Consider the following 57,671-nt stretch of genomic DNA (forward strand, 5'->3'; position numbering starts at 1 on the left):
CAGTTGTTGATTTACCACAGCCTGATTCCCCAACTAGACCTAATGTTTCGCCTTCATAGACATCAAAGGAGATGCCATCGATCGCTTTAATCGGTTGTTTAGCAGTGCCAAAATATTGTTTTAAGCCTTGTACTTCTAATATTTTATTTGCCATGATTACATGCCCTCCTGTTGATAGCCTTTAATACGGCGTGCTACCGCATCAGGTACAGGCATTTTTGGTGCATCAGGATGCAGGAGCCAAGTTTTTGCGTAGTGTGTATCCGATACTTTAAACATTGGCGGTTCCATCTCAAAATCGATTTTCATTGCAAACTCATTACGAGGGGCAAATGCATCGCCTTTAGGTGGATCGATTAAGTTTGGCGGTGAACCTGGTATCGCCATTAACAGCTCATCTGTAGACTTGTTTAAGTCCGGCATAGAGCCAAGTAGTCCCCAAGTATATGGGTGCTGAGGATTGTAGAAAATATCTTCTACTGTACCGTACTCGACGATTTGACCGGCATACATTACTGCAACACGGTCTGCTACATTTGCAACTACACCTAAGTCATGGGTAATGAAAATAATCGACGTATTTGATTTCTTTTGCAGCTCTTTCATCAACTCTAAAATTTGTGCCTGAATTGTTACATCAAGTGCTGTTGTTGGCTCATCGGCAATTAAAAGTTTCGGATCTGCTGCAAGAGCGATGGCGATAACAACACGTTGACGCATCCCCCCTGACAGTTCGTGAGGGTAAGCTTTATAACGTTTTTCAGGGAAAGGGATTCCTACTTGATCAAGTAACTCAATCGCTCGTTTTTTTGCGTCATCCCTGTTCGTAACCTTATTATGCTTGAGAAGCACTTCAGTTATTTGCTTCCCAATTCGCATTGTCGGGTTTAATGCAGTCATTGGATCTTGGAAGATCATTGAAATATCATTTCCGCGAACTTGCATCATTTCCTTTTCAGTTAAAGGGATAATATTGCGACCGTTGAAGTTAATCTCTCCACCGGCATAAATACCTGGTGGCTGTGGAATTAACTTCATTAGGGCATTACTTGTAACGGATTTTCCGGAACCGGATTCCCCGACGATTGCTAATGTCTCGCCCTCGAATAATTCAAAGCTTACTCCGCGTACGGCTTGTACGACACCAGCGTACGTTTTGAAATTAATACGTAAGTCGTTTACTTCTAATACTTTTTTCTTCATTGCGTACACTCTCCTTATTTTCGTAATTTCGGATCAAGTGCGTCACGTAAGCCGTCCCCAACTGCGTTAAATGCGAATATTGTAATCGAGATTAAAGCTGCAGGGAACAATAATCGCCATGGTGCAGATTGAAGTGCTTTGAAACCTTCAGAGGCCATCGTACCCCAGCTGGCTAAAGGAGCCTGAACTCCTAAACCTAAGTAGCTTAAGAAACTCTCTGTGAAAATTGCACTTGGAATAGTCATTGTCATTGTTACTAAAATAGCACCCATCGCATTTGGGATTAAGTGACGTTTAATGATGTGCCATTGATTTGCGCCTAATGTACGAGCGGCAAGTACATACTCCTGATTTTTAATTTTCAGTACTTCACTTCGTACGATTCGCGCCATATTTACCCAACCTGTAATGGAAAGGGCAATAATCATAGGAATTAAACCAGGTTCCATAATTACCAATAAAATAATTACTACTAATAAATAAGGAATTGCTGTTAAAACGTCTGCGATACGCATCATAATATTATCAACACGACCGCCTGCCAAACCTGCAATACTACCCCATAAAACACCGATTATTAAATCAATTACAGCGGCAGTAATACCGATGAATAATGAAATTCGAGCACCTTCCCACGCACGGACAAAAATATCACGCGCTAGGTCATCTGTACCGAACCAATGTGTTGCGGAAGGAGCGGTATTGTATAAACCGACATTCTGTTCATATGTATAAGAAGAGAAGATCGGTGCAAAAATCGCAAATCCTGCAATGATGATAAGAAGGATTAAACCTACTACAGCTAACTTGTTATGAGAGAAGCGATAAAATACTTCTTTCCAATAAGATACTTGCTTTTTAGAAAGGGCATCAGTATTTTCTGAACGACCGACAACTTCGAACATGTCAGCTGATACTTTTGGTATTTGCTGTTCGTTTTGAGCCATTATTTTTTCGCTCCTTTCAATTTAATACGTGGATCGATGACACTATATAAAATATCTACGATTAATACAGCCAGTAATAAAATTAATGAATAGAACACTGTAGTACCCATAATTACCGTATAGTCACGGTTTGTAATACTTGTTACGAAATGGCGGCCAAGTCCTGGTACCGCAAAAATTTGTTCAATGACGAACGAACCTGTAATAACACCGGCAAATAGTGGACCTAAATACGTTACAACCGGCAATAATGCATTACGTAAAGAGTGCTTGAACACGATCGTCCATTTTCCTAGACCTTTTGCACGTGCAAGCTTTACATACTCACTATTATTTTGCTCTAACATACTAGAACGAGTAAGTTTAGCAATAAATCCGGCATGGGTAACGGCGATTGCCAGTGAAGGTAAAATCGTATAAGCAAAACCTTTCCAGCCACTTACCGGGAACCAACCAGCTTCAAATGCCAGATAATACTGCAAGAGTCCAGCTAAAATGAAGGAAGGAACTGAAATCCCTAAAATTGCAAAAATTGTTGCGGCATAATCTCCAAAGCGATTATGATACAGTGCAGAAATAACCCCAAGCAATACACCAAGTCCGATTGCTAAAACCATCGCCTGAAGGCCTAAAGCAAGAGATACAGGGAAGCTTTCTGCGATAATGTCATTTGTGGAACGGCCTTTGTATTTCATCGACTCCCCAAAATCAAATGTCATTGTGTCTACTAAATAGTCTTTATACTGGATATACCAAGGATTATCCAACCCATATTTTGCGTTTAACTGTTCTTCGATAGCAGGCGGCAATTCACGTTCGCTCGTGAACGGGCTACCGGGAGCAAGCTGCATTAAGAAGAACGTCGCTGTAATAATTAAGTACATTGCAAGTACGATGTAGAGTAATCGTTTAATAATAAATTTAAGCAATGTCCGTACCTCCTTTTTATACTATTTTGAAAATTCCTTAGAACTATGAAAGGGAGTGCCCGAAAATTGAATTCGAGGCACTCCCTATTTACGATGATTTTGCAATTAAGTTGATCATCGCAGGAGTTAATAATAAATAGTTAAAATTACTTCACTTTAACGTATTTAAGGTTAATGTTACCTAAAGCATCCGGAACCATATTTTCTACTTCATCAGATACAACATTTAAATTTGTATTGTAGTAAATTGGTGCTACCGGCATTTCTTCCATAATCACTGCTTCAGCAGCTAATAATTTTTCTGTACGTTTTGCTGCATCTGTTTCAGTGATTGACTCATTTAATAATGCAGTGTACTCATCGTTTGACCAGCCAGTTTGGTTATTACCGTTCTCGGCAGAGTTATACATTTCAAGGAACGTATACGCATCATTGTAGTCAGCGCCCCAACCTAGACGACCAATTTGGAAGTCGCCGTTTGACAGTTTATCTAAGTATACTTGCCACTCCGAGTTATCAAGTTTAACAGTAATACCTAAATTCGATGACCAGCCTTGTTGAATGAATTGTGCAATTGAAGAGTGTGCTTCAGATGTGTTGTATGAAACTTTTACTTCTAAATCTGCAGGATTTGCCAAGCCTAATTCTTTCAGCCCAGCTTCTAAATATTTTTTTGCTTCTTCGAAATTAGCATCTTTGAAGTAACCTTCATCATCGCCGAAGCCTTCTACAGAGTTAGGCACGATTCCTAATGCAGGTTCTTGTTCACCTTTTACAACATTTTTGATTAGACCTTCACGGTCGATTGCCAATGCTAATGCTTTACGAATGTTTTCGTTTTGCATTACTGGGTCTTCAGTGTTGAACTTGTACCAGTAAATAGATGACATATCAGAAACGTTTAATTTATCTTCTGATTTTAAGCGGTCGATTGCATCAAGAGAAATTGTCCCGTAAGGAGCTCCTAGGAAATCAATTTCGCCAGCGTCAAACATTGTCATTTGAGTTGTTTCAGACTCAACCATTGCAATGTTGACTGTATCGATATCTACATTTTCTGTATCCCAGTAAGTTTCACTCTTCTCTAATACGATATCGCCTGAATGGTTCCAAGTAGTCAAGTTGAATGCACCGTTAGATACATAGTTATCAGCTTCTGTGTACCATTTTGGATCCGCTTCAGCAGTAGCTTTATGAATTGGGTAGAAAGTTTTGAATGCTGTTAATTCCAAGAAATATGGAGTAGGAGCGTTTAACGTTACTTCTAATGTTTTTTCATCGATTACGTTAATTGCCACATCTTCAGCAGTACCAACTCCGTTATTATATTCTTCTGCTCCTTTAATAGGGTAAAGGATTGTAGAATATTCAGACGCATTTTCCGGATTCAATGCCCATTTCCATGCATAGGCAAAATCTTCTGCTGTTACTTTTTCACCATTTGACCATTGTGCGTCACGTAAAGTGAATGTGTAAGTTAAAAGATCATCCGAAACTTTATAATCTTCAGCGGCAGCTAGAACTGGCTCACCTTCGACCATTGTTGTTAAACCTTCAAATGTGCTTTCTAAAATCGCACCAGAAGTGGTATCTGAAGCTAATTGAGGATGCAATGAAGGTGGCTCAGAAGTGATTAGTAAATCTAATTCTTTTTCGCCGTCTCCAGATGATGTTGTTTCTTCTCCTCCACATGCTGCTAATAATGCAGATAATGAAAGTGCTGTAGCAGTCAATGCGACCTTTTTATTACGTTTCATAAATAAACCTCCTAGAAAATCATGTAAATTAAATTTTCTGATAATTTTTTGATGCGTTATTTTAATATATCAGAATATTAATAAGAAATATATACTAGATTTAAAATATTAAATAGATACTAATAAATCAAATAATTAAGAAAATTTGTAATCATTTCACTATAATAAAATATTATTCAAGTAAAATATTTATGTGGTTTAAAATTCTTAAAAGTATTAAAAATTTGCTGTTTTATGTAACTTGTTTTGAAAATTCTAAATTGTGTTATTATGTAACAATTTTGACACATAAAACTTTCCTTTTCTCTTTAAAAAGTGCAAAATAGAAGAGAGAATTTGAAAGGTGAGATATATATGAAAAGAGAACAACAATATTTTGAAGAGAGCACATCGATGAAAGAATATATGGATGCAATGTCTCAGCTGAAAGAACAAAGCTTTGCTATTTATGAGCGCTTTGAACTGCCGGAAGATGCAGCTTTCATTGAAAAGTTGCATAATGCCAATGTCCATATTTTAGCGATTACGGAAGACTGGTGCGGTGATGCAATGATTAACAACCCTATCATTCGCAAAGTAGCGGAAGCAGCAGATGTAGAAATTCGTACGGCATTACGTGATGCGGATACAGATTTGATCGACCGTTATTTAACAAATGGTGGGCGTGCTATTCCAATGTATTTAATTTTAAATGAATCCGGGGAAGTCATTACAACTTGGGGACCGCGCGCACCACAATTACAACAGCTTGTAACGGATATGCGTGCAACTTTGCCGGTGAAGGAAGATCCAACATTTGAAGATGCACAAAAAGAATTATACGAAAACATGCGCAAACAATATGTAGAAAACGCACAGCTTTGGAGCTACGTATACGAAGATTTCAAGAAGAAAGTAAATGCAGTTTTATAATATTTCTGTGTTAAAAGGGAGTTCTTACTATATAATTATAGTAGGAACTTTTTTCTATTTTAAACGTATTATTGAAGAGATAAGCGAATAACTATGGTTGCTTTTGTAAAACATTGAGAAGTATACTTTGAACAGAATGAAAATTAAACTAATCAGGATGAGATCAAAATGAGAAGAGCAAGAATTATATATAACCCAACTTCTGGTAGAGAGGCATTTAAAAAGCACCTCCCTGAAGTATTAGAAAAATTAGAGAGAGCGGGCTACGAAACTTCCTGTCATGCGACAACTTGTGAAGGGGATGCCAGAGAAGCTGCATTAGAGGCAGTACGCCGTGAATTTGACGTAGTGATTGCAGTTGGTGGAGACGGAACATTAAATGAGGTAGTGGCAGGTATTAGCCAATGCGAAAAACGTCCAAAGCTCGGGTTAATACCGATGGGGACGACCAATGACTTTGCACGTGCGGTACATATACCGCGAAATGTAGAAGATGCGCTTGATATTATAATTGCCGGGGATACTATACCAGTTGATGTCGGTATTTTAAATGAGGACCGCTATTTCATTAATATTGCTGCAGGTGGTCGTATTACCGAGCTGACTTATGAAGTACCGAGTAAAATGAAAACATTGCTTGGACAAATGGCTTATTATTTAAAAGCGATTGAAATGATTCCTTCAATTAAAGCGACACATATGAGAATTGAAATGGATGAAGAAGTGTTTGAAGGAAATGCCATGATGTTTTTATGTGGGTTAACGAATTCAGTTGGCGGCTTTGAGAAAATTGCTCCAGATGCATCAATCAATGATGGTCTGTTTACAGTCATGATTTTAAAGGAATGCAATATTGCAGATTTCATACGAATTGCATCACTTGCTTTACGCGGTGAACATTTATCGGATGAGCGCCTCATCTACCGGAAGGCAAGCCGGGTTTCCGTAACTTCTGAACAGGAAGTTCACCTAAATTTAGATGGCGAGTACGGCGGAGATGCACCTGCAAAATTCCAAAACTTAAAACGCCATATTGAAGTATTTGTGCCAATTGATGAATTACAGGAAATCGATGCACAAAAATAACCGATTTAGCCAAACTTACGAGGGTTGTGGATACCCTTGTAAGTTTCTTTTATGTTGAGGAGGCTTAAGGGTAGGGGAGGGAGAAGTTAATACTTCTAATAAATCCTTTATATTTTCTAATATCTTATTGGAATGTGCTAATATGTGAAATCGTTTTTCTAATATCTCTTTTACATTTTCAAATAAATAATGTGATTGTTCTAATATCCATGTTGCCTAACATAAAAAACAGCCCTTCTCTTAACAGGTATATTGTTAAGAAAAGGGCTTTTATTACAAGTTAAATTTATTCATGCTCTGCTGCAGTTGTGTGGCTTGTTCTGCTAACTGTTTTGATAGCTCTTCCATTTGTAAAACGACTTCTGCTTGAAGTTTAGTAGCATCTGCTACTTTTTCAACATTAGCGGTTGTTTTTTCAGTACCGTGTGAAATTTCGATTACCGATGCAGAAACCTCTTCGGAACTTGCGGAAATCTGTTGCGAAGTTGCAGAAATATGTTCGACACGTTCTGACATCGTATGAATGTTATTCGTAATCGAATGGAATGCTTGACCAGCACGATCAATAACGATGACACCATCATTCGCACAGTGAAGGCTATTTTCTACTGCTTCACTCATATTTTGAGTGTTGGATTGAATATTCTCGATTAATATAGCTATGCTACTAGCGGAATTTTTAGATTGCTCCGCAAGTTTTCTTACCTCATCTGCCACGACCGCAAAACCTTTACCATGCTCGCCTGCTCTTGCTGCTTCAATTGCTGCATTTAGAGCGAGTAAGTTCGTTTGGTCAGCAATATTAGTAATTGCGTTCGTAATTGTACTAATTTGTTCGGATTGCTCGATTAATGCATTCGAAAGCTTAGAAATTGATTGGGTAGATTCATATACTGTTTGCATTTGCTGTGTTGCTTCGTCAATAATTTTCACGCCATCAGAGGAAGCCTGTGCCAAAGTGACAGAACCGCTATGAAGGTCTTGGGTAGCTACAGCAATAGAATTAATTCCTTGAGTAGTTTCATCAACAGCAAGTGCACTTTCACTTGCTCCGACTGTCATTGTTTCAGCTGTTTTTGCTGTATGTGTAATTAGCTTATTAATTTGGGCTGTTTCCGACGAAATTGTATGGCTATTTTTCTTGAGTGCATCGGCAGAGGTGCTAAGTTGATCAGAATTTTTTTGAATGCTAACTAGCAGTTCTTCAAAATTATGCTGTAATAAAGTAAATGCTCTTGAAAGCATTCCCAGTTCATCTTTTGTTTTAATTGGCTTATGCGCAACTTTTAGATTGCCGTTTGCAATTTCCTCTAAGTCTTTTGTAATAACTTGAAGAGGTGATGTAATACCACGCTTCGTATACATCATGTAAAGTATAATAACTACAATTGTTATAAGTATGAAAATAACTGACAAAATAGTAGAAAATGAAATCATACTTTGAGTGCTATCGACCATATTATCTAATTCGATATTTTCAATTTGCTCAATTTTTTCCGCCAACTCACTTATAAATGAACTTGTATATGTATAGTCACCACTTACTAGTGTAAGTGCGGAGGAAATATCTCGTTCCTGTACGGCTGAAGTAATTTGACTGATTTGTTGTATAAGGGTCTCTGACTGAGTTTTTATGTTATTAATAATAGAAGTCGCTTCTGGTAATGTATTTGCACTTTGTACTTCGTCAATTAATCGTACTAAGTGTGACGTATGATCTGTTACCAAATCCAAGTTTTTTTGGGAAGGATCTACTGTATAAGCACGAGCATATATCTCTTGGGACAGTAAGTTTTGCTGTATTTCGTTAATACGCTGAACTTGGGCCATTTGTACGTCTACAGCTTTAGAAACTTCATCGCCAATTCGATAAAATTGCATAGTAGCAAACCCAATCGATAGAAGCAGTAATGTTCCAATTATAATGAAGCCAACATTGAGTTTTTTTCGAACCGACATAATTTTGGTCTCCTTTTGGTTAATATTTCTAATATTCCTATTAGCTAAATTATATAGATAATTATTGTAGAATTCTATACCAAAAGTAATAAAAACAATTGAGGGAAATTAGTAGAAAGTATAATGAGTGCAAATTATGAGGTGCATGGTACAATATAGAGATTGAATTGAGAGGAAGAACAGAATATGTCAGTACCAATTAAAAAAAATGATCGTACAACCGTTTATATAGAAGATTTAACACATGATGGGAATGGCGTTGCAAAAATTGACGGCTATCCTTTATTTATTCAAGGTGTACTTCCGGGAGAGACTGCAGAAGTGCATGTATTAAAAACTTTAAAAAATTACGGCTTTGCCAAAGTAATCAAATTACTTGATAAGTCTGCTGACCGTGTCGAAGCACCTTGTGTATATTTTGCACAATGCGGTGGCTGTCAATTGCAACACCTTTCATATGAAGGTCAATTAAAGTGGAAACAAAACATGGTCGCAAACGTTATGAAGCGTTTAGGGAAAATTGATGCACCTGTCCATCCAGTTAAAGGGATGGAAGAGCCATGGAATTACCGTAACAAATCCCAAATTCCTTTCGCACAAAATGAAGCAGGGCAGATGGTGGCAGGCTTTTATAAAACGAAGTCACACTCAATCGTGGATATGGAGCGCTGCTTAATCCAAACAGGGGAAGCAGACACTGTAATGGCTGATTTAAAACGAGAATTGGATGTATTAGGGGTTCGTCCATATGATGAAAAATCGCATCAAGGCATGCTTCGTCATGTTGTCGTACGTAAAGGCCGTGCTACTGGCGAAGTAATGGTTGTACTTGTGACGAAGGCTAAAAAGTTTCCGCAGGCGAGTGCGGTAATTAAAAAAGTCCGTGAGCTTATACCAAATGTTACATCCATTGTTCAAAATGTAAATGGTGAAAAAACAAATGTGATTTTCGGTAATGAAACATTTACACTTTGGGGCAAGGATACAATTGAAGATACAATTGGCAATGTCCGTTTTGAAATTTCGGCACGCTCATTTTATCAGGTAAATCCTGTTCAAACAGAGGTACTGTATAAACAGGCGCTGGACTATGCACAATTGACTGGAGACGAGCGCGTAATTGATGCCTATTGCGGAATCGGTTCAATTTCACTATTTTTAGCGCAAAAGGCAGGACATGTCATGGGTGTTGAAATTGTCGAGCAAGCGATTGAAGATGCCAAACGAAATGCTGAACTGAACGGCTTCACGAACACATACTTCGAAGCAGGACCTGCAGAGGAAGTCATCCCACGTTGGTATAAAGAAGGCAAAGAGGCAGATGTATTAGTAGTAGATCCACCACGTAAAGGCTGCGATGAAGCACTACTGAATACAATTATCGAACAAAAACCTAAGCGTGTTGTGTATGTGTCCTGCAACCCAGCAACACTTGCCCGCGATCTTCGTATTTTAGAAGATGGTGGCTATAAAACGCAAGAAGTGCAACCGGTTGATATGTTCCCGCATACGACACATTGTGAATGCTGTGCATGGCTTGAACTAGCTGACTAATCTTTATTTAAGCGTGTTTTTCAACGTACGCTTTATTAGGATGTGTCTTTGATATATCTAACTTAATATTTGTCGAAACATAAAAAGCAGACGGTTTAGAAGTGCGATAATGCACCTCTAATTGACCGTCTGCTTTTTTATTTTAATAAAAACTTAGCTCTAGATTATTTGATGAATTATTTTTTCTTAGCTTATTTGCAGGATCATTTATTGAGATTTTACTTATGGTGGTTTCAGAGTTCAAATGCGATTGAATAGACAAATCTAACATAATGGGTTCGTAGGACATTTCTATAGGATTATTAGTACAAATTTCAAATTCATCGTAATCCTTATCTAATATTCCTGCGAAATTATATGTGTGATTAAAGTCATCAGTAATACCGGAGTCTACTCTATTAAGCAATTCAATAAAGGAGTCTAAATATCCCTCATAATAAAACTTCGGATTATCAATTGTGAATACTAATTTATCCAAATATGTTACGTGTTCAAAATCTTCTGGAGAGTATTCTTTGCTAATGTATTTATCGTTTATCCAGTCACTATAAGAAATATCTGGGGAGTGGAAATTAAGTTCTTTGAAGTTACAGAGAAGATCTACATCGCTCATTATAATCCGAACAGAAGAATTATTTTTTACAATATCATGAATCTTTGCGCCGGATAGATTCACAGCTATATAGAATTGATTTTCTTTTAATTTGATAGTATTCATAACTTTAACCTCCTTTTGAACTATTTTTTCCTTAAAACAATTTGTTTTAAGGTATGATTCGGTATTCGTTGCCCTTCAGTATGCTTAGAATGCCAAAATTCACTATGACAATGTTGTGTTTTACTAACTGTTATGAATCCTAATTCTTCCAAAGAGCTTTCTTGTGCATACCATACTTCACCAAAATAAGAATTATTAAAAGTACCAGTTATGATTAAAAGTCCATTTCTTTTTAAGATATCATATGCTGGGGTTCTTAATGGATAGTACTTATATGGTGAAAGCATAAAAATCATATCTACTGTTTTTTCTTCGTAGTACTGATCTAACTCATATGCACTAATATCTTTTATGGAATCATCAGAAAGCTGTTTGTCATTGTCGATATTTTCAGCGTAATTGAATTTTTTAGTACCACAGCCAATATTAAGTATCAACAAATTATTTACCTCCGATATCCACTAATTACTTTTTATGGATATTATATAATAAATGATACTTAAAAACAGTATTTCCCCTAAAAAATGTAATTTAATCATTTTTTAATGGAGTTCCTATTTGGTAATAGTTAATATTGAAACATAAAAAGCAGACGGTTTAGAAGTGCGATAATGCACCTCTAATTGGCCGTCTGCTTTTACTTTTATTACTTTAATGAAGCGAGCTAAAATTGATGGTGTAATTTCAGTAATCGGTTCATTTATTTTCAGATGCTTTAAAATATATTTCTTTAAATCATCAACACTGCCGTTAGTTGAAGATGCTTCAAGTTCAAAATCGTTTAGCTGCTGTGTTAACGTAACGATAACAGGATTTATTTTTGCAATCAATCCATCATAGGTATCTTGATCAATTTTATCACTAACCAACTTATCTAAGGCTTTGATTTTCTTTTCTTTTAAGTTAGCTATTTCTGTTTGTAGCTTTTTTATTGGAGACACTTGCTGCTTAATTTTCTCTAGCTTTGAAACAACTAGTTTTTCAACATCACTAGCTGTTAAATGTGAAAAATAAAGTGAGTTGATATCGTTCAACAGTGACTGAATTAAGTCTTTTTCCTTAGGGCGAAAGTTTTCAGAACAGGCCACTTTGCCATGCTTATTTTGCTTGCCACACACGTAACGATCACGTTTAAATTGCATTCCCGCTCCACAAGTAGCGCACTTTAGGAAACCGGTAAATAAGTTTTTACCTTGCTGAGAACGAATGGTTTTACGAGAAGCTATAAGTTGTTGAACTAAGTTGAAGTCAGCTTCAGAAACGAGAGCTTCATGTGTATTTTCTATAACAATCCATTCTGATTCGGGATTGCTTCTTCTTTTATTATTGCGCGGTGATAACGTAGAAGTTTTACAGCCTACAAAGCAGCCTATATAAATTTTTCTCGTTAATATTTGACGGACAGTAGAGCCATGCCAAAACTCACCGGCATTTTTATTACCTTTTCTTTTAGCAGGTGTAGGAATAACTTCATTTGATAAGGATTTTGCAATAGCATCATGACCACGTCCTGCAATGTACTCTTTAAAGATCCTTTTAACTATTATGTCACTACCATCTGAAGCCACAGATAATTTACCGTATCTTAAATCATAACCGTATGGAGCCTCATCGAACCGACCAAGCTTTGCTCTAACTTTTGCAGAAGCTTTTACACGTTCACTTGTTCTTTCGGCTTCCATTTCCGATTGCCAAGTATAAAATCCGAATAGCATATGATTATCTTTGGTTGTATCTATTGCTTTATCTAAAGTTAAAAGATGGATATTATTCTGTAATAAAGCATCTCGGAATTCATAAGAGAAAGCGCCGTTGCGTGAAATACGTGACCATTCTTTAGCTAAAACAATATCGAATTTCTTTTCTTTAGCATCTGCTAATAATTGTTGGATACCTACACGATTTGATTTAGTACCAGACTCTTCGTCTGTATAAACTTTATAAAGCTCCCAGCCTTGTTCGTTTATATAATTTTCAAAGAGCTTAATTTGTGTTGGAATAGAAGTTTTTTGACTTTCAAAGCCCGTAGATACACGAGCGTATACCGCACATTTCATTGTTGTACATCCTCCTGTTGAGAAGATGTAGTAGAGTTCACCTTAAGCTCAGCATAGTAGCTATCAATAGTGCTGTCAATTGATTCAAGTAATGTGTTGTTAATATTTTCTGTAGCTGATGTTGTTGATTCAAAAATTCTAATAATATTCATACTAGGTCTCCGTTATGTTAGATCTAATAAGCAGCGCTGTTATCAGTAGTTATCTTAACGTGATGCAGCATAACTGTATAATTTGCTCAGAGCTGATTAGAGTCGAATTAACGAAAATATATGGACATTAGATATTTGAGAAGGCGGTCTAACAGGTTTTTAAATATGCCGAACTTAAAATAGCTCAATTTTACTCAATCAATGCATGATGAAGCCTTGAGCCATGAAGGTTTAACGATGATAAAAAAATTATAAAAAATTGTGAGAGGGTGTACCTTCCTTTTCAGACAATCGGTTTATGACGTTACTCACCCCCTACCTTCGGCTGCCGAAATTGAGTTCTACATTTGCTGAAAAATAAAAGCATAGCTTCACGAACTATAAGGGTTTTAACCACATTATCCGTTTTAACTATGCAAAGTTCTTAATTTAATGTATTTAATTGGATGGTGCGGGTAGCTACTTGCTGACCGTTAAGCCAAGCATGAAAAATAGCTTTAGGAATTTTAATGCGTGAGCCAACTTTAATAGTGTGAAAGCTGTTTGAATTAACTAATTGATACGCTTGTTTTCTACCGATATTTAAAATTTTTTGAAGGTCAGATACGTCATAAACTTCACTGGCATAATTCTTCAAGATAAATCACATCCTTTCTGTGTTTAAACAAGTGTTCTTCGTTATAAACTTCACCTGTATAAGGAGATTGATATGTATAACATTCTGATGAGATAGGTTTAAGCTTTTGTACCGCTTCATCAAAACTAGCTTCGTTAAGTACAATTTTTTCATGTGGCTTATCAAGGCCTTTTGAAGTTAAAAAGCGTTGCCCTAAAACATTTAAACGAGGATCTTCTATGCCTTTCATAAGGTAATACATAATCTTAGGATCTTTATAAGCACTACCATTGATCCGCTTTAAATCAACGCTCCCTAGCCCCCAAACGGTCTCTAACTCTTTAACAGTCATTGATGTGACATTACAAGCTAAATGAAAATGGGGAACTCCATTGCGAATTTTATCTTGAAATTCAATTACTCCCAAACATTTAAGTGGCTCTTGTTTCTTATGACGTTGTATTCGCATAGCAAGTCGCTTTTTAAAGCGATTGAATTGCTCCACACATTGTTTCACATCTCTTATATCGAAAGCCTCTGTATCAGCGAACGTCAGTGTTATAAACGTATAGCTCTCATAAAAATTACATAAGAAATGCTGTTTCAAATTCTTTCTAGAACGATTAATACTTTTACGTATGCTCTCATCATCTCTATCGCCTAAAGCAGTTGTATTATTTTTAGAAGGCCTACCAGCGTTAGGGTTCTTTCTACCTTTCATGGAAGCATACTGACTTTTAATCTTGTGAACATGCCTACCTGAAAATAATGCTTTGGTTGATGGAGGAGTTGATAAATCTAAATCTAATAACAAATGTTGCAATAGCTGTTGCCCTTTCTCTTAATAAGTATGTGTCAAATTAATTACTAAATAACGAGCTTATTAATTCTTCTCTTTAAAAATGCAGTTTTTAATTCAAGCTTAAGTAAACGAATTTTTAACAAAGAAAATTTAATTTTTCTTTTAAGCTTTGATATGATTTCTTGCATCTTTTCATCCCCTTTCACTGTTTTTCTTAGGTTAATTGTATTAAATGTGACGTATTATAGTCAAAGATGGTCAGAAGTTATCTAATGCATATATCAATGGTTAGATGTTAATATGTAAAAGTAGACTGAGTCGCACTTAAAATTTCATGTGTTTAGCTCTAAATATCTCAAAATTGCAAGTTTCAGAGGGGGAAATACATTGATGGAACAACATTTAAGAAGACTAATACCATTAGCAGAAGATGTAATTAATCGCAATTATCCAGACATGAGCAAAATGAGACCAGAGCATTTTAGAGGAATTGCAATGATACTTGCAAAAGAAATTCTGTCATATCGAGTAGACGAAATGAGCAATGAACATATTATTGAACTGATGGAAATAGATTTAAGTGAGTTAAAAAAATCTTTAAGTTAAAAAGTAATTTTAAATGGCAACGGTACGATTAATCTCCCGTTGCTTTTTCTTGTTTAATAAGTACATATTAAATTTTTGAATGGGGTATAACTTGTTAAAAACAAGGAGTGCTGCCCTATGGCGAATCAGTATAGCAAAGTCTGGGATAAAGAATTAATTTTAAATCGAGTAAAAATAATTTGTGAAGATATAATGGAAAATGGACAACCTGTACCAACAAGAAGCCAATGGGATAAAAATAATATTGTTCCTTCACGTCGAACGATTGAAAAGTATAGTAATATGACTTTTTCAGAAGTATTAGAAATTTTAGGGTATGAAGTGGCAAACAAAAAACCAAAAAGATATTCAGATTTAGAGTTGGTATCATTATTAAGAGAGTATTTCGATGAGTATAACAAAAAGCCAACGTCAAAACATTTTAAATTAAACGAAAATTATCCGGATCCTATAAATTATCAACGGAGGTTCAATAGCTGGAGTAAAGCTTTAGAATTAGCTGGTTTTTCGAAGGACGATAAAAAATATGATGAAAACGTAGATATATCAAATTTTGATTCTAAAATAAAGGTAAAGAAAATCTATACTCCCAAAATGAAAATAAGTGAATTTAATCAGGGAGAATGGTCAAAGGAAGAAGAAGAAATTTTAAGATCTTTGTACTTATTAATAGATTATAAAGAAATAGCCGAATTGTTAAACAGGTCTTATAACTCTGTAAAAGTAAGAGCAAATAGGTTAGGTTTGACAATCGGGCAGATTAATCCTTTTAGTTGTATAGAGGGAGAACGATGGTCAGAAGAGGAGATAAATATACTGTTAAATGAATATAGTCATAACCCTAAAATCGATGAGTTACTACCAGTGAGAAATAAACAAACGATTATAAAAAAGGCGAATAAGTTAGGGTTGAAATTAAGAAGAGGAAATGTTTTGGTTAAATCTAGATTTTTCGAAGAGCTCACATCAGAAAGTGCATATATTGCAGGTTTTATTGCAGCAGATGGTTATATTAATGAAAAACAATATTTTTTAGAAATTACACTAAGTATTAAAGATCAAGACCATTTAGAAAAAATTGCTGATCAATTAGGGGAAGATATAGCTGTTAAAACAAATAAAGTAGAAACTAGTGTTAGATTAAAAATAGTTAATCATAAAATAGTTGATGATTTAGTAAAAATGAACATTGTTCAATGTAAAACCTTTACTTTAAAGTATTTTGACGAAATGCCGGAGAATTTACATTCACATTTTATTAGAGGGTATTTGGACGGGGATGGATCGATTATGCCTAAGAGACAAAATGGGAGAATTTTATTTTTAGGCAATCAACATTTTTTAGAAGCTGTTAGGGAAGTTTTAAGTAAATACTGTAATGTAAAACTAAATAAGCTGTATCCTAAAGGGAATATATATGAATTAAGGTATCATGGTAAATCAGCATTAAAAGTACTGGATTGGCTCTATTATATGTCTGAGCTACATTTAGAAAGAAAATTTATAAAATATAAAGAGTTGAAACTAAATATTGAGAATTAATGGTATAATACTGCTTGGAGTAGCTTCGAATATCAAAGGTGAAATCGCCTGTTTAGTGATGAAAGCGTAGTAAGATTTATTGCGCGTCTGATCACTATTATTTATACTATATTATTCTTTTTCTCGCCGGTAGTTAGAAAAGTGGAAGGGCTACTCCAAATTGTTTTAAAAAGGACGATGTATTCTATGGAGTTAAAATTAACTAAACCAGATACGTTATTGTTGATGGAGTTCGAAAATTTGAAATCTTTTGACGACATAGCAGATTTGTTAGAAGTTCCCCGCAAAACTTTATGGCAGAGTGTCGTTGAAACTAAAACATATTCTTCTTTTAAAATACGTAAGAAGAATAGTGATAAATACAGAAACATAAATAAGCCTTCAAAAAACCTTGCTATTATCCAAAAAAAATTAAATTATATATTAAATCTTAAATATAATTCCTCTCATAAAGCTTCCCATGGATTTGAAAAAAATAAAGGCATACGTACAAATGCCGAATGTCATCTTCGAAGAAATTTAATATTAAATTTAGATATAAAAGATTACTTTTCAAGTATTAATTTTGCGAGAGTAAGAGCAATGTTTATGGCTTATTTTAAATTTAATAATGAAGTAGCTACTACGCTCGCTAATATTTGCTGTGATAATAATAATGTATTACCCCAAGGGGCAGCTACTTCACCTATAATTTCAAATATTATTTCTTATAGATTAGATAAAAAATTAGATCGTTTAGCTAAACGCTATGGATGTATATATACAAGATATGCAGATGATTTAACATTCTCAACTAACAGAGGGAAATTCCCAACAGAAATAATTACTATAGAAGAGGAAGAAGTTATTACTGTTAGCGAAAAATTGGAGAAAGTTATTCGTGCTAATGGTTTTAAAATAAATGAGAAAAAAACTAGATTATCAGATTCTAGTAAAGCTAAATATGTAACAGGTGTGAAAGTAAATACTAAATTAAATGTTAATAGAGGTTATATTAGAAGAATTCGGTCAATACTTCATACTATAGAAAAAAATGTAGGAGATTTAGATCAAGCATTAAAAATATTTAATGAGAAATATCCATTAAGAGATACATATTTTAAGACTGTAGATATGTTTAATGTCTTAAGAGGAATGATTTCTCATGTAGGGCATATAAAAGGAAAACAAGATGCTTTATTTAAAAAAATGGCTAATCGTTATAATGATTTAGTTGATCAGATAAATAATAAATACAATACATATTATCCATATATAGCTATTCCATTAACATTTAAAGAAGCTAGGGAGCAATGGACCTTCGTAATTGAGTCAGATTCTATTAGTTATTATTTAGAAGGTTCTAATGTAGATGACATCATTACCGACCAGGGGAGTGCATTTTTGCTGAAAGGTATAGGTTTAGTTACAAATTGGCATGTTATAAAATGTTATCTTGAAATATTAGAAGACGAGATGTTTGATTTTGGGGAAGAGTATTTCATTCCTATTCATAAATCCAGATATTCTAATGAAAAGTGGTTTGCAAAAATTGTTAGTTATGATGTAGATAGAGATTTTGCAGTGTTGAAAGTTAAAGACCTTGATACAAATAGGTATGGATTTAATCATTCAACAGAAATAGTAGAAGATATGGAATGTTCTATTATCGGTTACCCAGAGTATAGAAGAGGGCAAAGTTTGCATTTTGAGAAAGGTAGGACTAGAGGAGAGCGGACTGTTAGTTTTGGTGGTCCTGAATATACAAGATTTAGTGTTACAATGCCAATTTACGGTGGTAATAGTGGTGGGCCAATATTAAATAATTCAAATGAGGTAATTGCAATTGCTACTAAAGGTAGGGGAGAAACGGTTACTGAAGTTGTCCCAATTAGTGATTTAATAAATGCGATTAAAAATAATGAAGTTATCATGTTAAGAGAGGCAAAATCATATGTTCGAAACAGTAAATGAATTCTCAGAATACAATAAAATTTTTAATGAAAAAAAGGCGTTTTTGAAAGCAAAAATAGAGAAATTTAAATCTCTAAAACCAGGCAGTTTTGAATACAGCTGCTATATGGATTTAATCTTGGTAGATGTAAGAGCAATGTTGTTGGAAAATGATAGATATGCTAAAAATTATACTATTCAAAATCACTTTCGACGTTTCACAGAAAAAGGGAAGCAAAGTTTACTAAATAAAGTTGCCGATAACATTGATGAGTATTTGAAAATTGAATTAATTGAAGGGCTGTCTATTAAAGAATCAATTAAGTTTTATGTAGACAAATTTTTAGTACATTTTGATGATGTTAATAGCCATGATTTTGACAAGAAAGAAGAAATTATTCAGAGTTTAATAAATAATGAAGTATATAATTTACAAGCTATCGTAGAAAATGTGCTAGAATATGCCGATTCTGCACAATCAATTATCATTGAACAGACTTTATACAATTTAACTAAAAAATGAGTGGAGTTTTTTGAATATTTTAAAGTGAACTTTACTACATCTATTTAGTATATTTTGTCCACGTACAGCACTCACCACATTGTGAAGCGGTTGCGTGGCTTGAACTAGCCGACTAATCCCATTAAGCGTGTTTCTCAACGTACGCTTTATTTGGATGTGTCTTAGTTATATCTAATTTGATATTTGTTGAAACATAAAAAGCAGACGGTTTAGAAGTGCGTTAATACACCTCTAATTGGCCGTCTGCTTTTATAATTACTAACAAAGTAAAGTAATGTTAAAATTCTGTAATAGTTAACCTATAGTAACTTCTAATTTTAAATCATTATTTTGTCTTCTCAGTTTTTTTATTTTTTCCACTTTTTCTATTGATTCAATATCTTCAAATTCTAAATCATCCGATTTATTGGAGAGTAATATTGAGTTTCTTAGGATCGTTAAATCATATTTGAATTGTATATAATTATTTGTACATATTTCGAATTCATCAAAATATGCAAATTTAGTTTTTCCATTATATTTTCAACGCTTTTGCAGATAATTCTTGGTTGAACACCTCCGATAAGTATTTCTCTGTTGTTAAGTACAGCAATCCGTTGCCTTCGAGTTTTGGCGAGTTTCCTAAAGGAATGGTTCTCTTTATTAATTGTGCATACAGCTCAGTCTCTGTCAGATTTCGCTCAAAGTTTCTGTTGGCATTCTCTTTTATGAGTGCAAGTGCACCGGATACATGTGGTGTTGCCATCGAAGTTCCGCTTAGTTTTGCATAAGTTCCGTTTAAATACGTTGAAAGGATTCCTTCACCAGGAGCTACTAAGTCGACTTCATTATTCGAATTTGAAAATTCAGAAGAACTGCGTTGCAGGTTAATGGATCCGACGCTGATGACTTCATTGTAGCAGGCGGGATAGGAAAATTCATTAGAAGAACTCTGTCCATCTCCCTCATTACCAGCGGCACAAACTACTAGAATTTGATTAGTGATTGCGTTTTGAATAGCCTGGTGTAACTCAGGTACATCGATAGAACCTCCGAGACTCATGGAGATAATATCCACCTTTTGTTCAACTGCATAGTTAATACCATTTATGATCCAGTCGTATTGTCCTGATCCACTTTTATCAAGCACTTTTAAAATCAATAAACTTGCTTCAGGTGCAACACCAACTACTCCTGTGCCGTTACTAATTGCAGCAATTGTGCCAGCCACATGGGTTCCATGGCCACTATAATCGATGTATACATCAGGTTGTCCATCATCATCACGAGTGAAATTCCGTCCGCCGATAATACGCTCACTCAAATCAAGGTGGGTGACGTCGCAGCCTGTGTCCAATATCGCAACAGTGATTCCCTTTCCTTTAGAATTCTCCCAAATTTCTGGTGCTGCAATAAGTTCAATACCTTTTGGCACCACTTCGACCATTTCGATCACTTCATCCACTTGATATGGAAATAAATGTAACTTTTGTTCCATTTGTATCCCTCCCGAAAGAATTAAGTTTCAAGTGTATTCTTGGTAGTTGGTAATAGTCTAACAATTCTGAATAATTATTAAAAGTTACAATAGATGTGTTTTTATCTAACTATCGGAATTTTAAAAGTGAAAATAGTATTGGTGTCTATTAGTCAATCACGCATGATAACAATCTTAAAGAGTGTGAATGTTTGTACTTGAACTAAAATGCGTTAGTATTACAAAACAGGTACTTATGATTTTTCATAATCGGGTGTGTTAGTGATAAGCAACAGTCAAAGACGCATAAGAAAACAGGCTAGACTTCACTTAAATAAGATTCGAGCCTATATTATAAAACCCACCAGCACCAATGTGTTGCCACATACAGTCGACGCATTGTGAAGCGTTGGCTTGGTTGGAGTTAATTTAATAATTTGCAAAGAGCGGATTCTGATTTTGGAATCCGCTTTTTCTTATTGTTATAAAAAACGTCGGATTCTTCTTGCTCAAGTTGCGGTGGAGGCGGAGATTAAAAATAATCCTGTATTATTAGCTTAAACTTTGATACCTGTTATAGATTTTCATGAGAATAAATTAATATATACGTTAGTACTACAAATGAAGTTTCAGAAATATGTATGATTCTGGAATTAATGTTTTGAAATATGTAAAAATAATGAATATTTTAAATTAAATGTCACCGACCTTCTTTTGTACGCTATTATTAAATTTATAATAATTAAGGAGGGGATATTGTGAAAAAAAGCTTTTTATCAGTTATGTTAACGGTAGCATTATTAGTCTCGTTACCGTTTTCGGCTTTAGCAAACGATTCAACAACTGAGGTAGCTGCCAGTCAAAACTCACGTGTAACAATTGAAGCTTTTCTTGAAGAAGCTGTCACGGCTTTAACATTTCAGCATGCTTCGGACTATATGAGAGCAGAAGTCATTGGAAATTGGCTTGGTGATCATCAGTTCGAAAATACAAGTGACTACATTACGGAAAAACAAGCGGCACTTATTTTAGTAAAAGCGCTTGGTGCAGAAACTAATGAGGAATCGCTGGATGATTATAGAAAAACAGCGGAAAAACTAGGCTTATTTAAAGGTGTTTCCAATTTACAACAGATTACCAAAACAAAGGTTTTAAAACTTTTTAGTAATGTAAAAGACTATCAAAACAAAGATATTGATAACACAGGGGCACAAGAAATCTCTGTCGAAGATTTTATGCGAAATCCTGGTAGTTTAGGTTATCAATTATCTCCAGATGGCCAATATATCGCTTACGCTGCTGAATGGGAAAGTCGCTTAAATGTGTTTGTAAAGAACATGGCTGATGAGAGTGAGCCTGTGCGAGTAACAAGTACAACAGATCGAGATATTGCAGGGCTTTTCTGGAAAGATAATAATATGTATTATTTAAAGGATAATGGGGGAGACGAAAACTATCATATTTACTCGTCTTCATTTAACGGTGCAGAAGAAAAAGATTTAACACCGTACCCAAATGTTGTCGTGCTTCCTATTGATTATTTAAAAGATGTTCAGGATGAAATTTTAGTCATGATGAACAAAGAAGATGCAACTGTATTTGATGTTTATAAATTAAATGTAAAAACAGGTGAAACAAAATTAGTAGCAAAAAATCCGGGTAATATTTTAAGCTGGATTTCCGATAGCAATGGGCAAATTCGTATGGCTGTAGCATCAGACGGGGTAGTGGGTGCTGTTTTATATCGTGAAACAGAAGAAGAAGAGTTCCAGCCGTTTATCACAATGGATGCTGGTGAAACAGTCTCGCCATTAGGGTTTTCTCAAGATAATCAATTTATTTATGCTGTATCCGATAAAGGTCGAGATAAAGCGGAACTAGTAAAATATGATTTAAAAGGCACAGAAGAAGTGATTTTCTCAAATCCAAATGTAGATGTTGCGGGGGCTCTATATAGTTCTACGAAAGATCAGCTCCTTTATGCAATGTATATCACAGATAAAGTTCACTATAATTTCTTTGACAGCGAGTTCGAAAATCTTTTCAATAAAATGAAAGATCAACTTGGTGTAAGTGCAAGTGAATTTGGGATTAACGACTTCAATAAAGAAATGACAAAATTTATCGTAAGCGTTTCTAGCGATACTGTGTATGGAAAGTATTATTATTATGATGCTGAAACAGAAACAATGACATTATTAGCGGAGTTAGGTTCATGGTTGGATGCTAGTAATTTAGCGGAGATGCATTCTATTTCCTATGAAGCGAGAGATGGTCTAATAATTCATGGTTATTTAACATTACCAAAAAATAAAATGGCTAAAAATTTACCGTTAGTTGTCATTCCACACGGTGGTCCATGGGCTCGTGATATGTGGGGATTCAATAATGAAGTACAATTATTAGCAAATCAAGGCTATGCAGTTCTTCAAATGAACTTTAGATCATCAACTGGTTACGGTAAAGAATTCCTAGAAGCGGGCAACAAGCAATGGGGATTAAAAATCCAAGATGATATTACAGATGGGGTACAGTGGGCAATTGATTTAGGAATTGCTGACCCAGAGAAAATCGGTATTTACGGTGCTTCCTTTGGTGGCTATGCAACATTGGCTGGTATTACATTTACACCAGACTTATATGCAGCAGCGGTTGACTATGTAGGGGTTTCAAATATCTTTACACTATTAGAAACAATCCCACCATATTGGGAAACACAACGTAACATGTTTTATGAGCGTGTAGGTCACCCTGAAAAAGATAAGGAACTGTTAGAATCTGTTTCTCCGGTATTCCATGTCGATAAAATTAAAACACCTTTATTTGTAGCGCAAGGGGCGAATGATCCCCGTGTGAATAAACAAGAATCGGACCAAATCGTAGAAGCACTTAAAAATAGAGGTGTGGAAGTAGAGTATATGGTAAAAGACAATGAAGGGCACGGTTTTGCAAATGAAGAAAACCGTATCGAATTCTACAATGCAATGGTAGAATTCTTTGCGGAATATTTAAAGTGAACTATAATTGAAACATTTGTATAAAATTACAAAGAACGGATTCCAACTCTTGGGATCCGTTTCTTTCTTGCAGTGAGAAAAAGATAAAGAAACAGAAAAATTGTTTCTTCATCTTCTATTTTGTGTTTCAAGAGACGTTTATTTTATTTCTCTTTTTCAAAGACAGCTACTAAGCGGCCTTTAACTTCATGATTTTTTAGTTTTTCTAACCCTTTATCTATTTCCGCAAAAGGAATAGTAATTAACTCAGGATTCATTTTACCAGTAGTAAAGCAATCATATACACCTTTTAAATCTTCTACTGACCCACCGTTGCTTCCTAAAAGCTTAATTTCTTTTGTAATCATTAAATAAGTATTAATATTAGATTCTAATTTCCCCATACCAACAATTACAACTGTTCCTTGTGGTCGGATTGCTTCTAGTGCATCAGAAGTTGTTTGACCGAAACCAGCGAAATCAACGATGACATCACACTCAGCTTCCTTCATATTTAAAATCGTATCATAAACCTTGTGAGCACCTAATTCTTCAGCAAGTTTACGAGCTTCTGGAGAAATGTCCGTAGCATAAACTTCGCAACCTTTAATAAGTGCCATTTGTAATGCAAATTGGCCAAGACCACCAACACCAATGATCCCTAATTTTGTCCCTTCTTTTGCTTGTCCGATGCTAAAGATTGCGCGGTAAGCAGTAATTCCTGCATCTGTTGAAGCGGCACCTTCGACAAACGAAACACCTTCTGGAATAATGACGCATTGGTCTGCAGGAACTCGAACTTTTTCTGCATATCCACCATCATAAGTATATCCAGCAGTTACTTTTGTTTCACGATTCATTGGGTTAGCTCCAATACGATCCCCAACTTTAAAACCCTCAACACCTTCGCCTACTTCAATAATAACCCCTGCAAACTCATGGCCCATAATAACTGGACCATTTGGGAAAAGGGGCATCCAACCAGGATCTTGTAATGCTGCAACATCTGAATGGCATAAGCCAGCAGCCTTTACCTCAATAACAACTTGACCTGGAATAGCTTTCGGATCTTCCTTTTCAATTAATTCTAGCGGTTTGTTTGTACCTGAAAAAAGCCAACCTTTCATACAATCGCCTCCAATTTGTTTACATCATAAGCGCTCAATAGTCATTTCCAATCAGTATATATTTATATACCTATAGGTTTTGAAGTATTTAATGTAAATAGTAATATTAAATCTTTGAAGGCTTTTCCAAAGATATTTTTTCAAATTCAAAGATGCTATTTCTGTGGTAGGAAAAGGAGAGCGAAAAAAAGACCTAGAGATAAAATTCTCTAGGCCGCTTTTTATTTCTGAAGAAGCACTGGCTACAAACCTTAAAGCATCTCTACATTATGATTTAATCGGGTAAGAAATTGCTTGAGTTGCTGTAATTCGCTATCTGAAAAATCATCATAGAGGTCATTCAAAAATTGATCTTTAAACATTGTACAACCATCCAATAATGCTCGTCCTTTATCGGAAATCGTTACAAGTACTTCACGGTTGTTTTTTTCGTTACGTTTACGTTCAACGTATTGCTGTTCTTCAAGTAACTTTAAATGACGTGTAATTGCCGATTGATCGATCGCCAGTGATTCTTGTAATACTTTTTGTGTAACACTACCTTTTTTAACTAAAGAAACTAAAATTTCATATCTCGTCAAACTAACTTCTGTTCTTTTTTCAAAAATTTGCGTTACGTGACGCTCTAATCTTTTTAACATCATAATCATCTGTTTTTTATCGTCCAAACAAACTTCCATACTAACCCTCCCCACATTAAATACTCTTCGTTTTGCGCTAACCAAAAACTTATGTTCGAACTCGGTCATAGTTATAGAATAACTTTTAGGTATCTAATTATATACCTCTCTGGACGTTTTCTCTGATGACTATATGGTAGCATTTCTGTTCATTTGGATAAAGCATAACAAAAATTAAACTAAGATATGATGAATGATTTAGTGATATAGATCAATAACCTGTCATATGAAAGCTTTCTCTAATTATCTAGCTAGAAAAATGAAGAATTTGTTCGATTGGTAAACGTGATGAATTACGAGCGGGCATAGCAGCCTTACCGATAGCAATTAAAATCATCGGCAGCTCATTAGCAGGCAGTTCATATTTTTTAGCAAAGGCTGCTTTATCAAAGCCGCCCATTATTACTGTATCATAGCCCATATCCTTCGCTAAAAGTACTATTTGCATAGAAATTAAACCTGAATCTAAATGGGCAATATTACTGCGTTCAGCATCAGAAAAACTGCTATACGCCGTTTCAGAATTGGAAATCATCATATCGGCAATCTCACGTGGCATATAGCCCAACTCAACATTTAAATCGTTAATTTGCTTAGCATTTTTATACATTTCAATATCGCCGATTACCGCAATAATTGCTGATGATGTTTCGATTTGCTCCTGATTAAATCCAGCAATGCGTAATTCTTTCTTTTGCTCTGGATCATCAATAACAAGGAAGCGCCAAGGCTGTAAGTTACTCGATGATGGAGCTGATGTTGCCTGCTCTAAAATATACTGTATTTTCTCTCGAGGAATCGTAACACCGGGCTGATATTTACGCACTGATTTACGTTCATGCATTAATTTCTCTAAAGCTGTTTTTTGCTGTGACATTTTATTCACCCTTTTTGTTGGAATTTGAATCGGCTTTTATTATAGTTGATTAGTCAATGATTGACAAGTCATATATCATTTTGTGTTTTTGATAGGAAACCGATTAAAAACTAGTAGATAATTTAATCTGTCAATTATCTTTATTACTATATAATAGGCAAAGTATTCAAGCACAACACTTTACCGTCCCATATGATAAAAAGAATAATCATTATTTGAGGAGGAGTGAAGGGTATGTGCAACCATGAAAAAGAGAGTTTTTATGAGGAGGAATATTTTCCAACTCACAAAAAAGAAGGACATTGTAAAGGGGATTGCCATAAGGGCAAAGATAAAGGAGCTTGTGTCGAAGAAGTTCTTGAAGCAATTTTAAAGGCGCAAAGAAAAGTGGAGAAAGAACATGAGAAGAAGTGTTCTTCCTGTGATGAATCATTTGAGGAACTTTTAGAAGAGCCTAAAAAGTTTAATAAAAATACAATTCCTTTTATTTTGTATTGCGGGTGTGAGCCATTTAAAGCTGAAGGAGTAGGTGCTTGTCCGGTAGGATTGAAGGATAAGAAGTTCGTATGTATAACTACTTTTGTTTTTAAAATTAGGGAGTTAAAAGGCAATTGTGCTGAGTTGGAACTTTTAACATTTAAACCAAAAAGAGACCGATGCGGAAAGATTCATAGTCCTTGTGATCAAATCAATCACCAGTATGTTGACGACTTAATGAAAACAGGGATTTGCATCACTGTTGATTTATCCTGCTTCTGTGCCATTTCTACTTTGCCTGCTGTACGACTATAGAATCTTTTATGGTCATATAATAGGTGAACTCTCCCCTCAGTTCACCTATATTATTTATCCTCCAAAAACCTCAAGAATATCATCAACTTCTTTTAGATCTAAATCGGTAGTTTTTGGCTGTGCCTTTTTCTTTGGAATTTTTACATAGGCTTTATTTATTTGATTTTCTTGCAACATTTGTTTGATTTCGGCTAATTCCATTAAAATATCTTCATTTAGCTCTCTTTTTTTAATCGGGTGGAAATATTCAGTAAGAGCTGATAATACTAAATGAATGAGGGTCTGATTTTCGGTATGGTATTCGATTTGGTTAAAGATTTCTGCTGAAACCTCCACTGTCTCTCCACTTTTAACATCAATAAAATGCGTTGGGACTGTTAGAGCTGTCTGATTGAAGTAATCTGTATATAATCTAGACATTTCCATCATCCTCAACTTCTCACGGAGATGAGGTTTTCATTTTCTTGTTCTGTTCGAATCTGTTTCATTTTTGCAAGAATCATCAGACCATGAACATTTAATTTTTCCATATTTTCAGGGAAAGTTAACTGAATTGGTCGTCCTCTGTCGGCCCAACGAACGGCCACTTCCTGGATTTGTTTCTGTGCTAGTTTGGCAGCTCCTCCTACAGCAATATATCGCGTAGCTCCCTTAATTTCACTTGAACTGCTTCTGACCCGATCAAAGTGTTCCAAGTACTTTATGGCCATTGATTTTAATTGTGGAATAATATATTTACTTATGTCTTTTCTAACACCTGCGAAAGGCTCCACATACCATTCCGATTGTCCGGCAGCCAGTTTTTCTTCTAATTCAGCACGAGAATCAAATTTATATAATTCATTTTTACTTACCTTTTGAATGATATTATCGAGGAATTGATTGATGCCAAAGGTTTCTCCTTCTACAGAAGCAACCGGTTTATTATTCTTAATTCCAACAAAATCTACAGAATCCCCACCTAAATCTCCAATAATGATTCCCTTTTGTGAATCCTTAACAAGGTCGTCATCTTTGATGGCCAGTGTTTCTTGATCCCGTGTTAATCCAAGGTAAGCACAAGCACCTTCCGCACCAATAATGACATCTTCTACATATAATTTAACTGTTAATTCTTTCGGTTCGGTAACACCTGGTACTTTATGAAAAATGACGGTATGAGTCCCTAATAACCGTTGTCTGAACTTATCCTTCATTTCCCTATATTGAGTAGTTGGCAGTGATACGGCTAATTGATCAATGTGGTAGTGTATTTCAGTTTCATTAGGATTTAAGCAAACAGCATGAAATGCAGCTAAACCAAATAAAAGAATATAAGTGCGATCTTCATCGACCTTTTGATTATTAAAACCTGTTAGACTCACATCACGTTGTTTAGTAGCTGCCTTACCAATGTAGTATATTTCCCTTTTGTCGATAAGGGCATGACTTTTGAGTTCAACAATCATATTTTCCTCAAATTTGATATCTCCTTCATCGTAAGGTTTTTCATAGAATTCTTCATCATATAAAGAGATTGCATTTGGTATCTGGTAATCCCCGTAATATCCGCCATCGGATGACAAAGCTTTATACCAGCTGTTCCCGCAATCGACCGCAAGAAAGTTTTTCCCTTCCATGTTTTCACTCACCTCTCTTTTCAATTGTATGCACAGCAATAGCCCACAGGTGCCTGTACTTTTTAATTTCGTGCTCATATGATTTTAGGCAACCGCCCAATGGATGGGCATTTAGCCCGCATATGATGCACTAATTGAAATTTAGGAGGGGCAAGATGTACGAAGATAAAAAAAATGATGTGTGTAACTTCCCGTTAAGCTTAAGTGAGTGTGATAATAAACCTCATAAACCGAATGTAAGTATTGGAAAAATATATACAAAAGTACCTGTTGTATTGGCTGAACTCACGGTACAAGTAAATTTAGATACCTGTATTAAATTTCCTACGCCTGTCTTGGAAATAAAAGACGTGAAAAAACAGATTAAATTAGTACAATGCAGGTTGCTTCTACCAACGAATAAATTATTTATAAAAGGGTTTGTGCGGAAAAACATTCAATATGCGAGCCCCATTAAAGAACAAGATTGTGATTTAAGTACTATTTCTTCCAGTATAAATTCTTTAACGGTTGATGTTCCTTTTAGTTGTGTAACGGAAATCAAGCATTACTTGAGAAAACCTGTCCAGCCAGCAATCAACAAACGGAGTGAGTTTGATTTCTTGATTTCGGATTCACTGCCAAGTGGTTTTCCGGAAAAAGATGATTTTCTATCAAGCGATCTTTCTCAATTTCATCAAAACTCCACTCAATATTACAATGAATTGCCATTTTGTGAGCTGATTTCAAGTAATATTATTGAATGGGATGAAGCGATTAATCGGTCTCCTTTGGCAAAGAATGCCCCTATAGGAGAAGGTATTTTCACTCAAATAGAGGAAAAGATGGTCGTTGATATTACTTTAAAAGTACTTCAAAATCAGCAAATTCGTGTATCTTCAACAACTAATGATGATTGTGATGAATATTGTTAAGTAACTAACTTCAATCCAGATAAATATTAGATTTTCACTGCTGTATATTTAATGGAGTAAAAGAAATTTTTAGCTTTTCTAAAGGAGGGGAAAGGGGGGGATGTTTATGAGCATTCCTTCCAATAAGCGATGAATAATTTCCGAAATCCATATGTAGACCCCGACTCATTTCAAGGTAAAATTTATGATAATTATAGAAATCACACCACCCCCCAGAGCATTCAAAATTTCTCTTTAAGTAATCAAGAAAAGTTCGAACAAAAGGAGACGCAACAAAATCAAAAAAGTAATCAATATGGCAAAACTAAAAAACATACTATCTATATAAATCATCAATTAGAAAAAATAAACGATTCAAAACTTGTTATGTTTTCACCACCTAAAGTCGACTCGATACAAAAGCCTTTAAATGAAGATCCAATAGATGAGTTAGCATTTAATATTGCTCAAAGTAAACATCCAGAAAATGAAAAAAAGGACAAGGAAGAAATAGTTTCTACTTTAGTAAAAGAATTCTCTCTAATGCTTGAGGATAATTCTTCTATACAAGAAGACAAAGACAAGGATGAAACTATATTCATTTCGGATAAAAGTACATCCATAAACGAAAATAAAAGCCTTGATGAATTTACCAATAATGCAAATAATGAAAGCACAACTGAACATCGTGTTCATACAAAACACGACAATTCCGAAATGTTGCTTGCTGAATTTCATTCCATGCTCGATGAGGGAAACGATGATTTATTATCTAAAGGAGAGGATATTAAATTATTGAGTGAAACTAACGACAATATTGATGATAATTTCCTCCTCATGTTTTTAGGAAGAAGCGAGGAGTTGCAGGAAGAAAACCAAAATAACAACACGAATGAAGAAGATATTGATACGTTGAAAGAACCTACCAACCCTATGGAAGAAAAATATCTTACCATGCTTTCAGAAAGCGATGAATTGCAGGAAGGAAATCTGGCTATTCATATGAATGAAGAAGATATTGATGAATTGGATGAACCTACCGACGACCGCATGGAAGAGAAGTTCTTCACCATGCTTTCAGAAAGCGATGAATTGCCAGAAAAAAATCAGGTCAGTCACATGAATGAAGAAGCTATTGATAAGTTGAAAGAACCTACCGACACTATTGAAGATGAATATATCACAATGCTTTCAGAAAGCGATGAATTGCCAGAAGAAAATCAAGACAGTCACATGAGTGAAAAAGCTGCTGATGAGTTGAAAGAACCTACCGACGCTATTGAAGATGAATATTTGACTATGCTTACAGAAAGTGATGGGGTGCAGAAAGAATACGGTGACAGTTTATTTACAACCTTAAAAGGAACAAAACCTGATAAAACAGAGGATTTATCTAATTTAAAGGACCCCCATTTTATCAGCTATGTCGAAAAGAAAAAAACTACAACTGTCAAAATGCAAGTATTGCTGGCTAGATTAGAAATAGATATAGATATCGTTGAAACAATGGATTTGGTAATGCCGCTTGAAAATATAGTAAGAGTAGAATTATCCATTCAATCGCTTGATTGTAGAGTTGTAATCCCTTCAAAGAAAGTCTTTCTAAAAGGTGAATTCATCGCAGAAATTGAATTTAGTAACGAAGGATTAGAAAATAGAATCCAATCAATGAAAGTCTCTATTCCGTGGTCAAAAACGGCAAACATTAACTGGCTATCCGTACCTGAATACTCTCACAGTAATCAATATGAATATATGTTCCAATCTCCCAGTGAATCTACCTCCAATATCCATTACAAATCTCACCATGAATTCGCTGAGCCCATTAATAGTCAATTAAATCAAATTAATTTTGTATGGCATCAAGAATTAAATCCGAATAATCAACAGCTTCAAATTAATGGATTGGCTCAATTGTCTATAAATTTCTTACAGGAACAATTAGTTGAACTGGATTGCTACTCGAAATAACATTGAGTAGCTTTTTTTTATGGGGGAAGAAGGACAGGTGTTTTCTACATAAAAATGTGTGAATTTGACAGATTAAAAAGCATAGAATTTCAGTTAAATATACTTCATTACAGACCATAAGAGCTTATTTCTAGAATCAAAATCAGAGTGAAAAAGATTGACCTTAAGTTTGATGAATTATTAAAAGTTTTCCAAAATTGAATCATCTGACTATTTGACTGGCCTACGTCCTAAAGTCATTCGTTCATATGTTAGGGATGTAGAGTGAATAACTCTAACAAAAATGAAAGGGGTTTAGATAATGACAGATCAACATTATTCAAGTAATGATGGCTTTCCAATGAAGGATAGCTATCCAAAACACGGAAAAGGTCAAAGCAAAGGGGAGGATCATGGGGTTAAATCGAATCAACAAATTCCTGTAACTGATTCCGACGTAACTTTAGTTACATCTCCACTAACAACACCTACTTTTAAAATTCCAATTGTACTTGCAGAAAGAACACTTCAAATCGTCGTAGAGTCAGATATTTCTCTTTATCCACCAGCTACGGAGATTAAACGTGTTAAAAAACATGTATTTTTAGATCAAGTAAAATTAGTACCAGTAGCATTCGCACCAATTGGTACAACTGGCTTTTTCACAGTTACAAGAGCGAAATTATTTGTAGGAGGACATATTCGTAAAAATATTGAATATGCTTCAGCAGATTACAATGCACCACTACAAGATCGAATCGCAAATGTTCGCTTCTCAGGTTTTGCAGAGTTAACAGCTGATGATTTCCTAAATCCACCTATTTTTGGCGTATCAGAAAATGCAGAAGCTAATTTCGTTAACGAAAAAACTCAAATGGATGCTCGTTTGGATAAATACTTCTTCCAAAATCTTGTGAGATACAATGAGCAACCATACGGTGAGTTAGTTGCTGCCAACTTCTTTGAACTTGATTTTTCACCGCACTCCACTTATCAAGATGGATCTTTCCACACATTGCGTGAAAAAATCGTACTTGACCTTACTGTAAAAGTATTACAAGTTCAACAAATTAACGTGCCTGGAGGTGGCGTGGTATCAGTAGTTCCTGACCTTCTTCCTGGTATCACTCCTCCACCTGCAGAAGAATAAAAGTAAGCTAGTCTGCTCAGAAAAAAGAAGAGAAGGCATCCAAAGTCGTTTATTCGATTTTGGGTGCTTTTTTATAGTGAAACTCTATTTTACATAAAGTTTTTAGATAATTTACATTGATTAACGAAATTCAACCCATACTAAACGGATAAATTGTATAGAGGGTGAGTTCATGAAACGAAAAATAGGCATTGCGTTGATTATTTTTATCGTTACCTGCGCCGGTTTTTTACTAGCAGTTTCTGTATCTCCAATAAAGGAATTAGAGAATAGTTCAATAAAATCAAGCGATAAACCCATTATGCTAATGGTCGTTGATTCATTAATGAGTGAACCATTACAAAAGGCAGTGAAAAAAGGAAAAGCACCTGCCTTCGAATTTTTGATTAACAATGGCTATTTTAATCAGAAAATGATTAGCTCTTATCCGACAATGTCTGTCACGATCGATAGTACGTTACTAACCGGAGTGTATTCGGATCAACATAAAATACCAGGGCTGATTTGGTATAAGGAAGATGAAAATCGAATAATTAGTTATGGAAGCGGAATCCGTGAAATTTGGAATAATGGGTTAAGAAACGTGGTCCGGGACAGTGTCATTCATCTTAATGAAACTCATTTAAGTAAAGATGTTCAAACAATTCATGAGGAGCTTGCGAATCGAAAACTGTCATCCGCTTCGATCAATGGTTTCTTATATCGGGGAAGTTTTGAACATCAACTAAACGTTCCAAAGCTCATAGCAATGACTAATCTTTTACCAGAAGAAGTTGAAATAAATGGTCCTGCCTTATTTTCACTTGGAGCGCTTTCTCAGTATAATCCGGAGAATAATCGGCATAAATATGTTTGGAACCGTTTGGGCGTCAATAATAAATTTACAGCTAAGGAGATAAAATACTTAATCGACCAAAAGAAGTTACCACCCTTTACATTTGCTTATTTACCGCATGCGGATGCTTCCATACACAAACATGGACCGGATGATTTAAAGGGCATTGAAAAAGCAGATCAAGCACTACAAGAAATATTAAATAGCTTTCCATCGTGGGAGGAAGCCATTCAAAAGATAACATGGATTGTACTGGGAGACAGCGGCCAATCTTTCGTAGGTAAAGATAAAGACAGTTCTTTAATTGATTTAAATCAATTATTGAAGAATTATACGTTTTGGGAAGGGAATAAGAACAATGGGCAACTTGCCATCGCCATTAATGAGCGGATGGCATACATTTATGTAAAAGATCCTCAGGTTGAAATATCAGAAGTTGTGAGAAGTTTAAAAGGTGAAGAACGTATAGGTTTTATTGCATGGAAAGATGATCAAACAAACTATGTGTTAAACGCACTAAGTAATGAGGAATTAACATTTTCACCAAATGGCAAGTATGTTGATGACTATCGGCAATCGTGGCAAATTGCCGGGAATGCTTCCATCCTGGATTTGAGGCTGACTAAGGAAGGGCGAATTCATTATCAAGATTATCCAGATGCTCTGGCAAGGCTTCATGGCGCGCTTCATTCACAAGTGGGACGAGTTATTATCGTCGATGCCAAGCCTTTCTATGAGTTTATAGAAGAGCATAGTCACGATCATGCGGGTGGTGGTGCACATGGTTCTCTTCATAAAGTAGATTCAATCGTTCCCATGATTGTTGCAGGCACAAATGATTTTCCTCCATCCAATCGCCTTGTCGATGTGAAAAAGTGGATTCTTCAATTATTAGGTGCCGCATAACAATTGAGAACGAACTCCGTGAAAGGATTTCGTTCTTTTTTAATACCTGTGGAATGTTATATTATACTTAACAATTGCCCCGTGGAAATTTAAAACGTTTAATTTTATAATCTCCCCCAAAAATTGACATCCTCCCTAATATCATCATCAATTTAATGAAATATATAACAATTCTGATATTCATAAAGTTTATTCAATGTACTCTATATACTTAAGGTAATACTACATTCGTAGTAACTACTTTTAATGGAGTGATATCATGAAAGCAGCGAGGCATTAAAAGTAGGCGGTGCATCAGAAACTTATACTGTTGAATTATCGAAAGAGCGCGGAGCGAAAGCGTTAAGGCTTGGTGCAACAGCGGTTATTAATCCTGCTGAAGAAGCTGATGTAGCGGCTAAAATTCAGGAGCTAACAAATGGCGGCGCAGACGTGGCCATCGAGGTTACAGGTGTACCAATTGTGTTACAACAAGCAATTGATTCTACTTCGTTCGAGGGCGAAACAATTATCGTGTCAATCTGGGAGAAGGAAGCATCCACTCAGCCAAACAACATCGTGTTATCAGAGCGCAGTGTAAAGGGAATTATCGCATACCGTGACATTATCCCAGCTGTTATGCATCTGATGACAAAGGACTACTTCCCGGCGGACAAATTAGTTACAAAATGAATTACATTGGACGATGTTGTTACGGAAGGCTTCGAAACATTAGGAAATGATAAAGATCAGATTAAAATCCTGGTCGCTTCAAAATAGACTTATAGAAAAACGGCTTATCCCGCAATAGGATAAGTCGTTTTTAATTTCTTAATTATAGTTTCATCTTTAGTGCTTTATTGGCGGAGCTGTATTTAATTCATTTTTTAAAGAAACATGCAACTCAAGATCATGATTTATAGAGGCAAAAAAAACATCGCTTATATCATGAACCCCTTGATCGGTTAATTGCTGTATTAACCATGCCTCATTTAAATTAACCCCTTTAAGTACTTCGGAATAGATTGTTCCTTCTATAATAACTGGAAAGGCCATAGAGGATTTTGATGTTCCGATATTCATATCCTCTCTTGTTACGGAGTTTTTTTCCGGCTTTTTTAACACACTTAAAGATCCGTTCGCTTCGATAATGGCTGTTTCAACTTCATTAATATCAAATACATTCTTTTCCCGAAGCATATGAAGAATATTATCAATAGAGTAGCGGATATTTTTTAGATTATTATCGATAAATTTCCCGTTTTGAATAACTACGGTTGGTTCAAGCGTTAATAATCTACCTATTTTCCGATTAGAAATTTTCCAGTTTGCAACAACCCTTTGAAATAGCCCGATAAAAATTATTGCCACAAAAGTCGGGGCGTGCTCAATATTAGGGTCGGCAATATCAGCTCCTACAACTGCGCCAAGTATAATAACGATTAAAAAATCAAATACTGGAATTTCTCCGATTGCTCGCTTTCCCATGAATAGGGTAGTAAACAGCAGCAAGGGCAAAATAGTTAGTATTCTTACAAAAACAATGAGAATATCTTTTATAAATTCAAGCATTTTAACACCACTTTCTACGAACTCTTTACAAAAGAAAAAGATCAATTATACACTCAACTTTTCCATTTCAAGCGTTTTATATTACTCCTTTAAGTATTTTATAAAAATAAGATATGAGGAGTGGTGTGGTACGCAGGATAAATCTAATCTCAATTAAAAGTAATTACTTTCACTTTTGAATATATAAAGCATTTTATAAATAATAATTTAAATAAAAAAACCCGGAATTATAAAAATTCCAGGTTCTGTCCTCGAAAAGAGGTATCGTCTTAATATTTAATCAAATTTTCCATTCGTTACTACATCATCTATTTTAAGATTTAATACATCTTGAATATCTTTTGCTTTTAAATCCTCTGCTTTTTTCATAATTTCATTAACTTCGTTACCAAAATTCTTTATATCTGAATTAGCTTCATTAACTTCTGCGTTCGCGGCATCCTGAGCATCGTTAGCATCTTTTAACTCACTATTCGCCTTTTCAATTATTCCCTCAGCTTTAGTAATTTCGCCATTAGCCTTGTTAATTTCTTCATCTCCCTCTTCTTGTAAATCATATACAGTATCTTTAAATTCTGTGACTGTATTATTTAAGTCTTCTATTAGTTCTGCATCTTTTTTAGCTTTAGCAACCGCTGCATCTAATTCAGTTTGAAGCTGATCTCTTTGTTTAACAGCCTCATTATACTTAGCAGTTTGTTCTTCAAGTTGAGTTTGTGTATGATTTAGCTTTTCTGTAGTATCTTTAAGATCAGCATTAGCTTTAGCTAATTCTGCTTCCAATTCTGCAATTCGAGCCTTCAAGTCTTTTATAAGTGTAGTAGCTTCATCAAGTTCAATTTTAGTATCCTCTAACTCTTTTAAAGTAGCTGTATTAGAAGCAAGTAATTTATTGTAATTCTCCTCTAATTTTATAAAGTTATTACCAACCTCTTCCAGACTTTTCACTAGTCCTGATATTTCCTGATTTTTTCTTTCAATTGTTAATTCTAATTGGGTGATTTTACCGTTAAGCTTTAAAACGTCGCCTTTAAGATTGGTAATAGTAGCTTTCTGACTAGTAATAAAATTATTAGCTTTTTTTATTTTAGCATTAGCATCTTTTTGAAGTTCTTGAACTTTGTTGATTAAAGCTTGTTGATTTGAATCGTATTTAACTACTTGATCAGTTTGAAAAGAAATTTTGCTTTTAATTGCATTCAATGTTTCAGAACCATCATACGCAACAACTCCTACAGATGCTGTTGTAAATAAAGTGCCTGCTAAAATTAGTGCTTTCCCTGAAAAGTATCCCATTAAAAAATTCCCCCAATATTGTTATTTGTATACTACAATCAAAATTAGTAGTAATTACCATATTATACTCGTGGGTTATATCTTTTATGCCTAATTTTAGTGAGAATTTTACTATAGTTAATTCTACTTTTTAATATTTTAAATATATTATGACTAATAGCATATGTATATTTCTTTTAAAATGTTAAATTAACGTTAATTAAATTAAATAATTGATGGATAAAATTTAAAGGACTGAGTTAGGAATGAAACTTAATCGAGAGAACATTGTAAAGATGAAAAGTGGAGATATAAGAAAAGGTAATTTATACAAAGATTAGGAAAACTTGAAATGAATCTTGGATTATAAGTTCACATTACCAAAGTTACTCATTTATCTCATATACTAACTGAGGATATTATTTTAAAACCTGCTTATATTAATGGAAAAGGGAGGTGCGATAATGACCCAGATACAAAATAAACTGGAACAAATGAAACTTGAAATAGCAGCGGAGTTTGGAATTGATAACTACGATTTAATCGATAAAGGTGAACTACCTTCTAGAGTGAACGGTAAAATTGGTGGTGAAATGACTAAAAGGCTTATTGAATTAGGGAAAATGCAATTAGTTCAAATGACACAACGAGAATTAGTACCTATAGAAATAAAAAGGGAAGAAGTTATGAAAAAGCAGCTTATGCTTCCTTGGCCAGAAGAGTACCACGGAGATTTACTGCCGATCCCTGGTCATTATAATTCCCCAAAGAATAACTTTTATAATTAATTGGCAAGAAAATTGGTATATGAAAAATGCTTAGATGTGAACTAAGCATTTTTCTTTTTTTTTGACATGGATAACGCTGCTGCAGAGCTTGGTCCATATAACATTCGTGTGAACTCGGTACACCCGGGAATTGTCAAAACATCTATGGCTGATCAACCAGATGTGGAAGAATAACTTAAGCAACTTGAAAAAGATATTCCTTTAAGAAGAAGAGCAGAAGTAGTAGAAGTTTCTAATTTAGTTGTATACCTTGCATCTGATGATTCCAGCTATTCTACAGGAAGTCAATTTGTTGTAGATGGTGGTATGATTTATGATCTATAAATAAAATTATCCGCGCAATTTCTATTACAGAAATTGTTTTTTTTTTTTTTCGCTTTTTGGGGGAGATTCAATATTAAGAAAGTATTAAGAAGTTAAGAAGTTTTATATTAAGATTTACAGGCTATGATAAATGAAGGAGTTTTAGGAGGAATAGCGTATGAAAAAAATTTTAAACATAGCATTTTGGATTGTTTTATTATTCTATGCATATTTATTAATAGAAACGGTGTTTTTTGCACGGGATGCTAGAAGAAGCGTTAATTTAGTTCCTTTTGATATGATAACAGACAAGGGCTTTACATTAAATGTATGGGGAAACATTCTCATGTTTATTCCATTAGGTCTTTATGCTGCGAACTTTTTGAAAAAATTTAATTTCTGGAAAGCATTGTGGGTAATTATTGGCGCAAGCCTAGGGATTGAAGTGTTGCAATACATTTTTAAGCGCGGAGTAAGTGATATAGATGATTTATTGCTAAATACAATGGGTGGATTAATTGGTATTTTTATTTATCTAATATTAAAAAAAATGTTCAAATCAAAAGAAAGAGTGCATAGTGCGATTTCGGTATTGTCACTTTTAATAGGGATACCGGTATTTTTATTAGCTGCAACTCTTTTTCTGTATAATTGAAAATAAGGAGTTTAATGTATTAACTAATGTACAAAGGGAGTGAACCTATGTCAAAAATCGTTATTATAGAAGACACCGAAACAATAAGAGAGGAATTAAAAACGTTCCTATCGAGATATGGTTATGATGTAGTCGCCTTAACAAATTTTGAAAACATTATTAATGATACGCTCAAGGAGGAACCTGACTTAATTCTTTTAGACATAAATCTGCCTGTAACAGATGGATATTTTATATGCAGAGAAATAAGAAAGAAATCAGATGTACCGATAATCGTAGTGACGAGCAGGGATTATGAAATGGATGAACTCATGAGTATCAATTTAGGGGCGGATGACTTTATTACAAAACCATTCAATACTCAAATTCTTTTGGCAAGAATAGAATCTATATTAAGAAGAGTTCATGGATCCAATAATCAAGATACCATTACGTATAATGACCTGAAGCTGAATTTACTAAATGGCTCGGTTACATTTAACGATCATACAGCGGAACTAACAAAAAATGAATTCAAAATACTCTCCTGCTTAATTAAAAATAAAGGGAAAATTGTTTCAAGAGATGATTTAATGGATTTTATGTGGAATGCGGATATTTTTGTGGATGATAATAATCTATCCGTTAATGTTACGAGATTAAGAAAAAAACTTGAAGGATTAGGGATGAAGGAAAATATAGAAACTAGACGCGGATTAGGTTATATACTGCCATGAATTTAAAAAACTACTTAAAAGAAAGAATACTATTTTTACTTAATAATTTAATTCTATTTGTTATAATAGGCGGTGTTATGGTACTCGTTAATAGTAACTGGAATCTAATACTACTGACTTTCTGCATATGGTTTTTTCCTGTACTTATTTATATGATTATCGAATTTATGAAACAGAAAGCTTTTTATGACGAGTTAAACAGCATAATGGATAATTTAGATAAAAAGTATCTGCTTCCTGAGATTATGAATGAACCCGAAAACCTGGAGGGGAAGCTTTTATATGATATATTGCGACAGGTAAACAAGGATATGCATGAGCATGTAAAGAAGTATAGAGACAGGGAAAATGAGTATAGAGAATATATAGAAACTTGGGTACATGAGATAAAGACCCCTATCGCATCGACTCGCTTAATAATCGAAAATAATCAAAATAATATTACACGAAATATTAAAGAAGAAATAAAAAAGGTTGAAGAATATATAGAACAGGTTCTCTATTATTCTAGGAGTAATAATGTCAGCAAGGATTATATCATTAAAGAGGTTTCTTTACCTGATCTTGTTAGAAGGGTAATTAAAAGAAATTCGAGAGACTTTATTAGCAAAGGTATTGCCCTCGATATTGAAGCGGTAGATGGCATGGTGTACAGTGACGCAAAGTGGCTGGAATTTATAGTGAATCAACTGATAGGAAATGCAACTAAGTATATTGCGGGACGTGACGGGAAAGTTACAATCAGTACGATTAGAAATGAAAACAACATCATACTTACTATAGAAGATAATGGTATCGGTATTATAGATAAGGATTTAAATAGAGTTTTTGAAAAAGGCTTTACAGGAGAGAATGGGCGAAAGTTTGGACAGTCTACTGGCATAGGTCTTTACTTGTGCAAAAAACTTTCGGAGCAGCTTGGTTTAGGTCTTACCTTAACTTCAAAAACAGGCGAAGGAACAAAGGTTAGAATTATCTTTCCACTGGGAAGTGTAAATTTACTGCGTTAAATTTAACGGATGTCCGACTTATTAGTCAGGCATCTTTTTTTATTTCCAATCTTGCAAAAATGTAACTTTAATAAAAGATAAACCGATATGTACCCCTCTGTAACCTTGTTATGATAATACCAAGAAGTGTACAGGAGGAATTAAAATGAATAAATTACTTATGGCAGTTTTAACTGTCGTTGCTTTATTGGTTGGGACTTTTTACGGGTATAACTACTACAATGGTCCAAAAATTGTTGATGGTGTTATTTCGGAGAATATCGATGAAAAGGGTAATCCAATAGATTATACGAATGAATTTTCACCTGGGGATACAGTATATTTCTCTGCAAAAGTAAACCGATTTTGGGTGAAAAAGGCAAAGGTCGTATGGTATAAAGATCGGGTTGCAACATCAAATAGAGTGCACGTTGAAGAAAATGTTGTTTTAAATGATGCGGGATATTTTAATGCAAAGCTATCGATTCCCGAAGGTCTTGAAGAAGGTCGCTACATGGTAACGATTTATAAAAAAGGTAACAAAATTAGAGAAACTACCGCTGAATTTTATGTGAAAAAGTAGAGGATTATATAATCAGGCTTGGAGGAAAAATAATGAACAGTATATTAAACGTTGAAAAAATTGAAAAATATTATGGATATAAAGGGAATGTAACAAAAGCAATCGACAATATTAGCTTTAAGGTAGACAAGGGGGAACTTGTAGGAATCATGGGTCCTTCAGGGAGTGGCAAGACGACCCTTTTAAATTGTATTTCTACTATTGATACGATTACGACGGGCCATATTAATATCAATAACAAAGATATTACAGTCCTTAAGCGAAAAGCTTTGGAAAATTTCAGACGTGATGAATTAGGTTTTATATTCCAGGATTTTAACCTGCTGGATACACTGACTGCCTACGAAAACATTGCGTTAGCACTTACTATACAAAATAGAGGGACTAGAGAAATTGATCGTTTGATTAAAAGTGTTGCTAAAAAACTTGAAATTTCTGAGCTATTAAACAACTACCCTTTCCAGTTGTCAGGAGGGCAAAAGCAACGAGTAGCATCGGCAAGAGCATTAGTTACAGAGCCTTCACTTATTTTGGCGGATGAACCAACAGGGGCTCTCGATTCTAAATCTGCCAGACTGCTTTTGGATACATTTGAAAAGCTGAACAAAGAATTTCAGTCTACAATACTTATGGTTACCCATGACGCCTTTACAGCCAGTTATGCCCACAGAATCCTGTTCATTAAAGATGGACGAATCTTTAATGAACTAATACGTGGAGAGGATACGAGAAAGGAATTCTTCAATAAGATTATTGAAGTTGTAACTTTACTTGGAGGTGATGCGGGTAATGTTTTATAAAATTGCGATAAACAATGTAAAAAGAAGCTTTCGGGATTACTCCATCTATTTTTTAACATTAACCATTGCCGTTTGTATATTTTACAGTTTCAATTCTTTTGAAGAGCAGACAGCCATGCTCGAAATGGGCAAAAGTACGTCGGAGTACATGTTAACCTTAAATAAATTAATAGCCGGAACATCCATATTTGTCTCCTTTATTCTCGGAGGGTTGATTACTTATGCCAACAATTTCTTAATCAAAAAAAGAAAAAAGGAATTGGGTATATATATGACCCTAGGAATGTCCAAAGGTAAGATTTCAAGAATCCTAATTTTTGAAACTTTATTAATCGGTCTCGTGTCCCTTGCAGTCGGAATTACACTTGGAATTATTGTCTCACAAGGCTTGTCGGTAATTACAGCCCAACTATTGGCCGTTGAGATGAGTCATTATAAATTTATTGTTTCAATTGGTGCAGTAATAAAATCTGCTGTGTATTTTGGAATAATTTATCTTCTAGTTATGATTTTCAATCAAGTGACAATTTCCAAATATAAATTGATCGACATGCTGAATGCAGCGAAGAAAAATGAAGTAGTAAAGCTAAAAAATGCATACGTCTCCATCTTTTTCTTTATTGTATCTTTAATTGTCCTGGCAATTGCATATGTATTAATTCTCAAAAATGGCTTGAATTCTGAAGGGTTTTTATTGATCGCATCTCTTTTGTTAGGTGTTTTTGGAACAATGTTGTTCTTTTTCAGCCTCTCTAATTTCATGATTCATATTGTACAAAAAAACAAGAAATTATATTTGAAGGATTTAAATATTTTTATTTTAAGACAGATAAACAACAAAATTAATACGAACTTTGTCTCAATGTCTGTAATATGTCTAATGCTATTTTTAACGATCACACTTTTATTTACTATGTTCAGTTTTAAAAGCACCAATGATAATATGGTGGCAGGAAATACTTCTTTTGATGCCTCATCAGTGCTCATTGCCAAAAATGAAAATCTAGAAGAAAACGCGAATGATATAGAGACATTTTTAGAAAAAATCGACTTCACATTTGAAGCGGATGAAAAACATACTTTTTTTAGTGAATATAAACTTACCCTTACTTTAGAAAACCTGTTATCAAATTACTTAAGTAAGCAGGAGCAGAAGGAATTTCAGGAGAGCTATATGTTGGGGGCTTTATCCGCTGTTAAAATATCGGATTATAATTCAATATTACAACTTAAAGGACAGAAGCCTAAGGAATTAAAGGACAATGAAGTTTTAGTTGTATCGAATTATGGTCGGATGAATCAGGCGTTGAATAAATTTATGGATAATGAAAACACCATAAACATAGAGGGCAAAGACTATGCCGTAAAAAATGATGCTCCTATTGAAGGGAATATTTTGACTACTGCCACAGCTTTGACCTACTTTTATCTCATCATTCCGGATAATTTTTCTGGAGAGTTACAATTAGATAAAACAGGTTATAATGTGATGTTTGAAGGCAGTGACCCTAAAAAGTCAGAGGAAAAGTTTACAAACCTATTTAGTAGTCTTTGGGAAGATAGTACTGTAGATGGCACTAATTATTTAGTTCTTGGGAACACAATAGATCAAGTAAATACAAGAGTACATGGTTTATCAGCTACAGTCGTTTTTCTTGGTATTTATTTAGGGCTCATCTTTCTAATATCGAGTGCAGCAGTAATGGCATTGCAACAATTATCTGATGCAAGTGATAGCTTCGAACGATATCAATCTTTACGTAGAATTGGCGTCACAGAAAAATTAATTAACAAAGCGATTTTAATTCAGAACCTGATTTATTTTGCGATACCTTTAGGATTGGCCATTATACATTCCATCGTCGGAATTAGTATGGTTAACGAAGTTTTCAAAGCTTTTAGCCAGGGGATTATAGGAAGCTCTATGTTAGTAATTATCTCTACGCTTCTTGTAATATACGGCGGATACTTTTATGCAACGTATGTTGGCTTTAAAAATATTGTGAAAAGTAGGAATTAGTGATAGTAACTAACTTAATTAAGTAAAGGTATGCAAAACAAAACGCATCTTCATTTGAGAGGATGCGTTTTGTTATGGAATTCAAATCGGCTAAAATCCAAACTTACTCAAAATAAACGAATATCCTTCAGCAAGTTCACGTAGCTGGTTGAAACGACCAGATGCACCAAAGTGACCGGCACCCATGTTTGTTTTTAAAACAAGGGTATTGTCATCTGTTTTTAATTCACGGAGACGGGCTACCCATTTGGCCGGCTCCCAATAACCGACGCGCGGGTCATTTAATCCTGTCGTGATATACATATGTGGGTAAGGCTTTGCTTCTACATTATCGTAAGGACTATAAGATTTCATGTAGAAGTAATCGTCTTCATTTTGCGAATTACCCCATTCATCCCACTCTAAAGTTGTTAATGGAATTGAATCATCAAGCATCGTTGTGACAATATCGACAAACGGTACTTCCGGAACGATATTTATCTTTCATCCAATAATATTCATCATGCCGAACGTCTCCATGCAGTTCAAACGTATGAGGTATTTGCTTTGCAATTAGTTTATTCATCTATAATTCTACCCCTTGATATAACACAATAACTTCAATAAATTTTTGGATAATCCTCTAAATAGCTACAATTTCCTTGTTTGCAGGAAGACTATAAACAAATTAAAAAGAATTTTGGAGATTTAAATACTTGATATTAATTTACTATTTCATAATGTTACATAATAAACTAAAATTTAGGTAATATATATATTTCCTGTACATAACTACCACGTCTCGACTTCCATTAACTTCAAAAGTTTTCACTTCTTAAGAATATTCTCCAAAGACCAAAATGCCAGAAAAGTAGTAATTAGAAAGGGGGCGGTTTATTTACCATGTTGGTTAATGTTTGTTCTAAAAAATTATATATAAAGGAAGGTAAAAAATGAGATTAAACCGGAGTTTACTTGTTATTTTTGTAAGCGTTATCACATTGTTTTCATTTGCTGTGCCCAATTTTTCTGCACATACGTCTATTCAATATGAATTAAGTGAAGTAAGAACCGTGGCAGGCAATCAGAATGCAGATCTGAAGAATGGGGATTTAATAAATGCAAGGTTCGATACTCCTTCGAAATTTGTAAAATTGCGTAATGGCAACATAGTAATTGCGGATACAAACAATCATGTTATTCGCCAGATAAACGATAAAAAAGTAATATCATTGGCTGGTTCACCATTTTTAATAGATGGAGATATAGCGTATCAAGGAAGTTTTCTGGATGGTAGAAATTTAGAAGCAGCATTTAATGAACCTGCCGGATTAGCTATTGCAAATGATGGAACTATTATTATTGCAGATTCTGCTAATCATGCAATCAGAAAAATTACTACAGATGGCAACGTAACAACAATTGCTGGTAATGGTGTATTGGGATTAGAAGATGGGGATGGGAAAAGTGCGCGTTTTAATTCACCTCATGATATTGCAATCGATTCAAAAGGTAATATTTATGTAGCGGATGCTTTAAATCATGTTATACGGAAAATCTCAAAAAACGGTAAGGTTAGTACCGTTACGAAGCCTTCCAAACGCATAGTAGAATACACACAAGGCTTACCGGATTTTGCTGGGGATTTTGCGGACGGTACTATTAAAGATGCATTGTTTAATGAGCCGAGCGCATTACTGATTGATCAAAAGGACAATTTATACGTTGCTGACCGCGGTAATCAACGTATACGTTATATTGATTTTAGTAAGAATACTGTTTCCACTGTAGCAGGTTCAGGCGATCTACTGACGGATGAGTATTATGTAGAGGGAGGAAATACTGATGGTCCTGCTACAAAAGCGCAATTTTCCTCACCTGAAGGGATGGCATTAATAGATAAATCAACATTACTAATTGCAGATCGAAAAAATCACACAATTAGGCAATTAAAAGATGGAATTGTCTCAACTATTACCGGTACTGCTGAACAATTTGGAAACAAAGATGGACTTTTACAATCGGCTTTATTTAACGAACCAGTGGATGTATTAGTGCAAGGTGACGGTACATTATTAATACTGGAGGCGGGGAATAACCAAATTCGGAAATTAGCTACCTACGATGCATTTTTATCACAAAAGTATTCAAAAAAAGCAGAAGTTTGGTTAAATGGGAAGTTGCTTGAGACAACTGTTGAATTTATTCAATCAGAACCTCTACTTCCTTTAAACACAATTGGAGAAGAATTAGATTTAGCTGTTAATTATGAAAAAAAATCCGGGGAAATTACTCTTTCAAATGAAAAGACAACATTTGTACTTTATGAAAATAAGAAGACTGCACAAAAAGAAGAATTAGGTAAGAAAGCAAGTTATCAATTAAATGTACCTGCAAAAGTAATTAATAATAAAGTTTATATTCCGGTTAGCTTTATATCCGAAAACCTAGAGCTACATGTTATTTGGGATGAATCATTAAAAAATCTCGTAATTAGAAGTTATACTTTTGATTAGAAGGAGTGATAATTTTGTATAAAGCAATAATAAGCTTTGTCGCAACTGTAATGTTTTTAACAGTCGCTTTCCTTCCAACTACAACATATGCTGCTGATACATCAAGAGGAGCGGAAATTAGTTCGTATATGGGGACAGTTGAAGTGAAAAAAGCAGGAGGAAAAAAATCAATCATCGCCTTTAAAAATATGAAATTGAATCAAGGTGATGAAATCATAACCGGTGCTGACTCCTCAGCTATTCTTCAATTCTCTAATAATGGTGAAAGCGATGATCAGTTAATATTAGAAGCCAATTCGACGATTGTGCTGTCCAAAGTATCAAATAAAGAGAGCACTGTAACGAAGGTGAAATTAAAGCGAGGCAAAGCGTGGGTAGATGTATCTTCAATTAATAATAATGAAGATGTGTTCCAACTAGAAACTCCTGAGGGAATCTTAAATGTACGGGGAACAAATTTCTTTGTAGGTGTCGATTCTAATACAGGCCAGTCAGTTTTAGGAATGTTTTCGGGAATAGTTAATTATAATGCTACAGTAGATAGATCCCAAGGGACAAATTATATTTACCCTGCTCAAATTGCTTTTTTAGATTCGCAAAATGAAGAGAATGTAGGGAACATGTCTAATCAGACTTTAGAAGAGATGCTGAAAGATTTATCATCAGAAGTAGCTCAAGCAATTGTGGCAAATTTAATTAAAATAAATGAAGAAAATGAAATGTTGATAGATAAAATGAATGAGCAACCAGTGGCAGGTTTAAGTCCTGACGCTTTAACGAATATAAATAGAATAGCATATGCATTATTAAACGAATTGTATAAAACAGGTAAGATTTCAGAAGATGCTTATAAACTTAAATCGGAGGAATTAAGTAATAGCGGTCCCACAGTTGGGGATATACCATCATCAGTGCTTCAATCATCCGATGCTGATAAGATTTTAGAATTGAACCGAAAGAAACGGGAAGAAAGATTAAATGAAAGTAATAATCAATTATCAAAATTAGAAGAACTGAAAAGACAACAAGAAGAGCTAAAGAAAAAAAATGAAGAATTGAAAAAAGAGCGGGAAGCAGAGGCTTTACAAAAATATAAAGAAAACTTATCTAAAGAAGAGCAAGAGAAATTGCTGAAACGGCAAGCTGATTTAGAGGCGGCAAGAAAAACACCGACACCAACACCAGACTCAGGATCTAGTCCAACACCGCCACCGAGTCCAACACCAGATCCAGAGCCGACACCAAACCCAGCACCAACACCAGATCCAGAGCCGACACCAAACCCAGCACCAGACCCAGCACCGACGCCAAATCCAGACCCAACACCAGATCCGGAGCCGTCACCAGGCCCAGACCCAACGCCTGACCCAAATGAGTGGTTCTATAATATTGAAAATCCACTCTATTTTAGGGTGACGGTTGATTCAGAAGAATTTTTATATGAAGGGGATGTTATTAGTCAAGGCAAAGATAATAAATTACTGTTTGAAACAACAGAAGTTATTAAATTCGGCAATGGAGATCGAGTAACATTTTTTATTTCCACTACTAATAGTGATTCATTAGAAATTAGAGGAGTTATATTGGAAAGTCATTATCCTTTCGAAGCTGGGGAACCAGATTACACCATTCCAATAGAAACAGTCGATTCAGATAATTTAACATTTAAAATCACTATAGATGAAAAAGATGGTTCAGGGCGAACTGTAGAGGTCACATTTAAAATCCTTGCTGAATTAAGGGAATATCAAAGTCCGGAAAATATTATTAATTACTTCAAAGAAAGTAAATAAGGCTAGTACGAATTATAGTGGGTATATAACCTCCTAGCGGTGAATTAGTTATGAATAAAGAACGGATTCCTTAATGGGGGTTCGTTCTTTTTGTTCAAAAAAAATAATTCGAAAGCCCTTTAAGTATTTTGCTAATTCATATTCTACTTTTGTTTTATTTCAATAATTTTTAAATACCTCCGATGGATACTCTAAGGCTTTTGGTTCAAAATAAACAAGAGAGGGTATAAATGAATTTGACCTTTAATGGGAAAATCCCGTTCAAAATAATAACCAGCTCAGTGAGGAGGTAAAAATGAATGTTCTAGATTGCATCGTTATAGGCGGTGGACCATCCGGGTTAAGTGCAAGTTTGATTTTGGGGAGAGCTAGAAGGAAAGTTGTGTTATTTGACGATGAAACAAACAGGAATACAATTACACAAGAATCACATGGATTTATTACTCGAGATGGGATAAAGCCACAAGAGTTTAAAGAAATAGGATTAAAAGAATTGGAAAAGTATCCATCGGTATCGTTTGTTAATGCAACAGTTAACGAAATAATTAAGGATAAAGGTAATGATAGATTTTCTGTAAAAGCGTCTAATGGTCAAGAATATGTTACAGAAAAGATTATTTTAGCTACAGGTATTCAAGAAGTATTTTCTATACAGGGGATAAGGGATTTTTACGGTAAAAGTTTATTTAGTTGTCCGTATTGCGATGGCTGGGAGCAAAGAGACAAGCCATTGGTTGTCATTGCAGAAAAAGAAAAGCATGCACTCCATCTTGCTAAAGTTATATATAATTGGTCGGAGGATTTAGTTGTTTTAACGAATGGGGTTTCACTCTCTCCAGAAGGTGCTGCAGAGTTACAAAGACGCAATATCAAAATAATATCTGACCCAATAAAGAATTTAATAGGAGTAGACGGTTATTTACAAAAAATTGAGTTTGATACAGGTGAAACGATTATGAGATCAGGCGGGTTTGTTGCGCCAATTTATTATCGCTCCAATGAGTTTGCCGAAAAACTTGGCTGTGAAATGGATGAAGACGGAAAAGTCAAAACGGATGGCGTTGGCAGAACAAGTGAAAAGAACATATATATTGCGGGAGAAACTGAAAGAAACAGGCCGTCCTCGTTAATGATTTCAGCTGCAAAGGGTAATAAAGCTGCAGTTTCCGTAAATACTGACCTTACGATGGAACGCTTTTAAATGTTTAAAAGATAAAAGGCGCTATCCAAAATACATTGGATAGCGCCTTATTTTTTATGGTTTTTATTATGGGTTAGTAGACCAAAGACCAGCATGTTTCAATACAACACGTGGATGAAGCTTTAATTGTGCAACCATTAAGTCAGCTAAATCTTCTGCTTGCATAACTTTTTCTGGGTTGCCGTCTGTTAAGTTCAGCTCAACCGCCATGTCAGTTGCAACCGTACTTGGTGTTAAAGTTGTAACGCGAATATTTTTCTTGCGTACTTCAAGCATTAACGACTCACTTAATCCGATTACTGCAGCCTTAGAAGCTGAGTATGCACTTGTAACCGGTGCACCTTTTTGACCAGCTGTAGATGAGATATTGATGATATCGCCTGTGTTGCGCTCAATCATTTCAGGTAATACTGCACGTGTTGTATAGTATACACCTTTTACGTTAACATCGATGATATTTGTCCATTCTTCAGGTGTTAAGTCCATGAAGCTGCCGAATTTTGAAATACCCGCATTATTTACTAAAATATCGATTGCTCCAAGCTCGCCGCGAATTGTATCAACCGCTTTAGTAATAGAGTCTAAATCTGCTACATTAGCAGAAGCAACTGCTACCTTTACATTATATTGTTTAAGTTCCTCTGCCACTTGCTGTAAATTTTCAAGTGAACGTCCCACAAGACCTACGTGAATTCCTTCTTTAGCAAAAGCGATTGCTGTTGCTTTTCCAATTCCACGCCCTGCTCCGGTGATTAATGCCACTTTTCCTGTAATTGTTTGCATTTTTTTTGCTCCTTTAAATAAGATTGATTTATTATAGCGAAATAAAGAAATCGAAATCCTCAAACTAGATCGTGCTTTTTCACCAAAAATAAATCAAGTATTATTCTAAAACTAACTTTATTCTACTCATGGTTTTTCGTATTGTAAAGGATACGAGCATGCTAATTTTCTTCTTTCTTCCAAGGAGGATTGGTATGGTGGGAAAAATTATTATATATTTTAGAAACTGTATATGGAATAAAAAATGATAGGAAGGTACAAAGCATAGTAGGTATATCAGTAAAATGTTCCATAAGACTATTCCACAAAAAAATTCCACCTTTAGTGTGATTTTATAATGTTGCCTGGCTTTTCGATAGTTGCGTTGACATCAACTTGTATATCACTCTTTATGAAATAATGCTGACCCTCTTCCCATTCCTCTTTAATGGATTTCCAAAGCGGATAATGCTTTTCATATAAATAAGTGTTTAATCCGATAACGTCTGTATATAACTCATTCTGTAAAATAGAGATGGTATGTTCCGTTATTTCTTTAATTTCTTTTTCTAAAGTACTTTTTAGCTTTTGATAATTTTCTTCCTTCATAACGTCAAGATGGCCATATTGTTCAGCGACTCCGCTAGCAACATCGATTTTAATATCGAATTGTAATGGCATTTTCTTATCTTTCAGTGATATTTTACTTTGAATGTTTAAGATTTCAAAGGTGACATCGTGATCATCAAGTTTTGTATTAATCGTCCCTGTCTGATTTTTGGATTGAATAAAGTTTACTCCTTTTGCTTCATCTCCGATTAAATTACCAACAACTTTATTCTTAATACCGCTGTATACCGAAACCCCATCATAATTAACTGTCGTTGTATTTACCTGACTAATAAAAGGAATAATAAAACTTCGATTCATTAACAAATAGGATTGAACATTTCCCACAGTTAAAGGTTGGGCAATATCTAAAGTCGACTTGTTTTCCAAAACTTTGGATAAATATTTACTTGGTATTTTCTCGTTTTCAGGAAGAATTGATAAATAATCGCTGGATTGATCCTCCGTAATGGCGATTTTCACGCTCCGTAACATTTCTTTTTCTCGAAGGAAAATATCCATCAGATCAGCAAATAAATATTCTTCTTTTGCAAGGGCTTCCGAAAAGAGGACAATATTTAAATGTGTCACGTTTGTCCTACTTCCAGCCTGTTTTATCATATCGCGGTTCATTTCAATAATGGTGTCTCCAGTTTGTGATAGGTTACGAAATGAAGTGGCGTTTGAATTGTTAGTGTTTTGTTGTGAGCTAAAGGTAGAAGGATTTAAAAGCTGTTGTGTTAATTTGAATTTATTATTATCATTTTGTTCATAATCCTCATCTTTTTCATAATTTAAAACTCTTTCATCGGTTTGTAATGAAGATTCATTTTGATTTTGTTTTATGCGTTCTTGCCCTGATGAAGGTTGATTACTTTGCTGCTGTTGACCTTGGGAGTCCCTCTCAGCCGCACTTTCTTCTGAAGGAGCTGGTTTATTATTATCTTTATTAGTAGCTAGGTCTATCGCAATCCCTGTTACAAAACTTCTATCTTCTACTTCAAGATTATCCCAGCAACCGGCTGTAAGTGGGAGACAACAAATTAAAAATATAAGTTTTTTATAAGGAATCATGGGTTCTCCTACCTCTTATTAATAGCATAGTTCCTAGTAGAAATATGACGAATACAATATAAACTATCTCTAAATAGGCCATATATTTTGCGATGTTATTAATTTGAATAAAGTTTTTAGGTAGCATGGCTAAAAAGAAAATGATGGGTGACAAAATAAAGATAATCGATTGCTTGGCTAATTTAGGAATTAACTGGTTAATGAGCATTACTGCAATATCAAATGCCATTAAGCAGGTTGTAAATACAATAATTGTCCAGATGATAAATAAAATAGAATCAAAGCGTTCGAAGAAAATCCCTGGAATCGATATAATTTTTGAAAGCTCGAATACAGGATAATAAAGATTTTTGACCGTTGCATTCCCAAAGACGCCAACACAAATAATAAAAATAATGATATAAAAGGTAAATGGAAATAAAATTCCTAAAACAGTCATTTTAGCTGCTTTTTCAGGTTTTTTTATAAGAGAAATATAAAATAATACGATACCAAATCCTAGAAATGCGTTCAAACTGGATATTGTTCCAGACTGAAGTCCTTTAAAATCGGTTTGAAACACAGGAAGTAAATTTTCAAGCTTAATAGCCCACATCGGTGCAATAATTAATAAAGTTAATCCGCCGACAACAAAAGGGAAAAAGAGAATATTTAATTTGAAAATGGCCATCTTCGAGCCAGATACTGCATATATAACGACAAGGATAAACGCTAAACAGACAACTTCCAATGGGGTACGATCAAAAAAGTACTCCTGAGACAGGGTAGCCATTTCCCTCATTTGAAAGGAAGAGATAATAATATATTGAAAAACAAAAATAAAGCATAGTATGACTGCCACTGGCTTTGATACTAAATAGGAGGCAAAAGAGAGAAAGGGTTCATTTGGGAAGGATACGGCTATTTTTGCTAAAATCCATCCTAAAAGAAGCGCGATCAACCCTCCGAATAAAATTGCTATCCAGCCATCAGAAGATACAGTATGTTCGGTTATATACCGAGGCAAAAATAAAATTGTAATACTAATCGTATTCGAAGCAACAGCAAACATAATGTCTTTATCTTGAATCGATTCATTGTTTTTATAAAGTTTCATTACTTCACTGATCCTCCGTCTTTCTTTTTCTTATTCGATTTCAGGAATGGCTGAAATGAGCGTTTTGACAATACTGTAATCGGAGCCCTTACGACAATATTTTCAAGGGTCCATAAGTTGCCGGGAGAAAAGGATTGTGTATATGGAACACCAATACTTTTTAAGTTGGCAAGATGAACATAAATCATAATAAACACTAAAATAATTCCGTATAGCCCTAAAATTGCCGCAGCAAATATAGTAGCGAGGCGAACTATTCGCAAGCCAATCGCAAAGCTGTAATTGGGTATGGTGAATGCGCAAATGGCCGTTAAAGAAATAACTATAACCATGATGGGGGTTACAATACCCGCCATAACGGCAAGTTGACCAATAACTATACCGCCTACAATCCCAATTGTCTGACTGATTTTATAGGGGAGTCTTGTTCCAGCCTCCTGCAATACTTCATAAAAAAAGACGAGGATTAAAGCTTCAATTAAGGACGGAAATGGAATCCCTTCCCTAGCTGCCGTTATTGTAAATAATAGCTGAGCCGGAATTAATTCTGGATGGTATGAAATTAATGCAACATATAGGGCTGGTAAAAATATAGTCATGTAGAAAGAGAATAAGCGCAATAATCGAAGTAATGAACTTATTAACCAACGTTGGTTATAGTCTTCTATTGACTTTAATGAATCCCCGAAAGTGATAGGCATTAAAAGAGCAAAGGGTGACCCTTCAACAATAATGGCTATTTTACCTTTCAATATATTGAAAGCCACCCTATCCGGTCTTTCTGTATCTAAAATTTGTGGAAAGGGTGACAGAAGATTATCTTCAATCCACTGTTCAATAAATCCAGAATCCGGTGCGAAATCAATATCAATTGTTTTAACGCGACGCAAAACTTCCTGTAAAAGATCTTCTCTTACAACCCCATCAATATAACAAATGGCAATTTTCTGGTTGGAATGTGTGCCAACTTCCATCATATCGACTCGAAGATTGGGATCTTTGATTTCCTGGCGAATGAGCGAGAGGTTAATTTTAAAATTCTCTATAAACCCTACTCGGGACCCTCGAATAACTGATTCAGATTGCGGCTCTTCAAGGGCACGATATTCCATTCCGCTCGTTCCGATAAGAGCGGCTTCACTTACACCTTCCAGTAAGAAAACTGTATCGCCGGCTAAAAGCGTTTTAATTACCTGCTTCATTTCCTTCGATCTGTTGATTTCAGCAATGGCGATTATTTCTTCATAGACATGATCAAACAAATTCGAGTGAATATGTTTTCTGTTTAATTCAAGAACTCTTAATATATTTTTATTTAATAAATCCTCGTTTATAAGCCCTTTTATATAAATTAAAGCAAAAGGATGGTTCAACCGGCCAATTCTGCTTTTTCGGATAATAAGATCTGAAGAATTTCCAAGTATTTTTTTTATTACTGTAATATTTTCATCTAATTGGCCATCGAGATATAGGGGATTATTGTATTTTTCATTTGAAGATTGGACCATTTTCTTAACTCCTGTTCAAATGATGTAATAAGTTTATTGTTTTATTTTTTCCAAATAATATGCAATTCATACTTTAATTCGATGTGTTATTGAATCTTTAAAATGTGGGTGTAGCTTAGATTGAGTGAGCAATCTAAATGTATGAATTTGACATTCAACATACCTGTTGATAATATGGAGGAACAAACAAAATAGCATATATTGCGGGGGGACTCTTTTGAGTTGAGAAGGTTAAAACCTGACTCTTTGAACCTGTCAGTTAACACTGGTGTAGGGAAGCGATTCATTATATTTTTAAGCAATAATTTGAATTGTGCTTTCCCAATTTTATTTAAATGGGAGAGCACTTTTTTATTTTCGCATGCTTAAGTGAATTCATATCGAAAGCCTCTGTCCTGTGATTCTATTTGTTCGTATTCAGAATGTTAATAGAAAGGTGTTTGGTAAATGGGTATTAAACAGGAGATTCAAAGTGAAATAATTCAGGCAGTTGAAACGGTAAAACAGATAAATCCGATGGCAGGTTCTATTACGAACTCTGTAACCATTAATCTAGTGGCAAACGCTCAGCTTGCTGTTGGCGGATCTGCAGCTATGGTATATTTGCCGGATGAAGCGGAGTTTTTGGCAAAAACCGGAGGAGCTACATATGTCAACGTTGGTACACTTCTACCGATTTATGAAAAGACATTACCCCATGTAGCAAAAGTATTGCATGAAGCAGGAAAGCCATGGGTGTTAGATCCCGTTGCTGTTGGTATTGGCTCCCTAAGGACACAACTTTTAAAACAATTTAAAGTATTTAAACCGACAATTATTAGAGGTAACGCCTCAGAAATTATCGCATTAGCAGGTTTATGGGAATTAGATGGGGGGACAGATGAATCAAATGTGCGCGGTGTTGATTCTACTGATTCCGTACATGCGGCTAAAAAAGCAGCAATTGCTCTTGCAAAGTGGACAGGGGGTGCGGTTGCTGTCTCAGGGGAAACCGATTTAATAACAGATGGATCTATTATAGCTATCTCTTATGGAGGGTCATATTTTATGGAAAAAATCACGGGTGCAGGTTGCTCGTTAGGTGGAGTTGCAGCTGTGTATGCAGCGGCAGCTAATCCATTTATTGCAGCACTTACTGCCTCTGCTGTGTACAACTTAGCGGGAAAAAGAGCTGAACTTAAAGTAGATGGTCCCGGAAGTTTTCAAGTACAATTTTTAGATGAATTATATAAAGCGACAGCTGAAGAGATTGCAAACAACCCATTTGATTTGGAGGAGGTTTAAATCGTGAATACATTAGTAGCAGTTGCAATTGCGCCTTTTGGTGTAGGAGATGAATTATCTCAGGAAATAGCCGAGGTAGTGAAAGTTATCCGAGATTCAGGACTACCTAATCACACTACAGCCATGTTTACAGAAATTGAAGGCGAATGGGATGAAGTAATGAAAGTAGTAAAAGAAGCGACATTTATCCTTGCCGAAAAAGGAATTCGAACGGAAGTGGTGTTGAAAGCTGATATCCGTCCGGGATACACAAATACAATCAATACAAAAGTAAATAAAGTGAATGATATTTTAGGAGGATAATATGAGAAACATTAAGAACCTTGATATTTCAGCATATTTAGTTATAGGTCCCGAAAATACAAAAGGACGTCCAGTTGTATCAATTATTAAAGATGCAGTAGAGGCAGGATTCACTTGCATCCAAATACGCTCAAAAGTCGCTTCTGCCAGAGAATTAATTCAATTAACACGTCAAGCAGCAGATGTCATTGAAGAGACTGGAAAATCCCAGGAAGTGACACTGCTTGTAAATGACCGTCTAGATGTTGTTTTAGCTGCTAGATCGCAAGGGATTAAAGTTGACGGCATTCATGTAGGACAAACAGATATACCGGTGAACGTTTGTCGTGAATATTTAGGGGGAGATCTTATTATCGGTTTATCTGCTCGAGTTGATCAATTATTTGACTATATTAAGACAGAGGATGTCTCTCAACTTGATTATTTTGGCGTAGGGCCGTTACATGAGACCTCAACAAAACCTGATTGCGGAATTGGGGAAGACGGAAAAGTGATTACGAGAAGTATTGACGATATTGCGAAAGTTGCTGAGCTTAGTTCAATTCCCGTAGTCGTAGGCGGGGGTGTAAAGCTCGCGGATATTCCGACCCTAGCACAAACTGGAGCACACGGTTTCTTTGTAGTATCTGCTGTCACGGAGGCCGATAATCCAAAACAAGAAGCAACAAATTTAGTGAACACCTGGAACAATTATAAATCCAAATTAATATAAAACATCAGATTAAGGAGAGTACGCAATGACTGCTTCCCTTGAGGACGTATATAAGAATTCCTTCTTACATCCAACTTTAATAATCCCAAGCTATTGCCATCACAATTATTCTCTTACTCTTATTCCCCTACTATTTGGTTATTACAGGTCCAACCAATCAATTTGTAATTTCATACACTGCATTATATAGCTTATTGTCGCTAGGAATGCACAACCTTCATATCAGCATAATAAAAGTCGTTTATCATACAATTTGGTACAGGGCATTCCTTACTAATGAATAGTAGGTGGAGAAAATTGATGAATCTTAACAACCCAAATGGCAGCGATAATAAAGAGGAACATAGGACCTCTATGGATAAATGGAATAAATTGATGTTCCGCAGCAAAAATGAGAAACGGTATGTCTCGAATAGCAATAATAAAAGTAGTAGCTCTAGTGAAACAAATATTACGGCGGTAGCAGGAAACTGGATTGTGGCTATCGGAACAATTGTATCGGCAATTGGGAGTACACCTTCAACCTTTTTTACTCAGCAAACACTGACAGACTTCAATGTAATCGGAAATATTCTGCA

General features: G+C 34.9%; 53 protein-coding genes, 2 pseudogenes and 1 riboswitch (2 of these 56 cut by a window edge). Of the genes and pseudogenes, 29 read left to right on the top strand and 26 right to left on the bottom strand.

Annotated features, from left to right (window positions below):
* The 5 genes from SNE38_RS06580 to SNE38_RS06600 all read right to left on the bottom strand — a co-directional run.
* Nucleotides 1-154, bottom strand: partial view of an ABC transporter ATP-binding protein gene (locus tag SNE38_RS06580; RefSeq protein ID WP_191704932.1) — the 5' portion only. 761 nt of this gene lie to the left of the window's left edge; only the first 154 of its 915 coding nucleotides appear in the window; the start codon lies at nucleotides 152-154; the stop codon falls past the left edge of the window.
* A 2-nt stretch (nucleotides 155-156) separates the two neighbouring features.
* Complete coding sequence (locus tag SNE38_RS06585) at nucleotides 157-1,203, bottom strand: ABC transporter ATP-binding protein (protein ID WP_191704933.1); 1,047 nt, start codon at nucleotides 1,201-1,203, stop codon at nucleotides 157-159.
* A 14-nt stretch (nucleotides 1,204-1,217) separates the two neighbouring features.
* Nucleotides 1,218-2,150: an ABC transporter permease gene (locus SNE38_RS06590; RefSeq protein ID WP_318247710.1), complete on the bottom strand. Its 933-nt coding sequence runs from the start codon at nucleotides 2,148-2,150 to the stop codon at nucleotides 1,218-1,220.
* Nucleotides 2,150-3,079, bottom strand: a complete 930-nt coding sequence (locus tag SNE38_RS06595; RefSeq protein WP_191704934.1) for an ABC transporter permease — start codon at nucleotides 3,077-3,079, stop codon at nucleotides 2,150-2,152. Before SNE38_RS06595 ends, SNE38_RS06590 begins: the two co-directional genes overlap by 1 nt.
* 146 nt (nucleotides 3,080-3,225) lie before the next feature.
* Nucleotides 3,226-4,836, bottom strand: a complete 1,611-nt coding sequence (locus SNE38_RS06600; RefSeq protein WP_336046146.1) for a peptide ABC transporter substrate-binding protein — start codon at nucleotides 4,834-4,836, stop codon at nucleotides 3,226-3,228.
* 354 nt (nucleotides 4,837-5,190) lie between these two features.
* Here SNE38_RS06600 and SNE38_RS06605 point away from each other — a divergent pair, with 354 nt between their 5' ends.
* Together SNE38_RS06605 and SNE38_RS06610 are read left to right on the top strand one after the other, a co-directional pair.
* The gene (locus SNE38_RS06605; protein WP_191704936.1) at nucleotides 5,191-5,748 is read left to right on the top strand and encodes a thioredoxin family protein; all 558 of its coding nucleotides are present in this window, start codon (nucleotides 5,191-5,193) and stop codon (nucleotides 5,746-5,748) included.
* A 168-nt stretch (nucleotides 5,749-5,916) separates the two neighbouring features.
* Nucleotides 5,917-6,834, top strand: coding sequence for a diacylglycerol kinase (locus SNE38_RS06610; protein WP_191704937.1), 918 nt, complete (start codon nucleotides 5,917-5,919; stop codon nucleotides 6,832-6,834).
* Between the two features lie 273 nt (nucleotides 6,835-7,107).
* On the opposite strand, the gene SNE38_RS06615 is transcribed toward SNE38_RS06610, so the two are convergent.
* A complete protein-coding gene (locus tag SNE38_RS06615) occupies nucleotides 7,108-8,793 on the bottom strand; it encodes a methyl-accepting chemotaxis protein (RefSeq protein WP_191704938.1) in 1,686 nt (561 codons plus the stop codon).
* Between the two features lie 186 nt (nucleotides 8,794-8,979).
* Here SNE38_RS06615 and rlmD point away from each other — a divergent pair, with 186 nt between their 5' ends.
* The gene (gene rlmD, locus SNE38_RS06620; protein ID WP_336046147.1) at nucleotides 8,980-10,347 is read left to right on the top strand and encodes a 23S rRNA (uracil(1939)-C(5))-methyltransferase RlmD; all 1,368 of its coding nucleotides are present in this window, start codon (nucleotides 8,980-8,982) and stop codon (nucleotides 10,345-10,347) included.
* Nucleotides 10,348-10,489: 142 nt separating this feature from the next.
* On the opposite strand, the gene SNE38_RS06625 is transcribed toward rlmD, so the two are convergent.
* The 6 genes from SNE38_RS06625 to SNE38_RS06650 all read right to left on the bottom strand — a co-directional run bounded on the left by SNE38_RS06625 (nucleotide 10,490) and on the right by SNE38_RS06650 (nucleotide 14,704).
* Nucleotides 10,490-11,065: a hypothetical protein gene (locus SNE38_RS06625; RefSeq protein WP_336046148.1), complete on the bottom strand. Its 576-nt coding sequence runs from the start codon at nucleotides 11,063-11,065 to the stop codon at nucleotides 10,490-10,492.
* 20 nt (nucleotides 11,066-11,085) lie between these two features.
* The gene (locus SNE38_RS06630) at nucleotides 11,086-11,505 is read right to left on the bottom strand and encodes a hypothetical protein (protein ID WP_336046149.1); all 420 of its coding nucleotides are present in this window, start codon (nucleotides 11,503-11,505) and stop codon (nucleotides 11,086-11,088) included.
* Between the two features lie 114 nt (nucleotides 11,506-11,619).
* Nucleotides 11,620-13,122, bottom strand: a complete 1,503-nt coding sequence (locus SNE38_RS06635; RefSeq protein ID WP_336046150.1) for a recombinase family protein — start codon at nucleotides 13,120-13,122, stop codon at nucleotides 11,620-11,622.
* Nucleotides 13,119-13,274 carry a hypothetical protein gene (locus SNE38_RS06640; protein WP_336046151.1) on the bottom strand — a complete coding sequence of 52 codons (156 nt, stop codon included), beginning with the start codon at nucleotides 13,272-13,274 and terminating at the stop codon, nucleotides 13,119-13,121. The genes SNE38_RS06635 and SNE38_RS06640 overlap by 4 nt, the downstream gene beginning before the upstream one ends.
* Nucleotides 13,275-13,698: 424 nt before the next feature.
* Nucleotides 13,699-13,911 (bottom strand): helix-turn-helix domain-containing protein, encoded by a 213-nt coding sequence (locus SNE38_RS06645; RefSeq protein ID WP_336046152.1) that lies wholly within the window; start codon nucleotides 13,909-13,911, stop codon nucleotides 13,699-13,701.
* Nucleotides 13,892-14,704, bottom strand: coding sequence for a rolling circle replication-associated protein (locus SNE38_RS06650; RefSeq protein ID WP_336046153.1), 813 nt, complete (start codon nucleotides 14,702-14,704; stop codon nucleotides 13,892-13,894). The genes SNE38_RS06645 and SNE38_RS06650 overlap by 20 nt, the downstream gene beginning before the upstream one ends.
* Nucleotides 14,705-15,079: 375 nt before the next feature.
* Here SNE38_RS06650 and SNE38_RS06655 point away from each other — a divergent pair, with 375 nt between their 5' ends.
* The 4 genes from SNE38_RS06655 to SNE38_RS06670 all read left to right on the top strand — a co-directional run bounded on the left by SNE38_RS06655 (nucleotide 15,080) and on the right by SNE38_RS06670 (nucleotide 19,295).
* The gene (locus SNE38_RS06655) at nucleotides 15,080-15,298 is read left to right on the top strand and encodes a hypothetical protein (protein WP_336046154.1); all 219 of its coding nucleotides are present in this window, start codon (nucleotides 15,080-15,082) and stop codon (nucleotides 15,296-15,298) included.
* A 117-nt stretch (nucleotides 15,299-15,415) separates the two neighbouring features.
* The gene (locus SNE38_RS06660; protein ID WP_336046155.1) at nucleotides 15,416-16,840 is read left to right on the top strand and encodes a homing endonuclease associated repeat-containing protein; all 1,425 of its coding nucleotides are present in this window, start codon (nucleotides 15,416-15,418) and stop codon (nucleotides 16,838-16,840) included.
* 186 nt (nucleotides 16,841-17,026) lie between these two features.
* Entirely contained in the window at nucleotides 17,027-18,793 is a 1,767-nt protein-coding gene (locus SNE38_RS06665; RefSeq protein ID WP_336046156.1) for a reverse transcriptase domain-containing protein, read from the top strand.
* Entirely contained in the window at nucleotides 18,774-19,295 is a 522-nt protein-coding gene (locus SNE38_RS06670) for a hypothetical protein (RefSeq protein WP_336046157.1), read from the top strand. Before SNE38_RS06665 ends, SNE38_RS06670 begins: the two co-directional genes overlap by 20 nt.
* A 514-nt stretch (nucleotides 19,296-19,809) precedes the next feature.
* Here the strand turns inward: SNE38_RS06670 and SNE38_RS06675 are convergent.
* Nucleotides 19,810-20,772, bottom strand: a complete 963-nt coding sequence (locus tag SNE38_RS06675) for a S8 family peptidase (protein ID WP_191704940.1) — start codon at nucleotides 20,770-20,772, stop codon at nucleotides 19,810-19,812.
* Nucleotides 20,773-21,509: 737 nt separating this feature from the next.
* Between SNE38_RS06675 and SNE38_RS06680 the strand changes: the two genes are divergently transcribed.
* Nucleotides 21,510-23,768: a S9 family peptidase gene (locus SNE38_RS06680; protein WP_191704941.1), complete on the top strand. Its 2,259-nt coding sequence runs from the start codon at nucleotides 21,510-21,512 to the stop codon at nucleotides 23,766-23,768.
* A gap of 143 nt (nucleotides 23,769-23,911) precedes the next feature.
* Here the strand turns inward: SNE38_RS06680 and SNE38_RS06685 are convergent, their stop codons facing one another.
* From SNE38_RS06685 to SNE38_RS06695, 3 genes are all read right to left on the bottom strand, one after another.
* Nucleotides 23,912-24,874 (bottom strand): zinc-binding dehydrogenase, encoded by a 963-nt coding sequence (locus tag SNE38_RS06685; RefSeq protein WP_191704942.1) that lies wholly within the window; start codon nucleotides 24,872-24,874, stop codon nucleotides 23,912-23,914.
* 251 nt (nucleotides 24,875-25,125) lie between these two features.
* Entirely contained in the window at nucleotides 25,126-25,554 is a 429-nt protein-coding gene (locus SNE38_RS06690) for a MarR family winged helix-turn-helix transcriptional regulator (RefSeq protein WP_336046158.1), read from the bottom strand.
* A 247-nt stretch (nucleotides 25,555-25,801) separates the two neighbouring features.
* Nucleotides 25,802-26,431, bottom strand: a complete 630-nt coding sequence (locus tag SNE38_RS06695) for a nitroreductase family protein (RefSeq protein WP_191704944.1) — start codon at nucleotides 26,429-26,431, stop codon at nucleotides 25,802-25,804.
* Nucleotides 26,432-26,665: 234 nt separating this feature from the next.
* On the opposite strand from SNE38_RS06695, the gene SNE38_RS06700 reads away from it, so the two are divergent.
* A complete protein-coding gene (locus SNE38_RS06700; protein ID WP_336046159.1) occupies nucleotides 26,666-27,223 on the top strand; it encodes a CotY/CotZ family spore coat protein in 558 nt (185 codons plus the stop codon).
* A 54-nt stretch (nucleotides 27,224-27,277) separates the two neighbouring features.
* On the opposite strand, the gene SNE38_RS06705 is transcribed toward SNE38_RS06700, so the two are convergent.
* Nucleotides 27,278-27,643, bottom strand: a complete 366-nt coding sequence (locus SNE38_RS06705) for a dehydrogenase (RefSeq protein ID WP_191704946.1) — start codon at nucleotides 27,641-27,643, stop codon at nucleotides 27,278-27,280.
* Nucleotides 27,644-27,654: 11 nt separating this feature from the next.
* Nucleotides 27,655-28,842 carry a ParM/StbA family protein gene (locus tag SNE38_RS06710; RefSeq protein WP_191704947.1) on the bottom strand — a complete coding sequence of 396 codons (1,188 nt, stop codon included), beginning with the start codon at nucleotides 28,840-28,842 and terminating at the stop codon, nucleotides 27,655-27,657.
* A 155-nt stretch (nucleotides 28,843-28,997) separates the two neighbouring features.
* Here SNE38_RS06710 and SNE38_RS06715 point away from each other — a divergent pair, with 155 nt between their 5' ends.
* The 5 genes and pseudogenes from SNE38_RS06715 to SNE38_RS06735 form a co-directional block, all read left to right on the top strand.
* Nucleotides 28,998-29,756, top strand: coding sequence for a CsxC family protein (locus tag SNE38_RS06715; RefSeq protein WP_336046160.1), 759 nt, complete (start codon nucleotides 28,998-29,000; stop codon nucleotides 29,754-29,756).
* A gap of 129 nt (nucleotides 29,757-29,885) precedes the next feature.
* A complete protein-coding gene (locus tag SNE38_RS06720; RefSeq protein WP_191704949.1) occupies nucleotides 29,886-31,706 on the top strand; it encodes a hypothetical protein in 1,821 nt (606 codons plus the stop codon).
* A gap of 340 nt (nucleotides 31,707-32,046) precedes the next feature.
* On the top strand, nucleotides 32,047-32,835 hold the full coding sequence (locus tag SNE38_RS06725; RefSeq protein WP_191704960.1) for a CsxC family protein: 789 nt from the start codon (nucleotides 32,047-32,049) through the stop codon (nucleotides 32,833-32,835).
* Nucleotides 32,836-33,007: 172 nt separating this feature from the next.
* Nucleotides 33,008-34,576 carry an alkaline phosphatase family protein gene (locus SNE38_RS06730; protein WP_191704950.1) on the top strand — a complete coding sequence of 523 codons (1,569 nt, stop codon included), beginning with the start codon at nucleotides 33,008-33,010 and terminating at the stop codon, nucleotides 34,574-34,576.
* 270 nt (nucleotides 34,577-34,846) lie between these two features.
* A pseudogene (locus SNE38_RS06735) lies at nucleotides 34,847-35,335 on the top strand (zinc-binding dehydrogenase); the annotation flags it as partial.
* 69 nt (nucleotides 35,336-35,404) lie between these two features.
* On the opposite strand, the gene SNE38_RS06740 reads toward SNE38_RS06735, so the two are convergent.
* Together SNE38_RS06740 and SNE38_RS06745 are read right to left on the bottom strand one after the other, a co-directional pair.
* Nucleotides 35,405-36,127 (bottom strand): DUF421 domain-containing protein, encoded by a 723-nt coding sequence (locus SNE38_RS06740; protein ID WP_191704951.1) that lies wholly within the window; start codon nucleotides 36,125-36,127, stop codon nucleotides 35,405-35,407.
* A gap of 276 nt (nucleotides 36,128-36,403) precedes the next feature.
* Nucleotides 36,404-37,423 (bottom strand): coiled-coil domain-containing protein, encoded by a 1,020-nt coding sequence (locus SNE38_RS06745; protein ID WP_191704952.1) that lies wholly within the window; start codon nucleotides 37,421-37,423, stop codon nucleotides 36,404-36,406.
* A 443-nt stretch (nucleotides 37,424-37,866) separates the two neighbouring features.
* On the opposite strand from SNE38_RS06745, the gene SNE38_RS06750 reads away from it, so the two are divergent.
* The 8 genes and pseudogenes from SNE38_RS06750 (at nucleotide 37,867) to SNE38_RS06785 (ending at nucleotide 44,256) form a co-directional block, all read left to right on the top strand.
* Nucleotides 37,867-38,190: an alpha/beta-type small acid-soluble spore protein gene (locus SNE38_RS06750; RefSeq protein ID WP_318247711.1), complete on the top strand. Its 324-nt coding sequence runs from the start codon at nucleotides 37,867-37,869 to the stop codon at nucleotides 38,188-38,190.
* Between the two features lie 66 nt (nucleotides 38,191-38,256).
* Nucleotides 38,257-38,514: pseudogene (locus SNE38_RS06755) on the top strand (SDR family oxidoreductase).
* 157 nt (nucleotides 38,515-38,671) lie between these two features.
* Nucleotides 38,672-39,148 carry a VanZ family protein gene (locus tag SNE38_RS06760; RefSeq protein WP_191704954.1) on the top strand — a complete coding sequence of 159 codons (477 nt, stop codon included), beginning with the start codon at nucleotides 38,672-38,674 and terminating at the stop codon, nucleotides 39,146-39,148.
* A 47-nt stretch (nucleotides 39,149-39,195) separates the two neighbouring features.
* Nucleotides 39,196-39,864: a response regulator transcription factor gene (locus tag SNE38_RS06765; RefSeq protein ID WP_191704955.1), complete on the top strand. Its 669-nt coding sequence runs from the start codon at nucleotides 39,196-39,198 to the stop codon at nucleotides 39,862-39,864.
* On the top strand, nucleotides 39,861-40,874 hold the full coding sequence (locus SNE38_RS06770) for a sensor histidine kinase (protein WP_191704956.1): 1,014 nt from the start codon (nucleotides 39,861-39,863) through the stop codon (nucleotides 40,872-40,874). The genes SNE38_RS06765 and SNE38_RS06770 overlap by 4 nt, the downstream gene beginning before the upstream one ends.
* A gap of 145 nt (nucleotides 40,875-41,019) precedes the next feature.
* Nucleotides 41,020-41,436: a hypothetical protein gene (locus SNE38_RS06775; RefSeq protein ID WP_191704785.1), complete on the top strand. Its 417-nt coding sequence runs from the start codon at nucleotides 41,020-41,022 to the stop codon at nucleotides 41,434-41,436.
* A 32-nt stretch (nucleotides 41,437-41,468) separates the two neighbouring features.
* On the top strand, nucleotides 41,469-42,236 hold the full coding sequence (locus tag SNE38_RS06780; protein WP_336046161.1) for an ABC transporter ATP-binding protein: 768 nt from the start codon (nucleotides 41,469-41,471) through the stop codon (nucleotides 42,234-42,236).
* Nucleotides 42,226-44,256, top strand: coding sequence for an FtsX-like permease family protein (locus SNE38_RS06785; RefSeq protein WP_191704783.1), 2,031 nt, complete (start codon nucleotides 42,226-42,228; stop codon nucleotides 44,254-44,256). Before SNE38_RS06780 ends, SNE38_RS06785 begins: the two co-directional genes overlap by 11 nt.
* Before the next feature lie 90 nt (nucleotides 44,257-44,346).
* Here SNE38_RS06785 and SNE38_RS06790 read toward each other — a convergent pair whose 3' ends face one another.
* A complete protein-coding gene (locus tag SNE38_RS06790; RefSeq protein WP_225223859.1) occupies nucleotides 44,347-44,691 on the bottom strand; it encodes a prolyl oligopeptidase family serine peptidase in 345 nt (114 codons plus the stop codon).
* Nucleotides 44,684-44,821 carry a hypothetical protein gene (locus tag SNE38_RS06795; protein ID WP_336046162.1) on the bottom strand — a complete coding sequence of 46 codons (138 nt, stop codon included), beginning with the start codon at nucleotides 44,819-44,821 and terminating at the stop codon, nucleotides 44,684-44,686. The genes SNE38_RS06790 and SNE38_RS06795 overlap by 8 nt, the downstream gene beginning before the upstream one ends.
* Before the next feature lie 367 nt (nucleotides 44,822-45,188).
* Here SNE38_RS06795 and SNE38_RS06800 point away from each other — a divergent pair, with 367 nt between their 5' ends.
* The 3 genes from SNE38_RS06800 (at nucleotide 45,189) to SNE38_RS06810 (ending at nucleotide 49,745) form a co-directional block, all read left to right on the top strand.
* Nucleotides 45,189-46,751, top strand: coding sequence for a stalk domain-containing protein (locus tag SNE38_RS06800; protein ID WP_336046163.1), 1,563 nt, complete (start codon nucleotides 45,189-45,191; stop codon nucleotides 46,749-46,751).
* 14 nt (nucleotides 46,752-46,765) lie between these two features.
* On the top strand, nucleotides 46,766-48,544 hold the full coding sequence (locus SNE38_RS06805) for a FecR family protein (protein ID WP_191704781.1): 1,779 nt from the start codon (nucleotides 46,766-46,768) through the stop codon (nucleotides 48,542-48,544).
* Between the two features lie 295 nt (nucleotides 48,545-48,839).
* Nucleotides 48,840-49,745 carry an NAD(P)/FAD-dependent oxidoreductase gene (locus SNE38_RS06810; RefSeq protein WP_191704780.1) on the top strand — a complete coding sequence of 302 codons (906 nt, stop codon included), beginning with the start codon at nucleotides 48,840-48,842 and terminating at the stop codon, nucleotides 49,743-49,745.
* Nucleotides 49,746-49,811: 66 nt separating this feature from the next.
* Here SNE38_RS06810 and SNE38_RS06815 read toward each other — a convergent pair whose 3' ends face one another.
* The 4 genes from SNE38_RS06815 to SNE38_RS06830 all read right to left on the bottom strand — a co-directional run bounded on the left by SNE38_RS06815 (nucleotide 49,812) and on the right by SNE38_RS06830 (nucleotide 54,794).
* A complete protein-coding gene (locus tag SNE38_RS06815) occupies nucleotides 49,812-50,528 on the bottom strand; it encodes a 3-ketoacyl-ACP reductase (protein ID WP_191704779.1) in 717 nt (238 codons plus the stop codon).
* Between the two features lie 321 nt (nucleotides 50,529-50,849).
* On the bottom strand, nucleotides 50,850-52,190 hold the full coding sequence (locus tag SNE38_RS06820) for a Ger(x)C family spore germination protein (protein WP_336046164.1): 1,341 nt from the start codon (nucleotides 52,188-52,190) through the stop codon (nucleotides 50,850-50,852).
* Entirely contained in the window at nucleotides 52,177-53,286 is a 1,110-nt protein-coding gene (locus SNE38_RS06825) for a GerAB/ArcD/ProY family transporter (protein ID WP_191704777.1), read from the bottom strand. The genes SNE38_RS06820 and SNE38_RS06825 overlap by 14 nt, the downstream gene beginning before the upstream one ends.
* Nucleotides 53,286-54,794 carry a spore germination protein gene (locus tag SNE38_RS06830; protein ID WP_191704776.1) on the bottom strand — a complete coding sequence of 503 codons (1,509 nt, stop codon included), beginning with the start codon at nucleotides 54,792-54,794 and terminating at the stop codon, nucleotides 53,286-53,288. The genes SNE38_RS06825 and SNE38_RS06830 overlap by 1 nt, the downstream gene beginning before the upstream one ends.
* 195 nt (nucleotides 54,795-54,989) lie before the next feature.
* Nucleotides 54,990-55,089, top strand: a riboswitch (TPP riboswitch).
* 152 nt (nucleotides 55,090-55,241) lie between these two features.
* Between SNE38_RS06830 and thiM the strand changes: the two genes are divergently transcribed.
* From thiM to SNE38_RS06850, 4 genes are all read left to right on the top strand, one after another.
* A complete protein-coding gene (gene thiM / locus SNE38_RS06835; protein ID WP_191704775.1) occupies nucleotides 55,242-56,078 on the top strand; it encodes a hydroxyethylthiazole kinase in 837 nt (278 codons plus the stop codon).
* A gap of 3 nt (nucleotides 56,079-56,081) precedes the next feature.
* Nucleotides 56,082-56,381 carry an MTH1187 family thiamine-binding protein gene (locus SNE38_RS06840; RefSeq protein WP_191704774.1) on the top strand — a complete coding sequence of 100 codons (300 nt, stop codon included), beginning with the start codon at nucleotides 56,082-56,084 and terminating at the stop codon, nucleotides 56,379-56,381.
* A gap of 1 nt (nucleotide 56,382) precedes the next feature.
* On the top strand, nucleotides 56,383-57,093 hold the full coding sequence (locus SNE38_RS06845; RefSeq protein WP_191704773.1) for a thiamine phosphate synthase: 711 nt from the start codon (nucleotides 56,383-56,385) through the stop codon (nucleotides 57,091-57,093).
* Nucleotides 57,094-57,393: 300 nt separating this feature from the next.
* A protein-coding gene (locus SNE38_RS06850; protein WP_191704772.1) for a DUF6944 family repetitive protein crosses the window boundary here: on the top strand, nucleotides 57,394-57,671 show its start. It continues 367 nt past the right edge of the window; the window shows 278 of its 645 coding nt (coding positions 1-278); it begins with the start codon at nucleotides 57,394-57,396; its stop codon lies off the right edge, out of view.

It is taken from the genome of Solibacillus ferritrahens (genome assembly GCF_037027585.1).
GTDB lineage: Bacteria > Bacillota > Bacilli > Bacillales_A > Planococcaceae > Solibacillus > Solibacillus ferritrahens.

What these genes read in the sequence shown, in the direction of transcription:
- SNE38_RS06585 (WP_191704933.1), bottom strand. Translation starts at nt 1,203, where the DNA reads ATGAAGAAAAAAGTATTAGAAGTAAACGACTTACGTATTAATTTCAAA.
- SNE38_RS06590 (WP_318247710.1), bottom strand. Translation starts at nt 2,150, where the DNA reads ATGGCTCAAAACGAACAGCAAATACCAAAAGTATCAGCTGACATGTTC.
- SNE38_RS06600 (WP_336046146.1), bottom strand. Translation starts at nt 4,836, where the DNA reads ATGAAACGTAATAAAAAGGTCGCATTGACTGCTACAGCACTTTCATTA.
- SNE38_RS06605 (WP_191704936.1), top strand. Translation starts at nt 5,191, where the DNA reads ATGAAAAGAGAACAACAATATTTTGAAGAGAGCACATCGATGAAAGAA.
- SNE38_RS06610 (WP_191704937.1), top strand. Translation starts at nt 5,917, where the DNA reads ATGAGAAGAGCAAGAATTATATATAACCCAACTTCTGGTAGAGAGGCA.
- SNE38_RS06615 (WP_191704938.1), bottom strand. Translation starts at nt 8,793, where the DNA reads ATGTCGGTTCGAAAAAAACTCAATGTTGGCTTCATTATAATTGGAACA.
- rlmD (WP_336046147.1), top strand. Translation starts at nt 8,980, where the DNA reads ATGTCAGTACCAATTAAAAAAAATGATCGTACAACCGTTTATATAGAA.
- SNE38_RS06625 (WP_336046148.1), bottom strand. Translation starts at nt 11,065, where the DNA reads ATGAATACTATCAAATTAAAAGAAAATCAATTCTATATAGCTGTGAAT.
- SNE38_RS06635 (WP_336046150.1), bottom strand. Translation starts at nt 13,122, where the DNA reads ATGAAATGTGCGGTATACGCTCGTGTATCTACGGGCTTTGAAAGTCAA.
- SNE38_RS06640 (WP_336046151.1), bottom strand. Translation starts at nt 13,274, where the DNA reads ATGAATATTATTAGAATTTTTGAATCAACAACATCAGCTACAGAAAAT.
- SNE38_RS06660 (WP_336046155.1), top strand. Translation starts at nt 15,416, where the DNA reads ATGGCGAATCAGTATAGCAAAGTCTGGGATAAAGAATTAATTTTAAAT.
- SNE38_RS06665 (WP_336046156.1), top strand. Translation starts at nt 17,027, where the DNA reads ATGGAGTTAAAATTAACTAAACCAGATACGTTATTGTTGATGGAGTTC.
- SNE38_RS06670 (WP_336046157.1), top strand. Translation starts at nt 18,774, where the DNA reads ATGTTCGAAACAGTAAATGAATTCTCAGAATACAATAAAATTTTTAAT.
- SNE38_RS06675 (WP_191704940.1), bottom strand. Translation starts at nt 20,772, where the DNA reads ATGGAACAAAAGTTACATTTATTTCCATATCAAGTGGATGAAGTGATC.
- SNE38_RS06685 (WP_191704942.1), bottom strand. Translation starts at nt 24,874, where the DNA reads ATGAAAGGTTGGCTTTTTTCAGGTACAAACAAACCGCTAGAATTAATT.
- SNE38_RS06690 (WP_336046158.1), bottom strand. Translation starts at nt 25,554, where the DNA reads ATGGAAGTTTGTTTGGACGATAAAAAACAGATGATTATGATGTTAAAA.
- SNE38_RS06695 (WP_191704944.1), bottom strand. Translation starts at nt 26,431, where the DNA reads ATGTCACAGCAAAAAACAGCTTTAGAGAAATTAATGCATGAACGTAAA.
- SNE38_RS06700 (WP_336046159.1), top strand. Translation starts at nt 26,666, where the DNA reads ATGTGCAACCATGAAAAAGAGAGTTTTTATGAGGAGGAATATTTTCCA.
- SNE38_RS06705 (WP_191704946.1), bottom strand. Translation starts at nt 27,643, where the DNA reads ATGTCTAGATTATATACAGATTACTTCAATCAGACAGCTCTAACAGTC.
- SNE38_RS06710 (WP_191704947.1), bottom strand. Translation starts at nt 28,842, where the DNA reads ATGGAAGGGAAAAACTTTCTTGCGGTCGATTGCGGGAACAGCTGGTAT.
- SNE38_RS06715 (WP_336046160.1), top strand. Translation starts at nt 28,998, where the DNA reads ATGTACGAAGATAAAAAAAATGATGTGTGTAACTTCCCGTTAAGCTTA.
- SNE38_RS06720 (WP_191704949.1), top strand. Translation starts at nt 29,886, where the DNA reads ATGAATAATTTCCGAAATCCATATGTAGACCCCGACTCATTTCAAGGT.
- SNE38_RS06725 (WP_191704960.1), top strand. Translation starts at nt 32,047, where the DNA reads ATGAAGGATAGCTATCCAAAACACGGAAAAGGTCAAAGCAAAGGGGAG.
- SNE38_RS06730 (WP_191704950.1), top strand. Translation starts at nt 33,008, where the DNA reads ATGAAACGAAAAATAGGCATTGCGTTGATTATTTTTATCGTTACCTGC.
- SNE38_RS06740 (WP_191704951.1), bottom strand. Translation starts at nt 36,127, where the DNA reads ATGCTTGAATTTATAAAAGATATTCTCATTGTTTTTGTAAGAATACTA.
- SNE38_RS06745 (WP_191704952.1), bottom strand. Translation starts at nt 37,423, where the DNA reads ATGGGATACTTTTCAGGGAAAGCACTAATTTTAGCAGGCACTTTATTT.
- SNE38_RS06750 (WP_318247711.1), top strand. Translation starts at nt 37,867, where the DNA reads ATGACCCAGATACAAAATAAACTGGAACAAATGAAACTTGAAATAGCA.
- SNE38_RS06760 (WP_191704954.1), top strand. Translation starts at nt 38,672, where the DNA reads ATGAAAAAAATTTTAAACATAGCATTTTGGATTGTTTTATTATTCTAT.
- SNE38_RS06765 (WP_191704955.1), top strand. Translation starts at nt 39,196, where the DNA reads ATGTCAAAAATCGTTATTATAGAAGACACCGAAACAATAAGAGAGGAA.
- SNE38_RS06770 (WP_191704956.1), top strand. Translation starts at nt 39,861, where the DNA reads ATGAATTTAAAAAACTACTTAAAAGAAAGAATACTATTTTTACTTAAT.
- SNE38_RS06775 (WP_191704785.1), top strand. Translation starts at nt 41,020, where the DNA reads ATGAATAAATTACTTATGGCAGTTTTAACTGTCGTTGCTTTATTGGTT.
- SNE38_RS06780 (WP_336046161.1), top strand. Translation starts at nt 41,469, where the DNA reads ATGAACAGTATATTAAACGTTGAAAAAATTGAAAAATATTATGGATAT.
- SNE38_RS06785 (WP_191704783.1), top strand. Translation starts at nt 42,226, where the DNA reads ATGTTTTATAAAATTGCGATAAACAATGTAAAAAGAAGCTTTCGGGAT.
- SNE38_RS06790 (WP_225223859.1), bottom strand. Translation starts at nt 44,691, where the DNA reads ATGCTTGATGATTCAATTCCATTAACAACTTTAGAGTGGGATGAATGG.
- SNE38_RS06795 (WP_336046162.1), bottom strand. Translation starts at nt 44,821, where the DNA reads ATGAATAAACTAATTGCAAAGCAAATACCTCATACGTTTGAACTGCAT.
- SNE38_RS06800 (WP_336046163.1), top strand. Translation starts at nt 45,189, where the DNA reads ATGAGATTAAACCGGAGTTTACTTGTTATTTTTGTAAGCGTTATCACA.
- SNE38_RS06810 (WP_191704780.1), top strand. Translation starts at nt 48,840, where the DNA reads ATGAATGTTCTAGATTGCATCGTTATAGGCGGTGGACCATCCGGGTTA.
- SNE38_RS06815 (WP_191704779.1), bottom strand. Translation starts at nt 50,528, where the DNA reads ATGCAAACAATTACAGGAAAAGTGGCATTAATCACCGGAGCAGGGCGT.
- SNE38_RS06820 (WP_336046164.1), bottom strand. Translation starts at nt 52,190, where the DNA reads ATGATTCCTTATAAAAAACTTATATTTTTAATTTGTTGTCTCCCACTT.
- SNE38_RS06825 (WP_191704777.1), bottom strand. Translation starts at nt 53,286, where the DNA reads ATGAAACTTTATAAAAACAATGAATCGATTCAAGATAAAGACATTATG.
- SNE38_RS06830 (WP_191704776.1), bottom strand. Translation starts at nt 54,794, where the DNA reads ATGGTCCAATCTTCAAATGAAAAATACAATAATCCCCTATATCTCGAT.
- thiM (WP_191704775.1), top strand. Translation starts at nt 55,242, where the DNA reads ATGGGTATTAAACAGGAGATTCAAAGTGAAATAATTCAGGCAGTTGAA.
- SNE38_RS06845 (WP_191704773.1), top strand. Translation starts at nt 56,383, where the DNA reads ATGAGAAACATTAAGAACCTTGATATTTCAGCATATTTAGTTATAGGT.